The 57,546-nt window shown below is 60.6% G+C and carries 54 protein-coding genes (1 of these 54 only partly in view); 23 read left to right on the top strand and 31 right to left on the bottom strand.

Going from position 1 to position 57,546, the window contains the following annotated elements; genetic code table 11:
* Window positions 1–615, top strand: partial view of an MFS transporter gene (locus B5T_RS00270; protein ID WP_014992424.1) — the 3' portion only. It extends 588 nt beyond the left edge of the window; the window shows 615 of its 1,203 coding nt (coding positions 589–1,203); its start codon lies off the left edge, out of view; its stop codon occupies window positions 613–615.
* Here B5T_RS00270 and B5T_RS00265 read toward each other — a convergent pair.
* The 5 genes from B5T_RS00265 to B5T_RS00245 form a co-directional block, all read right to left on the bottom strand.
* Window positions 598–1,017: a DUF6691 family protein gene (locus tag B5T_RS00265; RefSeq protein WP_014992423.1), complete on the bottom strand. Its 420-nt coding sequence runs from the start codon at window positions 1,015–1,017 to the stop codon at window positions 598–600. The two genes, B5T_RS00270 and B5T_RS00265, sit on opposite strands and share 18 nt — an antisense overlap.
* The gene (locus B5T_RS00260; protein WP_014992422.1) at window positions 1,014–1,478 is read right to left on the bottom strand and encodes a YeeE/YedE family protein; all 465 of its coding nucleotides are present in this window, start codon (window positions 1,476–1,478) and stop codon (window positions 1,014–1,016) included. Before B5T_RS00260 ends, B5T_RS00265 begins: the two co-directional genes overlap by 4 nt.
* Window positions 1,475–1,801, bottom strand: a complete 327-nt coding sequence (locus B5T_RS00255; protein WP_014992421.1) for an ArsR/SmtB family transcription factor — start codon at window positions 1,799–1,801, stop codon at window positions 1,475–1,477. Before B5T_RS00255 ends, B5T_RS00260 begins: the two co-directional genes overlap by 4 nt.
* A 165-nt stretch (window positions 1,802–1,966) precedes the next feature.
* Window positions 1,967–3,640, bottom strand: a complete 1,674-nt coding sequence (locus B5T_RS00250; RefSeq protein WP_041716597.1) for an amidase family protein — start codon at window positions 3,638–3,640, stop codon at window positions 1,967–1,969.
* Window positions 3,641–3,928: 288 nt separating this feature from the next.
* On the bottom strand, window positions 3,929–4,654 hold the full coding sequence (locus B5T_RS00245) for a 16S rRNA (uracil(1498)-N(3))-methyltransferase (protein ID WP_014992419.1): 726 nt from the start codon (window positions 4,652–4,654) through the stop codon (window positions 3,929–3,931).
* Between the two features lie 116 nt (window positions 4,655–4,770).
* Between B5T_RS00245 and B5T_RS00240 the strand changes: the two genes are divergently transcribed.
* From B5T_RS00240 to B5T_RS00230, 3 genes are read left to right on the top strand one after another with little or no spacing between them, the layout of a single operon-like run.
* A complete protein-coding gene (locus B5T_RS00240; protein ID WP_014992418.1) occupies window positions 4,771–5,232 on the top strand; it encodes an NfeD family protein in 462 nt (153 codons plus the stop codon).
* Window positions 5,233–5,242: 10 nt separating this feature from the next.
* Window positions 5,243–6,202: an SPFH domain-containing protein gene (locus B5T_RS00235; protein ID WP_014992417.1), complete on the top strand. Its 960-nt coding sequence runs from the start codon at window positions 5,243–5,245 to the stop codon at window positions 6,200–6,202.
* A gap of 2 nt (window positions 6,203–6,204) precedes the next feature.
* Complete coding sequence (locus tag B5T_RS00230) at window positions 6,205–7,215, top strand: YheT family hydrolase (RefSeq protein WP_014992416.1); 1,011 nt, start codon at window positions 6,205–6,207, stop codon at window positions 7,213–7,215.
* 154 nt (window positions 7,216–7,369) lie between these two features.
* Here B5T_RS00230 and B5T_RS00225 read toward each other — a convergent pair whose 3' ends face one another.
* From B5T_RS00225 to B5T_RS00200, 6 genes are all read right to left on the bottom strand, one after another.
* Entirely contained in the window at window positions 7,370–8,689 is a 1,320-nt protein-coding gene (locus tag B5T_RS00225) for a hypothetical protein (RefSeq protein ID WP_014992415.1), read from the bottom strand.
* A gap of 1 nt (window position 8,690) precedes the next feature.
* A complete protein-coding gene (locus tag B5T_RS23875; protein WP_014992414.1) occupies window positions 8,691–10,004 on the bottom strand; it encodes a 3-oxoacid CoA-transferase subunit A in 1,314 nt (437 codons plus the stop codon).
* A gap of 12 nt (window positions 10,005–10,016) precedes the next feature.
* A complete protein-coding gene (locus tag B5T_RS00215; protein ID WP_041716592.1) occupies window positions 10,017–11,966 on the bottom strand; it encodes a TRAP transporter permease in 1,950 nt (649 codons plus the stop codon).
* A gap of 75 nt (window positions 11,967–12,041) precedes the next feature.
* Complete coding sequence (locus B5T_RS00210) at window positions 12,042–13,181, bottom strand: TAXI family TRAP transporter solute-binding subunit (RefSeq protein WP_014992412.1); 1,140 nt, start codon at window positions 13,179–13,181, stop codon at window positions 12,042–12,044.
* Window positions 13,182–13,459: 278 nt separating this feature from the next.
* Entirely contained in the window at window positions 13,460–14,251 is a 792-nt protein-coding gene (locus B5T_RS00205; RefSeq protein ID WP_014992411.1) for an IclR family transcriptional regulator, read from the bottom strand.
* An 83-nt stretch (window positions 14,252–14,334) separates the two neighbouring features.
* On the bottom strand, window positions 14,335–15,039 hold the full coding sequence (locus tag B5T_RS00200) for a TetR/AcrR family transcriptional regulator (RefSeq protein ID WP_014992410.1): 705 nt from the start codon (window positions 15,037–15,039) through the stop codon (window positions 14,335–14,337).
* A 98-nt stretch (window positions 15,040–15,137) separates the two neighbouring features.
* Between B5T_RS00200 and B5T_RS00195 the strand changes: the two genes are divergently transcribed.
* From B5T_RS00195 to B5T_RS00185, 3 genes are all read left to right on the top strand, one after another.
* Complete coding sequence (locus B5T_RS00195; protein ID WP_014992409.1) at window positions 15,138–16,580, top strand: coniferyl aldehyde dehydrogenase; 1,443 nt, start codon at window positions 15,138–15,140, stop codon at window positions 16,578–16,580.
* A gap of 84 nt (window positions 16,581–16,664) precedes the next feature.
* Window positions 16,665–17,186, top strand: a complete 522-nt coding sequence (locus B5T_RS00190; RefSeq protein WP_014992408.1) for a twin-arginine translocation signal domain-containing protein — start codon at window positions 16,665–16,667, stop codon at window positions 17,184–17,186.
* Between the two features lie 45 nt (window positions 17,187–17,231).
* Entirely contained in the window at window positions 17,232–18,848 is a 1,617-nt protein-coding gene (locus B5T_RS00185) for a GMC family oxidoreductase (RefSeq protein ID WP_014992407.1), read from the top strand.
* 19 nt (window positions 18,849–18,867) lie between these two features.
* Here the strand turns inward: B5T_RS00185 and B5T_RS00180 are convergent, their stop codons facing one another.
* Window positions 18,868–19,236: a MerR family transcriptional regulator gene (locus B5T_RS00180; RefSeq protein WP_014992406.1), complete on the bottom strand. Its 369-nt coding sequence runs from the start codon at window positions 19,234–19,236 to the stop codon at window positions 18,868–18,870.
* A 79-nt stretch (window positions 19,237–19,315) separates the two neighbouring features.
* Between B5T_RS00180 and B5T_RS00175 the strand changes: the two genes are divergently transcribed.
* The 6 genes from B5T_RS00175 to B5T_RS00150 all read left to right on the top strand — a co-directional run bounded on the left by B5T_RS00175 (window position 19,316) and on the right by B5T_RS00150 (window position 24,810).
* The gene (locus tag B5T_RS00175; RefSeq protein WP_014992405.1) at window positions 19,316–20,380 is read left to right on the top strand and encodes an SDR family oxidoreductase; all 1,065 of its coding nucleotides are present in this window, start codon (window positions 19,316–19,318) and stop codon (window positions 20,378–20,380) included.
* Window positions 20,381–20,444: 64 nt separating this feature from the next.
* Window positions 20,445–20,939, top strand: coding sequence for a pantetheine-phosphate adenylyltransferase (gene coaD, locus B5T_RS00170; protein ID WP_041717188.1), 495 nt, complete (start codon window positions 20,445–20,447; stop codon window positions 20,937–20,939).
* Between the two features lie 67 nt (window positions 20,940–21,006).
* Window positions 21,007–22,695, top strand: a complete 1,689-nt coding sequence (gene ggt / locus B5T_RS00165; protein ID WP_014992403.1) for a gamma-glutamyltransferase — start codon at window positions 21,007–21,009, stop codon at window positions 22,693–22,695.
* An 88-nt stretch (window positions 22,696–22,783) separates the two neighbouring features.
* Complete coding sequence (locus B5T_RS00160; RefSeq protein ID WP_148279173.1) at window positions 22,784–23,536, top strand: AraC family transcriptional regulator; 753 nt, start codon at window positions 22,784–22,786, stop codon at window positions 23,534–23,536.
* Between the two features lie 48 nt (window positions 23,537–23,584).
* The gene (locus B5T_RS00155) at window positions 23,585–23,944 is read left to right on the top strand and encodes a VOC family protein (protein WP_014992401.1); all 360 of its coding nucleotides are present in this window, start codon (window positions 23,585–23,587) and stop codon (window positions 23,942–23,944) included.
* 59 nt (window positions 23,945–24,003) lie between these two features.
* On the top strand, window positions 24,004–24,810 hold the full coding sequence (locus B5T_RS00150) for a hypothetical protein (RefSeq protein WP_148279172.1): 807 nt from the start codon (window positions 24,004–24,006) through the stop codon (window positions 24,808–24,810).
* A gap of 20 nt (window positions 24,811–24,830) precedes the next feature.
* Here the strand turns inward: B5T_RS00150 and B5T_RS00145 are convergent, their stop codons facing one another.
* The 6 genes from B5T_RS00145 to serA are packed head-to-tail and all read right to left on the bottom strand — an operon-like array spanning window position 24,831 to window position 31,631.
* Window positions 24,831–26,594, bottom strand: coding sequence for a monovalent cation:proton antiporter-2 (CPA2) family protein (locus B5T_RS00145; protein ID WP_014992399.1), 1,764 nt, complete (start codon window positions 26,592–26,594; stop codon window positions 24,831–24,833).
* 33 nt (window positions 26,595–26,627) lie between these two features.
* Window positions 26,628–27,926 carry a CsgG/HfaB family protein gene (locus B5T_RS00140; protein WP_014992398.1) on the bottom strand — a complete coding sequence of 433 codons (1,299 nt, stop codon included), beginning with the start codon at window positions 27,924–27,926 and terminating at the stop codon, window positions 26,628–26,630.
* Between the two features lie 30 nt (window positions 27,927–27,956).
* A complete protein-coding gene (lpoB, locus tag B5T_RS00135) occupies window positions 27,957–28,547 on the bottom strand; it encodes a penicillin-binding protein activator LpoB (RefSeq protein WP_014992397.1) in 591 nt (196 codons plus the stop codon).
* 38 nt (window positions 28,548–28,585) lie between these two features.
* A complete protein-coding gene (locus tag B5T_RS00130) occupies window positions 28,586–28,984 on the bottom strand; it encodes a YcfL family protein (RefSeq protein WP_014992396.1) in 399 nt (132 codons plus the stop codon).
* Window positions 28,981–30,348, bottom strand: a complete 1,368-nt coding sequence (locus B5T_RS00125) for a COG3014 family protein (RefSeq protein ID WP_014992395.1) — start codon at window positions 30,346–30,348, stop codon at window positions 28,981–28,983. Before B5T_RS00125 ends, B5T_RS00130 begins: the two co-directional genes overlap by 4 nt.
* A 53-nt stretch (window positions 30,349–30,401) precedes the next feature.
* The gene (gene serA / locus B5T_RS00120) at window positions 30,402–31,631 is read right to left on the bottom strand and encodes a phosphoglycerate dehydrogenase (protein WP_014992394.1); all 1,230 of its coding nucleotides are present in this window, start codon (window positions 31,629–31,631) and stop codon (window positions 30,402–30,404) included.
* 115 nt (window positions 31,632–31,746) lie between these two features.
* Between serA and B5T_RS00115 the strand changes: the two genes are divergently transcribed.
* Together B5T_RS00115 and B5T_RS00110 are read left to right on the top strand one after the other, a co-directional pair.
* Entirely contained in the window at window positions 31,747–33,141 is a 1,395-nt protein-coding gene (locus B5T_RS00115) for an FAD-binding oxidoreductase (RefSeq protein WP_014992393.1), read from the top strand.
* Between the two features lie 40 nt (window positions 33,142–33,181).
* Entirely contained in the window at window positions 33,182–33,853 is a 672-nt protein-coding gene (locus B5T_RS00110; protein ID WP_014992392.1) for a fumarylacetoacetate hydrolase family protein, read from the top strand.
* A gap of 43 nt (window positions 33,854–33,896) precedes the next feature.
* Here B5T_RS00110 and rloA3 read toward each other — a convergent pair whose 3' ends face one another.
* The 6 genes from rloA3 to B5T_RS00080 form a co-directional block, all read right to left on the bottom strand.
* Entirely contained in the window at window positions 33,897–34,463 is a 567-nt protein-coding gene (gene rloA3, locus B5T_RS00105; RefSeq protein WP_014992391.1) for a retropepsin-like aspartic peptidase RloA3, read from the bottom strand.
* A gap of 68 nt (window positions 34,464–34,531) precedes the next feature.
* Window positions 34,532–36,403 carry an MFS transporter gene (locus B5T_RS00100; RefSeq protein WP_014992390.1) on the bottom strand — a complete coding sequence of 624 codons (1,872 nt, stop codon included), beginning with the start codon at window positions 36,401–36,403 and terminating at the stop codon, window positions 34,532–34,534.
* Window positions 36,404–37,012 carry a TetR/AcrR family transcriptional regulator gene (locus tag B5T_RS00095; protein ID WP_014992389.1) on the bottom strand — a complete coding sequence of 203 codons (609 nt, stop codon included), beginning with the start codon at window positions 37,010–37,012 and terminating at the stop codon, window positions 36,404–36,406.
* Between the two features lie 78 nt (window positions 37,013–37,090).
* Window positions 37,091–37,723, bottom strand: coding sequence for an acyltransferase (locus B5T_RS00090; RefSeq protein ID WP_014992388.1), 633 nt, complete (start codon window positions 37,721–37,723; stop codon window positions 37,091–37,093).
* Between the two features lie 68 nt (window positions 37,724–37,791).
* Window positions 37,792–38,517, bottom strand: a complete 726-nt coding sequence (locus B5T_RS00085) for a glutamine amidotransferase (protein WP_014992387.1) — start codon at window positions 38,515–38,517, stop codon at window positions 37,792–37,794.
* 105 nt (window positions 38,518–38,622) lie between these two features.
* Window positions 38,623–39,189, bottom strand: coding sequence for a DNA-3-methyladenine glycosylase I (locus tag B5T_RS00080; protein WP_014992386.1), 567 nt, complete (start codon window positions 39,187–39,189; stop codon window positions 38,623–38,625).
* A gap of 200 nt (window positions 39,190–39,389) precedes the next feature.
* On the opposite strand from B5T_RS00080, the gene glyQ reads away from it, so the two are divergent.
* Window positions 39,390–40,397, top strand: a complete 1,008-nt coding sequence (glyQ, locus tag B5T_RS00075; protein WP_014992385.1) for a glycine--tRNA ligase subunit alpha — start codon at window positions 39,390–39,392, stop codon at window positions 40,395–40,397.
* Entirely contained in the window at window positions 40,397–42,469 is a 2,073-nt protein-coding gene (gene glyS / locus B5T_RS00070) for a glycine--tRNA ligase subunit beta (RefSeq protein WP_014992384.1), read from the top strand. The genes glyQ and glyS overlap by 1 nt, the downstream gene beginning before the upstream one ends.
* Here glyS and B5T_RS23870 read toward each other — a convergent pair.
* Genes B5T_RS23870 through B5T_RS00055 form a run of 3 tightly spaced genes read right to left on the bottom strand, consistent with a single transcriptional unit; the run spans window position 42,450 to window position 47,012 of the window.
* The gene (locus tag B5T_RS23870; RefSeq protein ID WP_014992383.1) at window positions 42,450–44,948 is read right to left on the bottom strand and encodes a branched-chain amino acid ABC transporter ATP-binding protein/permease; all 2,499 of its coding nucleotides are present in this window, start codon (window positions 44,946–44,948) and stop codon (window positions 42,450–42,452) included. The two genes, glyS and B5T_RS23870, sit on opposite strands and share 20 nt — an antisense overlap.
* Window positions 44,945–45,829 (bottom strand): branched-chain amino acid ABC transporter permease, encoded by an 885-nt coding sequence (locus B5T_RS00060; protein WP_014992382.1) that lies wholly within the window; start codon window positions 45,827–45,829, stop codon window positions 44,945–44,947. The genes B5T_RS23870 and B5T_RS00060 overlap by 4 nt, the downstream gene beginning before the upstream one ends.
* A gap of 13 nt (window positions 45,830–45,842) precedes the next feature.
* The gene (locus B5T_RS00055) at window positions 45,843–47,012 is read right to left on the bottom strand and encodes an ABC transporter substrate-binding protein (protein WP_041717186.1); all 1,170 of its coding nucleotides are present in this window, start codon (window positions 47,010–47,012) and stop codon (window positions 45,843–45,845) included.
* Window positions 47,013–47,270: 258 nt separating this feature from the next.
* Here B5T_RS00055 and B5T_RS00050 point away from each other — a divergent pair, with 258 nt between their 5' ends.
* The 6 genes from B5T_RS00050 to B5T_RS00025 all read left to right on the top strand — a co-directional run bounded on the left by B5T_RS00050 (window position 47,271) and on the right by B5T_RS00025 (window position 51,226).
* The gene (locus B5T_RS00050) at window positions 47,271–47,714 is read left to right on the top strand and encodes a nuclear transport factor 2-like protein (protein WP_148279171.1); all 444 of its coding nucleotides are present in this window, start codon (window positions 47,271–47,273) and stop codon (window positions 47,712–47,714) included.
* A gap of 14 nt (window positions 47,715–47,728) precedes the next feature.
* Window positions 47,729–48,652 carry a polysaccharide deacetylase family protein gene (locus B5T_RS00045; RefSeq protein ID WP_014992379.1) on the top strand — a complete coding sequence of 308 codons (924 nt, stop codon included), beginning with the start codon at window positions 47,729–47,731 and terminating at the stop codon, window positions 48,650–48,652.
* On the top strand, window positions 48,649–49,416 hold the full coding sequence (locus tag B5T_RS00040) for a GntR family transcriptional regulator (RefSeq protein WP_014992378.1): 768 nt from the start codon (window positions 48,649–48,651) through the stop codon (window positions 49,414–49,416). The genes B5T_RS00045 and B5T_RS00040 overlap by 4 nt, the downstream gene beginning before the upstream one ends.
* Before the next feature lie 70 nt (window positions 49,417–49,486).
* The gene (gene gmhB / locus B5T_RS00035) at window positions 49,487–50,038 is read left to right on the top strand and encodes a D-glycero-beta-D-manno-heptose 1,7-bisphosphate 7-phosphatase (protein WP_014992377.1); all 552 of its coding nucleotides are present in this window, start codon (window positions 49,487–49,489) and stop codon (window positions 50,036–50,038) included.
* A complete protein-coding gene (locus tag B5T_RS00030) occupies window positions 50,035–50,796 on the top strand; it encodes a lysophospholipid acyltransferase family protein (RefSeq protein ID WP_014992376.1) in 762 nt (253 codons plus the stop codon). Before gmhB ends, B5T_RS00030 begins: the two co-directional genes overlap by 4 nt.
* Before the next feature lie 43 nt (window positions 50,797–50,839).
* Window positions 50,840–51,226 (top strand): H-NS histone family protein, encoded by a 387-nt coding sequence (locus tag B5T_RS00025; RefSeq protein ID WP_229682911.1) that lies wholly within the window; start codon window positions 50,840–50,842, stop codon window positions 51,224–51,226.
* Between the two features lie 99 nt (window positions 51,227–51,325).
* Here B5T_RS00025 and gyrB read toward each other — a convergent pair whose 3' ends face one another.
* Genes gyrB through dnaA form a run of 4 tightly spaced genes read right to left on the bottom strand, consistent with a single transcriptional unit; the run spans window position 51,326 to window position 57,447 of the window.
* Window positions 51,326–53,740 (bottom strand): DNA topoisomerase (ATP-hydrolyzing) subunit B, encoded by a 2,415-nt coding sequence (gyrB, locus tag B5T_RS00020; RefSeq protein ID WP_014992374.1) that lies wholly within the window; start codon window positions 53,738–53,740, stop codon window positions 51,326–51,328.
* A 9-nt stretch (window positions 53,741–53,749) separates the two neighbouring features.
* Window positions 53,750–54,853 (bottom strand): DNA replication/repair protein RecF, encoded by a 1,104-nt coding sequence (gene recF / locus B5T_RS00015; RefSeq protein WP_014992373.1) that lies wholly within the window; start codon window positions 54,851–54,853, stop codon window positions 53,750–53,752.
* Window positions 54,854–54,910: 57 nt separating this feature from the next.
* Window positions 54,911–56,011 (bottom strand): DNA polymerase III subunit beta, encoded by a 1,101-nt coding sequence (gene dnaN / locus B5T_RS00010; RefSeq protein ID WP_014992372.1) that lies wholly within the window; start codon window positions 56,009–56,011, stop codon window positions 54,911–54,913.
* 38 nt (window positions 56,012–56,049) lie between these two features.
* Window positions 56,050–57,447: a chromosomal replication initiator protein DnaA gene (gene dnaA / locus B5T_RS00005; RefSeq protein ID WP_014992371.1), complete on the bottom strand. Its 1,398-nt coding sequence runs from the start codon at window positions 57,445–57,447 to the stop codon at window positions 56,050–56,052.
* Between the last annotated feature and the right edge of the window lie 99 nt (window positions 57,448–57,546).

The raw sequence follows: 57,546 nt of genomic DNA, 5'->3' as shown, positions 1-57,546 counted from the left end.
GCGGGGCTTTCCTATGGCCGTTTACTGCTGTCCATTGGCCAGTTGTTCGCCCGTTATCGCCTGTATCGGGCCCGTTCCGCCCTGGGCTTTCTGACCTTCGCCATGTTCAGCGTGTTCTGGACCTCGGCGGCGTTTTTGCTTTCCGCCGAGCCCTGGCACTTCTCCGACGCCACCATCGGACTGTTCGGGCTGGCCGGGGCGGTGGGTGCCTTGTCCGCGCGCAAGGCGGGCAGCCTGGCCGACCGCGGCTACGCCCGCTGGACCACTTTGGGCGGCGTGTTGATGCTGGCGTTGTCCTGGGTGGTGATGGGCTTCAGTGAAGTGAGCCTGATCGCGCTGATCATCGGCATCGTGATATTGGATCTGGCGATCCAGGCGGTGCACATCAGCAACATGAACGTGATCTACGCGCTGGACGAGTCGGCCCGCAATCGCCTCAATTCCGGCTACATGTTCGTGTACTTTCTTGGCGGCGCCGGAGGCTCGCTGGCCTCCGCCTGGGTCTACCAGCATTACCAGTGGAACGGCGTGGTCGGGCTTGGTCTGGGTCTGGCGGCCGTGGCCTGTCTGGTGGCGTGGCTGGCACCGACGGAGGCGTCAGCCACCACCTCGTGATTGCAGAACACGGAACAGCAACATGCCGGCGACCATCGCCACCACGAACACGATGCCCTGCCAATAGCCCAGAGGCAGCAGCGTCAAGGCCGGACCGGGACAAATACCCGCCAGTCCCCAGCCAACGCCAAACAGCAGACTGCCGCCCACCAGGCGGCGGTCAAGGTCGCGCCGCGTGGGCAACCGCATGGCACCGCCCAGCCAGGCCCGGGAGCGGCGGCGGGCCAAGGCCATCGGCGCCATGGCCGCGGCGATGGCGCCTACCATCACCAGCGCCAGGGAAGGATCCCAGGCACCAGTCAGATCAAGAAAACCCAGCACCTTGGCCGGATCGGTCATACCAGACAGAATCAACCCGACACCGAACAGCAGGCCCGCGAGTAACGCCGTCAGCTTATTCATACCGCGACTCCCACCAGATGACGGACCATATAGACGGTGGCGAAACCCGCCCCCATGAAGCACAACGTGGCCACCAGAGAACGCGGTGACAACCTGGACAGGCCGCAGACACCGTGACCGCTGGTACAACCGGAGCCGTAGCGGGTTCCCAGGCCCACCAGCAGCCCCGCCACGATCAACATCGCCGGCGAGCCGCTGAAATGGCTTTCCGGTACCGCCGCGAACATGCCCCAGAGCAGCGGCGCGGCCAGCAACCCGAGTAAAAACAGCGCCGCTTCACCACGCCCTTCCTTGTCGGACTGCTCCGACCCGCCAAACAATCCGTCCAGCAGCCCGCCGAGCAACCCGCTGATACCGGCAATGCGGCCATTGGCCAGAATCAGCAAAGACGCGGCCAGACCGATCAGCACACCTCCGGCCAGAGCGCTCCAGGGCGTAAACAGGCTCCACTCAACATTCATCGACGAGCCTCCTCGCAGAACAATCGATACAAGGTCTCGATCACCGCCAGCGCTTCGTCACTGGCGATGCGGTAGTAAATCTGTTTGCCCTCACGCCGGGTCGCCACCAGCCCCTCCCGCCGTAACACGCCAAGCTGTTGGGACAGAGTGGGCTGCGGCACCCCCACGGCACCTTCCAGCTCACCCACATTGCGCTCACCCTGGCAAAGCTGGCAAAGCAGCAACAACCGGTCCGGATTGGCCAGCGCCTTCAACAGGCGTCCCGCCGCGGCGGCATTGTCATGCAACTGATCCATATTCAGATCGGGAATGGGGCGGCTCATGATCACTCTCACTTTCGTTTCATTTAATTTATATTTTTATATATTGTATGGCAAGAGGACATCGCCAACGCAAGCCTGCGGGCCACTACGGGGTAACCGCGAGGAGCATAAAAAAGGGCACCCGAAGGTGCCCTTGCCCCGGAAAAGCCGGGAAAAAAGGCAGATTCAAAGTTCCGGCGTAAAGGTCGGCGGCTGGCGGGGATGTACCTGTTCCTGGTAGCCGTAGGCGATTTTGATCAGGGTCGGCTCGGCGTATTCCCGTCCCAGCATCTCCATGCCGATGGGTTGCGCCGGCTCCAGATTGGTGGCCATGCCGGCGGGCAGCGTCAGCGCCGGGAACTGGGAAAACGGGCTCAGCCGGTTGTTGCTGCCGGCGCTGGGGCTGCCCCCGAGATCACCGGCCAGACCGGTCATGGTCGGGTACAGCAACACATCGTAAGGCTGGCCCAGGCTGTTGCCAGCGGCATCCACGTTATCCAGCGCCCGCATCAGGCGTTCGCGCACGAACACGGGGCGCTCCACCGTGTTTTTGCTGTACACCTCCTGTTGTTCCTCGGTGAGATTGTCCAGATCGATGGTGCCGCGATATTCCAGGCTGCTCTGGTAGTTGGGCAGGTAACCGCCGCTGTCCAGGAGCCCCTGGTAGGTCTGGATGTGACCGTCCATGACGTTGACCCAGCTGTTCAGGTAAGCGACCAGGTCATGCTGGAACTCATAGCTGGACATGGATGAATAATCACCCAGGATGGTGCTCAGATCATCGACGGTGACGTCTTCCACCGTGGCGCCGGCGGCTTCCATGGCGGCCAGTGCATCCTCCAATACCGCGTTGACGGTTTCATTACTGCCGAACAGCTCGCGCACCACACCGATACGAGCGCCATTGAGGCCATCGGCATCCAGGTAATCCGTGTAAGTGTCCGGCACTCCGGTAAGAGTCTTGTACTCGTCCTCACCGCTCATCGCTGGCGCATCGATTTCAAAGCTGATGCGCTGGTTGGCATGGGGGGAGTCATCAAAGCCGACCATGGCATCCATCATCAGTGCACAGTCTTCCACGGTACGGCACATGGGGCCGCCGGTATCCTGCCAGGACGCCAGCGGCATGATGCCGTCCTGGCTCACCAGTTTCAGCGAAGGCCGTATCCCGACCAAGCCACCCAGGCTGGAAGGCACCCGGATGGAACCGCCGGTGTCGCTGCCGGTGCCCACCATGGCCAGACTGGCGGCAATGGCGGTGCCGGTACCGCTGGACGAACCACCCGCGCCTTTGCTCTGGTCGTAGGCGTTCTTCACCAGACCACGCAGGGAGCTGGCGCCGGTAAAACCAAAGGCGAACTCATCCATGTTGGCCTTGCCAATGACGATGGCGCCGGCTTCGCGCAGGCGGCGGATGGTGTAGGCATCCTCCAGCGGCCGGTTGTACTGGAAGGCGATCGCGCCGCCCGTGGTCGGCATCTGTTTGGTGTTGAAGTTGTCCTTCGGCAGCACCGGCACACAATAGAGCGGGCCATCGATGCCGGTTACCTCGAAGTTCAGATCTTTTTCCCGGGCTTCGAACAACGCATCCGGGTTGATGTTGACGACACTGCGCAACTCGGTTTCGGTACCGTCGTCGTCATAGGCATGGATACGGTCGATATAGCCCTGGATGACGTCTTCGCAGCTGACACCACCGGTCTCCAGGGAGGTGTGCAGGCTGCTTACCGTGGCTTCAACAAAGGAGAACGGTACCGGCTCCACCACCGGAGGATCAGAATCACTACTGGAAGAACCGCCGCACCCGGCAAGCACGGCAAGCGATAAGGCGGTAACCGCGAACAATCTGGTTTTGATCATGGAAACGTCCCCATTTCCCTCTTTACGGTTCAACACATATCCCTGAATAAACGGGCCCGGGACCTGTAACCGGACCCGGGCAAACTCCTGTCGCGTTGCCTGTCCAGGAATCAAGAGCCGTGCCAGATTTTCCAAGGTTCACGGAAATACCCGCGAGAATGCGGAAATAGTGGGTGCTCACGTACTGCAAAGTACGGACACACCGGTCAGGAGGTACACCACCTATGGAAGAGCGCACAAAAATGGGAGGGGCGTCGCACTAACTTCGAGCGAGGGGAGCAGGGGTTGTCAGGATAACCAGGCCCACAAGGCGGCCAACAGCGCCACCGGCGCGGTTTCCGCCCGTAAAACCCGGCTGCCAAGGGCAAAGGCGGAAAAACCGGCTTCGAAAGCTTTATCGAGTTCGTCGTCGTCGAACCCGCCTTCCGGGCCGGTGAGCAGGGTCAGCTCGCTCTGCGTACTCAGACGTTCGGTGGGGAACGGCTCACTACCCGGATGAGCAATCAGTTTAAGCCCGGGCAGCGGTCCGGCCAGCCAGTTGGTCAAGGGCATCGCGGTGAGAATCTCGGGCGGCCGGTTAAGGCCGCACTGCTCGCAGGCGCTGATCGCCACCTGCCGCCAATGCTCACGCTTTTTCTCCTGACGTTCGCCTTTCAGGCGGACTTCGCAACGGGCGGTATCCAGAATCTGGATACGGGCAACGCCCAACTCGGTGGCTTTCTGGATGGCGTAGTCCATGCGCTCGCCTTTGATCATCGGCAACCCCAGGGTCACCGCCAGCGGTGGCGTGCGTTCCACCGGATCGTGGGCCAGGGGCAACACCTCCACGGTTTTCTTGTCCACCGCGACGAGGCGGGCCCGCCATTCGCCTCCCCGACCGTTGAACAGCACCACCTCCTCTCCCTTGCTCATGCGCAACACCCGGGCGATATGCTGGCTGGGGCTGGCGCCCAACTGGCAGGACCGGTCGAGGTGAAACTCCTGGTCATCGAAGAATCGGCGCATTGAGGGCATCGGCGGATCCGTTAAAACGAGGGCGGTTTTTGCGGTGCGCCTAGGCTACCATAGGGCACTTGTCAGGGGCGTCATTTCGCCACCAAAAGCACACCGATTACAAGGGATTGAAGCCTATGCCGGAATACAGTTACTGGATCATTCTCGGGTTGATTCTGATCATCGCGGAGTTCCTGATCTCCGGGCTGCTGACCATCTTTCTCGGTCTGGCCGCGGTGATCGTCGGCATTCTGGTGTTTTTCGGTGTCCTCAATGACCTGACCTGGGAGATCACCACCTTCGCCGTCATCAGCCTGCTATTACTGGTGGGGGCGCGGCGTTATCTGCGCGCCTGGCTGTTCGGGCGTGAGGCCCCATCCAAATCCACCGAGGACAGCGCTGGCCTGACCGGCGCCCGCGCCACCGTGGAGCAGGATTTCGTTGACGGTATCGGCGCGGTACGATACCGCGGCGCCCGCTGGCAGGCGCAATCGCCGGTAGCCTTGAAGGCCGGGGAGATGGTGCGCATCACCAAACATGATGGACTTTGGCTCACGGTCGAACCCTGGTCCAGCACTTCAACCGACAAGCAACCGTAAGGATTTTATTATGCAAGGATTGATTATTTCCGCACTGATCGCCCTCGGCGTCATCGTGCTGTTGGGGATGACCATCCGTGTCGTTCCGCAACGGAGCGTGTACGTGGTGGAGCGACTTGGCAAATACCGCACTTCCCTGGAAGCGGGTCTGCACATTCTTATGCCCTTTATCGACAAGGTCGCCTACAAGCACTCCCAGAAAGAGATCGTGCGCGATGTGCCGCGCCAGAGCTGTATCACCAAGGACAACATCGAAGTCTCCATCGACGGCGTCATGTACCTGCAAGTGGTCGATCCCAAATCCGCCAGTTACGGCGTGGACGACTATGTCATGGCCGCCCAGCAACTGGCGCAAACCACGCTGCGTTCGGTGATCGGTAAGATCGACCTGGACAAAACCTTCGAGGAACGCTCCGAAATCAATATGGAAGTGGTCAAGGCGGTGGACGAAGCCGCCCAGCCCTGGGGCGTGAAGGTTCTGCGTTACGAGGTGGCGGATATCAACCTGCCAGCCTCCATCAAGGACGCCATGGAGAAACAGGTCCGCGCCGAGCGGGAGCGCCGTGCGGTGGTGGCGGAATCCGAAGGGGATCGCCAGGCCGCGATCAACCGTTCCGAGGGTGACCGCCAGGCGGCGATCAACCGCTCCGAGGGTGAGAAGCAGGAGATGATCAACATCTCCGAAGGTGAAAAGATGAAGCAGATCAACGAGGCGGAAGGTCGCGCCCGGCAGATCGAACTGATCGCCCAGGCCACCGCCACCGGTTTGCGTGAGGTGGCCACGGCAGTGAAGGAAGACGGTGGCGAGGAAGCCGTCAGCCTGCGCATCGCCGAACAATACGTGAGCGCCTTCGAGAAACTGGCGAAGGAGTCCACCACCCTGTTGCTGCCGTCCAATCTGAGCGATGTCGGCGGCACCGTCGCCGGTCTGCAGAAAGTCCTGAAGACCATCGACAGAACCCAGCCCTGAGCATGACTCCCGCCGCTTTTCGGGCCCCCTGGTGGGCCCGTTCCCCCCATCTGCAAACTCTGTGGGGGCCGCTATTGCGCCGTACCAAGGCGCTATCGCGGCGGCGGGAAACCCTGCCACTGGCGGACGGCGATCACCTGCTACTGGACTGGTGCGGACCGGCACCGGACGGGCAGCGCCCGGTATTGTTGCTCCAGCACGGTCTGTCCGGCTCCAGCGATTCGCACTACATCATCGGTATCCAACGGCGTCTGCTCGCCCTGGGCCTGCCTTCAGTGGCAGCCAACGGCCGAGGCGCCCTGGTTCCCAATGACACCGCCAGGTCTTACCACGCCGGGGAGATCGATGACCTCGACACGGTGATCAGGCACGTCCATGAACGCGCCAAGGGAGCACCGGTGCTGGCGCTCGGCGTTTCCCTGGGGGCCTCGCGCCTGCTCAACTGGTTGGCCCAGGCTGATTCCGGCAAACTGGCCGGCGCCCTGGCGATCTGCGCGCCGTTGCAACTGGCGAACAGTGCCGACCATATGGATCAGGGCCTGTCGCGCATCTATCGCAATCATCTGATCAAAGCCCTGCTCGCTACTCTGGATGCCCAGGAACGGCATCTGAACAAGGTGAACCCCGAGCAAGCGGCGATCCTGGCCGGCCTCGACCGCACCGGCATCCGCTCTTTCTGGGATTTTGACGGCCGGATCGTGGCGCCCTTGTACGGCTTCCGCGATGCCGCCGACTACTACGCTCAATGCTCCGCCGGGGCGCGCCTCGGCGCCATTGGCACGCCCACCTGGCTGCTGCAGGCCCGGGACGACCCTTTCATGACCGAGGCCAGCCTGCCCCGGCAGCAGGATCTCAGTGACGCGGTGATGCTGGAAGTGGCGGAGCACGGTGGCCATGTGGGGTTTGTTCAGGGTTCGATCCGGCGCCCTCATTATTGGCTGGAGGAGCGGGCCGAGGTTTTCATCCGCGCGTTTTCATCGAATCAGCAAAGCGTTTCCACCGCTGCCGGCTGACCAGTATCAACGGCAAAGAGGTGCTACGAAGCCGCTGTAGGAGCTTGCCCTGCAAGCGAATGGAGCTCCGTTTCTCAAAATTCGCTTGCAGGGCAAGCTCCTACAGCGGCCTTGTCGTCCGATCCGGGGAAAGCTCCGGGTGGCGACATGAATTTCACGGCATCAGCACCACGGTGAGTAAAGCGGCCAGCCCGCCGCTCAAGACCAGCCAGCAGGCGGACAACCCCAGGTTCCAGCGGAACGCGGCGACCCGGGCGTCGTAGCCGGTGAGCCGTTCCATCAATAGCGAATTGGCGGAATAGGGCGTCCCCGTGGCGCACTGGGCCCAGCCACTGACGATCGCCAACCCCAGACCGACGTACGCTTCCGGCGGCCACACCGGTCCCATCACGCCGCCAACCAAAGTGCCCATGATGATCGGATTGAGTCCCAGTTGGCCACCCCCGAAGAACAGAAACGGCACCACGAGCGCTACCAACGGGTAACCCCAGTGTGGCAACGAAAACGCTTCGCCCAGCGAATGCAGCACCAGCAAACTGATCAGCGCGCCCAGAAACGATGAGCCGCCCATGATCACCACTTCGTTGGCCAGCGGTGCCATGGTCGGCAGCGACACTCGCTCACCACGCCAGCGCTCGCGCACCATCAGCAGGATGACCGCGATCAGACAGCTCAGAGTGACCGCTTTCGAGTAACGCAAATCCAGCAAACCGTTGAACAGCAGCGTCACCACCCAGATCGCGGTGACCACCGCGCCGAAGCGCAACCAGGGCATCAGTACACTGTCCTTGCGGTCGTCGCCGCCGACCGGTTTTTCCGCCTCCCGGAACAAAGCGCCGCTGGCCAGATAGACCATCGCCAACGGGATGCTGATGGCCAGCAACTCCCAGGAATGCAGACCGACAAGGTAGGTCAGGGTGGTGACCACGGAAATGGACAGCGGGGAAAACATCGGCGAGGCGCCGTAACCACGCAGCACGCCACGGGCGGCATTGCGCGCCATGGCCGAGTCGCCATGACCCTGCACCTGCTCGTTGACCATTGAACCGATCAGGCCCACCGAGCCAAAGTTGAGTGGCACGGAAAGGAAAGCAGTGCCGAAAGTCACGCTGTAATAACGGGGCAGCGGTCGGCCGCTGAACAATCCGGCGGAAATCCGCTTCAGATCCGGTGAGCGCGCCAGCACCGCCGCCAGCAACATCATGGTGACGATCAGGGCGGTCAGGCGAATCATGGCGGTGGCGGCCAGCACCACGGATTGCGGAGCCACCACCAGAGCGGCCAGCAATGACAGCAACACCAGCGTCAGCACGCCCCGCGCCACCATGCGCAGCTCACCCCAGGCCAGGATCACCGCCACCAGCGCGGCGGCGACCCCCGCCAGATTCAGCGCTGGCCAGGCCGGCAACAGACCGGCGACCAGGGCCGCGTAGGTCAGCCCCGAGCGCCAGCGAAGCCGCGCCGCCGTCGACACGTCAGTTCTGCGCCGGCAACAGCGTCGCGCCGGTCAGTGCCTGCACCTCGTCGAAGGTGTTATCACCGTGCAATTGACGTACCCGCAGCCCTTCGTCGGTGACGTCCAGCACCGCCAGATCGGTGTAGATGCGTTTCACCACGGCGGCGCCGGTCAGCGGATAGTTACAGCTTTCCAGGATCTTCGGTTCACCGCTCTTGGTGGTGTGGCTCATGATCACGAACACCTGCTTGGCGCCCACCGCCAGATCCATGGCGCCGCCCACCGCCGGTGGGTAGGTGTCGTTATTGGTGGCCCAATTGGCCAGGTCGCCTTTTTCCGACACCTGGAACGCACCCAGCACCGCCAGATCCAAATGACCGCCACGCATCATGGCGAAGGATTCCGCGTTGTCGAAATAGGCGCCACCGGGCAGCAGAGTGACGAACTGCTTGCCGGCGTTGATCAAATCCGGGTCTTCCTCGCCCGGGGCCGGAGCCGGGCCGACACCGAGGATGCCGTTCTCGCTCTGGTAGATCACCTGCCGGTCGTCGCTGACGTAGTTCGCCACCATGGTGGGCATGCCGATGCCCAGATTCACGTAGGCGCCGTCGGGAATATCCTGGGCCACCCGCTCGGCGATTTCCGCCGGTTTAAGCCGCATCTTCCGCCACTCCTTCTGTGCCACTACCCGATCCACGAAGATACCCGGGGTGACGATGCATTCCGGGTCAAGATCGCCCACTGCTTCCACCCGTTCCACTTCCGCCACGGTCAAGGTGGCGGCGGTGGCCATCGGCGGATTGAAGTTACGGCCGGCGGTGTTGTAAATCAGGTTGCCCCAGGCATCCGCCCGTTGCGCTTTGATCAGAGCCACGTCGGCGGGCAAAGCGGTTTCCAGTACATAGCCGCGGCCGTCAATCACCTTGGTTTCCTTGCCTTCGGCCAGCCGGGTGCCATAACCGGTAGGCGTATAGAAACCGCCGATGCCGGCACCGGCGGCGCGGATCCGTTCCGCCAGAGTGCCCTGGGGCACCAGCTCCAGTTCGATGGCGCCTTCTTCATAGAGGCGCTCGAACCACACCGAACCGGCGGAGCGCGGAAACGAACAGACGATCTTGCGCACCAGACGATCTTTCAGCAGGGAGGCGATGCCCTCATCACCCACCCCGGCGTTATTGGAGATCACGGTCAGATCCCGGGCGCCGTGTTGGCGCAGGGCCTCGATCAGTTGCAGGGGAAAACCGGAACTGCCGAAGCCGCCGATCATCACCGAGTCGCCATCCTTGACGTCGGCCACCGCCGACTCGAAGGAATCCCAAATTTTATTGATCACGTTCTTTCACCTTTACGATTCACGCGAGGAAGTCACCGCCACCGCTTTGAACAAACGCCGGCTCAGGTACACCAGCGCCAGCAAACCAAACCCGGTCACATCCGTGATCGGTTCCGGGTAAATCAGCAAAGCGCCCGCCACGATCAGTACGATCCGCTGCAGCATGGTCAGCACCCCGACACGGTAGAGATACCCTTCCATGGCGGAGGCCAACAGCCAGATGGCGGTGATCGCGGTCACCGTGGACAACAGAATCTTGCTCCACTCGCCCTGCAGAATGAGGGACGGGTTGAGCACGAACAGGAACGGCAGGACGAACAGAATCGCTCCCAACCGCATGGCGTATATGCCGGTTTTGGTGGCATTGGCATCGGCCACGCCCGCCGCGGTGATGGCGGCCAGGGCCACCGGCGGGGTGACATAGGACATCATGCCCCAGTACAGAATGAACAAATGGCTGGCCAGCGGATTGAGGCCGGCGTTGACCAGCGCTGGCGCCAGCAGAATGGACAGGAAGATATAACAGGCGCTGACGGTCATCCCCATGCCCAGGATGAAGCTGGTAACGGCGCCCGCCGCCAGCATCAACGGCACACTGCCGCCGGCGTACAGCAGCAGTTCGCGGGAGAAGGCGCCCGCCACGCCGGTATAGGAAAGGCCACCGACCACCAGACCGATACCGGCCAGGATCGCCACCAGATTGGAGACGCTCAGCGTCAGATCCTGGATCATGGTTTTCGCCCGGGTCCAATTCAAACGATGGCTGCGTTTGAACATGGAAATACCGAGCAGTACCAGCGCGGCGTAGTAAGGCGCATAGGCCTCCAGACGCATCACCAGCAGCATGTAGATCAAGGCCACCAGGCTGAACAGATAAGGCCAGCCGTCCTTCAGCGTTTCCTTGAGATTGGGGATTTCCGATTCCGGCAACCCTTTGAGGCCGCGCTTGGCGGCGTAATTGTCCACCTGGAAAATCAACGCCAGGTAGAACAACAGAGCCGGCAGAAAGGCCGCGATCATGATCTCGGAATAGGGGACACCGAGGAACGACGCCATAATAAACGCCACCGCGCCCATGATCGGCGGCATCAGGGTACCGCCCGTGGAAGCGCACGCCTCCACGGCGCCGGCATAGTGAGCCGGGTAGCCGGTTTTCTTCATGGTCGGAATGGTGATCGGACCGGTGGTGAGAATGTTGGAAATGACACTGCCGGACAGACTGCCGAGGATGCCGCTGGACAGCACCGCCACCTTGGCCGGACCACCCCGGCTGCGGCCCATCAGGGCAGTGGCGAAGCGCATGAAGAATTCCCCGCCACCGGTGGCGGTGAGTGCCGCGCCGAACACGACAAAGCCGATCACCAGTTGCGCCACCACCTGCATCGGAATACCGATGATGCTTTCCACACCGATCACATGAGAGCGGATGGTTTCGGCGAAACCGTATTGATTACCCCAGAGAAACCCGGGCATGTGGTCCGCGTAGAGGGGGAAGCTGCCGAATAGCAGGGCCACCGCCAGTAGCGGCCAGCCGCCACAGCGACGCACGCCTTCCAGCACCAGTACCAGCAGAATGCCGGAAAACACGGTGGCCTCGGTGGGCGCCATGAAATCCCAGCCTTGCTGAATCATGACCAAGCCGTGGTGCCCCAGATAACCACAGGACACCAGCGCCGCCAGCGCCAGGATCCAGTCATACCAGGACACCCGCTCACGGGCACCGGACCAGGCCGGGAAGGTAATGAAAGCCGCCGCCAGGAACAGGCCGATCAGGTAGTACAGGTAAGCATTACCCAACGGCTTGAAGCCCAGCAGCGCCAGATCAAAAGTTTGATTGATGGCCATCAACAGACCCAGGGTACCCAGGGTCATGACCAGCCAGTAGGCCGGCCCGCGCAAACGGGAGGAAGGAGCGCCGGCCTCCTGGCTGTGCTCTTGGGAAGCATCCGCAGACGTCGTCATGGAGGGACTCCGGAAATGTCATGATGGAACCCGGGGCGGGCTCCCTTTCCGCCCCGGCATTCAGTCAGGGAGGGATCAGAGGGAATTGAGTGCCTGGGTACGGATACGGTCCCAGATGGCGGCGAACTCTTCATCGCTCTTGCCATCGCCTTCGGCCACGGCTTTCTGCCAGGCGTCACGCAATGCATTCAGGCGTTTGATGCGGGCATCGTTCCAGGCCTGGGCCTCGTCGGTCCAGATGCCTTTTTCCTTCAGGTAACGGATGGCGCCTTCGTGGAAGGGCGCGTCCGCCGCCGGCACACCGGCTTGTTTCAGATCCCAGCGCGGCATCACCGAGGTGGCGTCCTTGTACAGGTCATAGGTTTCATCCAACGCCTTGGTGAAGGCGTACACCAGATCCGCGTCGGAATCGGAGCGAACCACCAGCACCGGGTAACGGTAGGCCAGGATGTCCACCGGGTTTTCCTTGCTGATACCGGCACCGACGGTTTCCGTGTACGGCTGGAAGAACGGCGCTACCGCGCGCAGGCGTTTCCAACCTTCCTCGTCATCGGCGGGCACTTCCAGCCAACGGATACCACGGGGGGATTGCTCCAGCTCGTAAACGTGGCTGGGCGTGGTGGTGGTACAGGAAGCGTCGGCTTCGTTGCGCGCCAGGGAACTCATGGCGTTGGCGTAGGTGGGGAACATCTTGGCGTCGACGTCATCCCGGGTCAGGCCGGCGAACGCCAGGAAGGCATCGCATTTGACGTTGATGGACGGGTTGCCCGCCACGTAGGCGAAGCGCTTGCCCTTGAGATCCTGAAGCGTATGAATGTCGGCGTCCGCGGCAGTGAAGATACCGAACGAGGAAGGACGGCCGGCCACCACGCGAAGATCTTGCGGTCCCCAGCGGCGAGTGGAGAAATCATGGATCCCTTCACTGGCGAAGAACGTCTCCGTGGCCAGGAAACCGACATCGGCACGCTTGCTCAGCACCGGTTGCAGACGACCAATGGAAGAGCCGGAAGGCTGGATACGGATGCGGGTGCCGAATTTCTTGCCGAACGCATCGGCAATGGCGGACGCTTCGGCGTAGCCGGCGGAACCCACGTCATAGGAGGACCAGGTCATGGATTTGGGCAGTTCCGCGGCGCTGGCGCCAGCGGTAAGAGCCAAACCGCCACCGATCATGATAGAGGCGAAAAATCGACGCAGGCGAGTCGATGAAGTCATAAGCATCTCCGAGGATTGTTTTTTTACCGCCGTCGTGGACGGCGTCAAAATCGTTCGTGACGATTCAGGGGCATCCCGCCCGGCTCAGGAGGGCCATCCTCATGCCGGAGAGGATTCCAGCATCGGCCCTTTGCGAAAACTAGTCGGTCACTCTGGTTGGAGTCAATAAATTTTCCCAAATCCAAATAAAAAATTCTCGCATTTCAAGAAAATAACAAAAAAGCGATCATGAATGCGACAATCATTACGCACTTATTTGTCTAATGATGCTCTCGGCGTCATTCTTGCAGGCGGGAGATTTCATCCCGGATCACGTCGATCACCATGCGCCGGCGCTCTTCGTTCATGCGGGACACCACCGACGCCACACTGACCGCCACGTCCTGGCCGGAGCCGGGCACCCGGAACGCCATTCCCATGGCCGCCACTTCCGGAATGATGCGGCCATTGTTGAAGGCAAAGCCGTCACGCCGGTATTCCAGCAGCCATTGGCGGACCTCCGACAAGGTGATACCCGAATAGCGCTCATAGCGGTCCTGATTGAGCAACAGCATGCGGTCGCCTTCCTCCACTGGCAGGGACGCCAGCAGCGAACAGGAGCCGGCCCCGATCCCCAGCGGCCGGCGGGCCCCGACCATCAGGGTGTTGGCACTGATCGGATAGGTGCCTTCGGAAAGGTCAATGCACACCGAATCCCGATTGGAACGAATCGACAGGTAAGTAGATTCCTCGGTGCGCCGGGAAATATTCTTGAGCATTGGTCTCAGCCGCTGCCGCAGCTGCAGATCCGGCGCCACCGCCTGGGCGGACTCGGCGATGTCGAGCAGCTCGAATCCCACGTGGTAGGTCTTCACATAGGGGTCGAAGGTCAGCAAGCCTTCGTGGGCAAGAGCGGTCAGCAGCCGGTGCGCGGTGGCGGTATTCATCCCCACCTCGCGGGCAATCCGTGACAGAGTCCCTCCGGTGGGGAAAGTGCGCGCGACCGTGCGCAGCAACAGAGACGCCTTGGCCAGAGTGGTGCTGGTGACGGGCCTGGCCTTCTTGGCGGTGGTGGTTCGGACTGAGCTCATGGGACTCCGTGACGGCACATTTTCTCGTTATGCGTGATTTTTATCTCGTATAACGATAGCGATTGCCCCACGATCTGCCAAGCTCAGCCGTTTGACACCTCCCCGACATGGGGGTCGGATGCCGTGAACAACAGGTTCACCGTGGTGTCGCCAACCCGGAATTCCGCCTTCATGGCATCCAGATGATTTAGAGCCTCCCCCCTCAGATAGGGCGCTTCCAGGCACACGATCTGATAAATGCCCTGACGCAACAGCGCCCGATCCAGGGTCTCGTTCTCAGCGGCGGCGGGATTGAGACCGTGGGTCAGGCCCGGCCACGACATCGCCAGTACCCAGGTATTCACCATCAGGGCACGCAGGTCCTCATCGCTGGCCTCGATCAGACCGCTGGCGCGCAATCCCTGATAAATCTGCAGCCCGCGCTCCATGCCATCTTGCACGAACTGCGTGTATTCGGCACGCAACTCCGGATCCTGGTGGAGAAAATGCGGCAAATCCCGATGCAGAAACCGGCCCTGCCACATCGACTCCAGAATCCCCTGCAGGTAGTGCATCTTGTCCTGCCAGGTCAATTCCCCCTTGGGTGGCGGCAGCCATTCCCAGATCTGTTGACGGTAACGTTCGAACAACGCCGCCACGATCGCTGTCTTGTTGCGGAAGTGATAGTACAGATTGCCTGGACTGATCCCGAGGGCCTCCGCGATGTGGTTGGTGGTGACATTGCGCTCGCCGTGGCGATTAAACAGGTCCAGGGCGGTGTCCAGAATGCGCGTTTTGGTGCCAGTCATACGGGGCCAATCCAATCAAAGGGGAAACACGGGGTTGACCTCTAGAGTAATTACTCTAAAAATCCCAATCAGTCCAATAACAATCCAGGAGGCGCATTATGGTCGCCGAAATCAAGGAGCTCAAAACCGATCAGGCGCAGATCACGCGCATGAACACCTTGTTCGAAGCCCAGCGGGCCGCTTTCCGCCGTCAGCCTTATTCTTCCGTGGAAGAACGCCGGGAGGCCATTCTGCGCCTCAAACCCATGCTGCTGGATCACCAGGATGAGATCATCGAAGCGCTGCGCCAGGATTTCGGCAACCGCGCCGCCGATGAAACCAAGCTGGCGGAGCTGCTCACCAGCGTCGAAGGCATCAAATACCACGCCAAGAAAGTCGCCAAATGGATGAAACCCAGCCGCCGCAGTGTCGGTGCGCCGCAATGGCCGGGCAAGGCCTGGGTGGAATATCAGCCGGTGGGCGTGGTCGGTGTGATCGTGCCCTGGAATTATCCGGTGTACCTGGCCATCGGTCCGCTACTGGCGGCGCTGGCGGCGGGCAACCGGGTGATGATCAAGATGAGCGAATCCACCCCGGCCACCGGGGCTCTGCTGCAACGTCTGATCGCGGATACTTTTCCGGAAGATCAGGTGGCGGTGGTCAACGGCGAAGTGGATGTGGCGGCGGCATTCTCGGCGCTGCCGTTCGATCATCTGCTGTTCACCGGTTCCACTTCCGTGGGCCGCCATATTCTGCGCGCCGCGGCGGAAAATCTGACACCAGTGACGTTGGAACTGGGTGGCAAGAGCCCCTGCATCATCGGTGAGGATTTCCCGATGAACGAAGCAGTGGAGCGTATCGCCTTTGGTAAATGCCTGAACAGCGGCCAGACCTGTGTGGCGCCGGATTATATTCTTTGCCCCGAACAGCGGGTGGAGGAATTCGTCGAACAGTGGCGCGCGCAGATCGGCAAGCTGTATCCGACCATGGAGGAAAACCCGGACTACACCAGCATCATCAACGACCGCCAGTACCAACGCCTGCAGGGATACCTGCGTGACGCGGAAGAAAAAGGTGCCCGCATCGTCAGCATCAACCCCGCCAATGAGGATCTCGGCGACAGCCGCAAGCTGCCGCACACTTTGGTGCTGAATGTCACCGACGAGATGAAAATCGCCCAGGATGAAATCTTCGGCCCCTTGATGCTGGTGATTCCCTACAAGGGGCTCGATCAGGCTTTGGATTACGTCAATGACCGGCCCCGCCCGCTGGCGTTGTATTACTTCGACTGGAACAGCGGCAACGGGCAATACGTGCTGCGCAATACCCACGCCGGCGGCGTCTGTCTCAACGATACCGTCAGCCACGTGGGCGTGGATGACATGCCGTTCGGCGGTGTCGGCCCGTCGGGGATGGGCCATTATCACGGCCACGAAGGCTTCTTGACCTTCTCCAAGGCCAAAGGGGTCTACCGCAAGGGCAAGTTCAACGGCACCAAGCATATCCTGCCGCCCTACGGCCGGGGCATGCACCGTTTCATCTATAAATACCTGCTCAAGTAACCGGCCCGGCGGACGTGACTTTTCAGTGACGCCCGCCCGTTCGCGCTAACAAGCACAACAACACAACCAGGATGGAAACCGGGAATGGATCGTCGCGACTTTCTCAAACTCAGCGCCGGCGCCAGTGTCATGCTGACGGCGGGATCAAGCCTGGCCCTGTTGACTGGCTGCAGCCGCAACGACGGTCCGGCCCACGGCTATCGCCACCTGCGTTCCCAGGACGTCACCTTGCTCAGGCCGCTGGCCCAGGTACTGCTGGCACCGGCCCTGGTCGCGGCGGACGCCACCGCCGACCAGGCGTTGCTGGCTTTCGATGACCTTCTCGATGGCGGCATGCCCGGCACCCGTGGCGCGGTGTTCGAGTTGCTGGATCTGCTGCAACTGGCCCCGGGGCGTTGGTACCTCACCGGCACCTGGAAACATTTCGCCGAGCAAACCGAAGAACAGCTCAGCGCGACCCTGGATCACTGGTCACGCAGCGAAAGTGAGCTGCCACGAGCTGCCTTCCGAGGCCTCACCCAGCCGTTCCACATGGCTTGGTACGTGCAACCGGATGCCGCGCGCACCACCGGTTATCCCGGCCCGCCGAACAAGATCATCAGCTGAACCACCGCCAGCCCACCTGAAAACAAAAAACGTAAGGGTATCGCCATGCAGGATTTATCCGCCTTGCCGATCAGCGGCATCAAGGATCTCTGGAAAGCCGGTATCGCCGAAGGCTGGCACGCCTTGGATGGCCAGACCATCACGGAAAACCGCACCCTGGAAGCCGATGTGATCATCGTCGGCACCGGTGCCGGTGGCGGTGTCAGCGCGGAAATTCTCACTCAGCATGGCCTCAAGGTCATTTTGCTGGAGGCCGGCCAGTTGCGCAGCTCCGACGATTTCGTTCTTGATGAGGGCAAGGCCTACCACGACCTCTATCAAGAGGGGGCCATGCGCGCCACCAAGGACGCCGGCATGACCATCCTGCAAGGCCGGACCGTGGGCGGCACCACCGTGGTCAACTGGACCAGCAGTTTCCGCACACCACGCCAGACCCTGGATTACTGGCGTGATCGTTTCGGTGTCATCGACCTGGACCGGGAAGCGCTCAATCCCTGGTTCGACCGGATGGAGCAACGCCTCAACATCAGCAAATGGGCCATGCCACCGAACGCCAACAATGCCGTGATCAAGAAAGGTTGCGAGAAACTGGGGTGGCACTGGGGCATCATCCCGCGCAACGTCAGCGGCTGCTGGAATATTGGCTACTGCGGCATGGGCTGTCCCACCGACGCCAAGCAATCCATGTTGGTCACCACACTGCCGGCGGCAATGAAGAAAGGCGCCACCTTGCTCTACAGCACCCGCGCCGAGCGGCTGCTGATGGAAGGCGATAAGGTCGTGGGGGTGGAAGCGCGGCCTTTGAATCAGGCCAAGGAGCCCACCGGCGCCACCCTGACCCTGAAAGCGCGGGCCGTGGTGGTTTCCGGAGGCGGCATTCAGAGCCCGGCATTGTTGTTGCGCTCGCAGGCGCCGGATCCGGAAAAACGGATAGGCAAGCGCACTTTCCTGCATCCCACCAGTTTCACTTTCGGTCGGTACCAAGAGGAGGTGGCTCCCTACTATGGCGCGCCCCAATCCCTGTATTCCGACGAGTTCATCTTCAAATACGGCGTGGACGGCCCCGGTGGCTACAAGCTGGAAATGATGCCGCTGCATCCAGGGCTGGCCAGCGCGCTCATCGGTGGCATCGGCGAACAGGCACGGGAAGAGATCACCGGGCTGCCGCATCTGGCGGCCTCCATCGCGCTGGTGCGCGACGGCTTCCATGACAACAGCGAAGGCGGCTCGGTGGAGCTGCGCGACAACGGCGAACCCGTGTTGGACTACCCGGTGAATGCGTACCTGCTGGAAGCGGCGAAACGATCCCATCTGGCCCAGGTGGAAATGCAGTTCGCCGCCGGCGCCAAGGCGGTGCGGCCCGGTCACTCCCATGCTCCGTACTACCGCAACTGGGACGACGCCCGGCAAGGCATCGAAACCCTGGAATACGCGCCTTTTATCACCTCCCTGGGCAGTGCTCATGTAATGGGCGGGTGCGCCATGGGCAACGACGAAAAATATTGTCTGGTCAACCACGATGGCAGCTACAAATATCTGGACAATCTCTACGTCATCGATGGCTCGGTGTTCCCCACCAGTCTCGGGGTCAATCCGCAATTGAGCATCTACGCCATCAGCGCGCGCAACGCCACCGCCCTGGCGGAAAAGCTCCGGGCCTGAAGGAGTCAACAACAAGCGCTCAGGTGCCGCGTGATCGCGCGGCACTTTCCTCCAGCTTCCGCTGCTCCCGCGCCAATAAGTCACGCACCTCGGACAGCTCGGCCATGCGCCGCTCCACGGCTTCCCGTTTTTCCGCCATCAACGCCGCTCCCTGGGCACAGTCGATACGATCGTCACGTAGCGCGTCCAATACCTCGCGGATTTCCTTGAGGGAGAACCCCAGCCCTTTCAGTTGCCTCACCATGGCGACCCGCGCCACTGCCGGTTCCGGGTAATCACGGTAGTTGTTACCACGGCGGTCCACTTCCCGCAGCAGTCCCTGTTTCTCGTAATAACGCAGAGTGTGGCGGCTCACTCCGGTTCTTTGTTCCAGCTCCGCGATGCGCACCTTTCCCTCCGACCGATATTGACCTTAGAGCATACTCTACACTTTACAGTGGCGGGCCACTCATCAGGGAGAACCCGTCATGACGCTATTAATCACCGGCGCCACCGGCTTTATCGGCCGTCACCTGTGCGCCCGGCTCACCGCCCGGAAACAGCCGGTGCTGGCGCTGATGCGCCGCCCGCAAGCCCTCGCCGAACTCCGCGCCACCGTGGACCGGCTCGGAGGAAACAGCCACTACCTCGACGCTCTGCCCGGAGACCTGGACGCGCCCGATCTCGGTCTTACCGACCGCCCCCCGCCGCTGGAGGCGGTGGTGCATCTGGGGGCCCGTTTCGGTTGGCGGTTACCGGCGGAAGCGGCACGCCGGACCAACGTTTCCGGCAGTCTGGCGGTGGCACGACTGGCGCGGCATCAGCATTGCCGGCTGATCTTCATCAGCGGCTTCATGCTGGAAAACCAGCGCCACCTGAAACACCTGGGGATTGGCGGAGAAGATCCGGCGGCCATCGACTGGCAACGGGTGTATCGTCGTGCAGGGGCTTATGAAGCCAGTAAAATGGAAGCGGCGATCACCGTACGCTGGCGGCTGCGAGACGAGGACTGGGTGGAGGTACAACCCGCCACGGTGGCGGGCCACAGCCTCAGTGGTGATCTGGATCCGGCGCAACCCCTGCACACGCTGATCGACAATCTGGCCCGGGGGCGGCTGGCGATGGTCCCCGGCGGCCCCGGACATTGGCTGCCGTTGATCCCGGTGGATACCCTGGCCGCGATCATCGACCACGCCATTCGGGATCCGGCGCCGCCACGGCGAATCCTCGGACTGGACCCGGGCACGCCGAACCTGAAGCCGATGCTGAGCCTGATCGCCGAGACCCTGGGATGCCGCGCCCCCGGACTCCATTTTCCCATTCCGCTGCTCGCTCACTTGCTGCGGCTGCCCGCTCTGGCCCGATTCGCCAACACCGAACCGGAGGCGCTCCATTTCATCCAGCCGGAGCGGTTCGATCTGAGCACCACCCTGTCCTTCCTGGAGCGCACCGGTGTGCAGCTCCCGCCCATGCCGCAAGTGCTCCGGGCCAGTGCCCGTCACTATCTGGAAAGCCACGGACGGACATCGGAAAAACGGCAAGGTTCCGGGTAATGTGCGTACGTGCATGGATCGCGTTATGCTTGGCGCCCCATTTCAAGGACAAAGCGAGCCGAACATGACCAATCGCGTTGTTTACCCGGGCACCTTCGATCCCATTACCAACGGCCATAAAGACCTCATCGAACGGGCCGCCCACATGTTCGATGAAGTGATCGTGGCGGTGGCCGCCAGTGAAAAGAAACGCCCCCTGTTTACGCTGGAAGAGCGCGTCGGGTTGGTGGAAGAATGCGTTCAGGAACGCGGTAACGTCCGTGTGGTCGGGTTTTCCCAGCTGCTGGCGCACTTCTGCCAGGACCAGGAAGCCAACATCCTGCTGCGGGGCCTGAGAGCGGTCAGTGACTTCGAATACGAATTCCAGCTCGCCAACATGAATCGCAAGCTGGCGCCGGAACTGGAAACCGTGTTCCTCACCCCGGCCGAGCATTTGTCCTTTATTTCCAGTTCCCTGGTTCGGGAAATCGCGCTGCTGGACGGCGATGTCAGGGAGTTCGTGCCGGACAACGTGGCCGTCGCACTGGAGCGTCGCAAGAAAGAACTGGCCGGCGAATAGCACCGCCTGCCTGCTGGTTGGTGAAGAGAAGAGCCCACCGGGTACGGATTGAATCAGGAGCCTCCTTATGACACCGCGTTCCTTGCTGCTTTCCCTGTTCGCCGGTTTTACGTTGCTGTGCGGCACCGCCGCCGTGGCCGGCTCTCCCGACAAAGCAGCCATCGCCAGTGCCCACCCCCTCGCCACCGAGGCCGGCTTTGAGGTGCTGGATAACGGGGGTAACGCCTTTGATGCCGCCATCGCGGTGGCCGCCGCCCTGGCGGTGGTGGAACCTTACTCCGCCGGCATGGGTGGTGGCGGTTTCTGGCTGCTCCATCGCCAGAAGGATGGCCATGAAACCATGGTGGACGCCCGGGAAACGGCGCCCGCCGCGGCCACCGAAACGCTGTTTCAGGATGACCAGGGCGAGGTCGTGCGCGACCGTGCCATCAACGGCCCTCTGGCCGCCGGTATTCCCGGCCAGGCCGCGGCTTTTGTTCATCTGAGTGAACGCTACGGCCGCCTGCCGCTGGCCCAAACCCTGGCACCGGCGATCCGTCTGGCCCGCGACGGCTTCCCGGTGGAAGACCACTACCGAACCCTGGCCGGTTACCGCGTGGACGTACTCAACCGCTACCCGGAAGCGGCCGCCATCTTTCTGCGCGAGGGCAAGATTCCCGAGACCGGCACCACGATCCGCCAGCCGGATCTGGCCAAGGTTCTGCAGGCCATCGCCGACCAGGGTTTCAATGGTTTCTACCGTGGCCCGCTGGCCAGGAAGATGGTTTCAGGGGTTCGCGAGGCCGGCGGTATCTGGACCCTGGAAGACTTGGAAAACTATCGGGTAAAAGAGCGAACACCCATCATCGGCGAGTACCGGGGAGCCCGTATCGTTTCCGCGCCACCGCCTTCCTCCGGCGGGCTGGTGATGATGGAGACGCTCAATATTCTCAGTAATTTCAACGACGGTGAGATTAGTGAGGACTTACTCCCGCATCTTGCGGTGGAAGCCATGCGGCGCGGTTACCAGGATCGCGCCCGCTACATGGGTGACCCGGACTTTGTGGATATGCCTGTGGATAAATTGGTGAGTAAGTCCTACGCCAAGGCGCGGGCCGCCGGCATTGAGCTGGACAAGGCCACGCCCAGCGCCAGCCTCGGTGATCCGGTGACGGTGGAGGAGGGCTTCCATACCACCCACCTGTCCGTGCTCGATGGCGAAGGTAACCGGGTCGCCGCCACGCTCAGCATCAATCTGCCCTTCGGCAGTGCTTTCGTGCCCCCCGGCACCGGTGTCCTGCTCAACAATGAGATGGACGATTTTTCCGCCAAACCGGGCAGCCCCAACGCCTATGGCCTGGTCGGCAGCAAGGCCAACGCCATCGCCCCCGGCAAGCGGCCGCTGTCCTCGATGACGCCGACCTTCGTGGAAATGAAGGACGGCGTCGCCATTCTCGGCACCCCTGGCGGCAGCCGCATTATCTCCATGGTCCTGCTCGGCGTGCTGGAGGCGGTGGATGGGAAACCGGTGGAAGACTGGGTTTCACGGGTTCGTTTTCACCATCAATACCTGCCGGACGAAGTGGAAGTGGAACCGGACTTCCTGGACACCGCGGAGGCCCGCGGGCTCGAGCTACGCGGCCATACCCTGAAATCCACCGGCCGCCGCTACGGCAACATGCAGGCGATTCATTGGAACAAGCGTACCGGCAAGGTCACCGCCGCCAGTGATCCACGAGGCATTGGCGCCGCCCGGGTGCGGGCGCCAGACTCCTGAGCCGGTCCGGCGCGTGACGGCGCGGATCAACCGGGTAATATGGAGTTGAATCGTCTCTTAACGGGAGGCTCCGACGGTGGACCTTTTGATGCCGTTCCCACCTCATCCCCGGTTGCGGCGTTACATCAGCCATTACTGGCTTAGCCGGAACAGTAGCGCCGGTGACCACCGCATCCTGCCCGATGGCTGTGTGGATCTGGTCCTGGCCGCCGGTCACGACCTCACCGCCACCGCCTACGGCTCCACCACCGCCCCGGGAATCGCCCGCGTACAAGCCGGCCATCACTATCTCGGCATTCGTTTTCACCCGGGACAGCACCGCCATTTTCTGCCGCTGCCGGCGGCGGAACTGCGCGACCGCGCCCTCCCTTTGCCAGACCATCGCGGGCTGATCGCGACATTAGGCTCCCAGGTCTTTACCCATCCGCACCCCAGCCGGGTCCTTGATCGCCTGATGCTGGACTGGCTGGCGCATCACCCGACGGAGACCGACGCCCTGGATCGTTGGCTCCTCCATGCGCCCTGGAAAAGCAGCATCGTCCCTGTTTGCGATGCTTTCGGAGTAGGCAAGCGCCAACTACAAAGGCAATTTCAGCAGCGCCTGGGTATCAGCCCCGGGACCTTTCTGACCATCCGCCGCTGCCAATGGCTGATCCGAACCCTGACCCGGGAAGGCGTACCGCCCCTGGCGGCGCTGGCCCAGGACGCCGGCTTCAGCGACCAGAGCCATATGACCCGTACCCTGAAACGGGTGATGGGCGTGACCCCCGCCGCCGCCATTTTGCCCGATCACGATGTCGCTTTTATTCAAGACGCGGTGCGCACCGCCCCCTTAATCTGACGCTTCCTGGAGCCTGTTCAGGGGCTCTTATCTGACGGGAGATCGACGATGAAACTGTGGTCAGGTCTGGTGGTGACGGATCCCATGGCGGCACGGGACTTTTACGTGAGCTACTTCGGCAGCGAGGTTCTGTTCGACAGCGACTGGTTCGTTTTGTTGAGCTTGGGGGGCGGCGAGTTGGGCTTCCTGAAGCCGGATCAGGCGGCACAAGCCTCCATGTTCCGGCAAGCGGTGACGAGCGGCGCCTGGGTCGCCGTGGATGTGGACGATGTGGATGCGCAGTACCAACGATTCCGCAACGCCGGGGTCGACATCGAGGTGCCAATACGGGACGAACCCTGGGGCGACCGCCACTTCGTCGTCCGCGACCCCAACGGCATTCCGGTGGATGTCGTGCGCCATGGATGATGGCGTCGCCGCCACGGCGGGGAGTATCCTTGAGCGGAAATCGATGGCACGGTTGGTCCATGAAATCTCTTTTTCCTGCCCTGACGATAGGCTTGGGTTTGCTGCTGATCGCTTGCGATGAGGGCCCCTCCCGGCCCGCGCCGCCACCGCCTTTCTCCCACCCTCCGGGACCACCGGCGGTGGCGGGCGTGCCCGTGGAAACACATCAGAGCACGGTGCGACTGTTTCTGGATCATCTGGCCCGGAGGGAATCCGAAGCCGGCTGGAATCTGCTCAGCCGGGAAAGCCGGGCGCTTTACCCCGAGATCATGGCCTTCACCCGTCAGACTTCGGAACAGGCGGAACTGGCCGCGGACCTGCTCGCCGACCCCAACCTGACCTGGACCACCCGGGCCGTGGCGCCAGAAGCCCAGGTCGGGGTGACCACGGTATCCGGCGAGACCCGGCGCGAGGGGATGACGGATAATATGGCGTTCAGCTGGATCACCCGTTTCCAGCAAGGACGTCTGGCCATCGAGCTGCCGCCCCAGGCGGACGACACCCTTTACCGCTGGGAGAATCCGAGCGGCACCGGACCCGGCGGTCTTTATCAAAGCGACACGCCCCTTACCATCGCCTTTCCGGCAAACGAAGAGGGGGCAGGCAATGGCGTGGAGCGGGTGCATATCAGCCTGGACCAGCGTCTAAGCGTGGCGCCGATGACCGCGATGGAAAAAGAAGATGACACTATCCGCTACACCTTCTCGCCGGAAACCCTGGCGCCTGGTCCTCACGTGGCCACCGTGACCTGGTTCGATAGCGAACTGAAGATCTGGTACCAGAGCACGGCGGTCTTCGTCGTCACCGCCGCCCCGGACCCAAGCTGACACGATGCGGGAAATCGTGCCTATTCCTGCTCCCGATCCGCGCTGAGCAGGGACTGCAGTTCCTCGCGTCCACGGGCGGACAGCTCGATCAGTTTCTCCAACTCATCACGATGGGCCACCTGTTCGCGCAGCAGCCGCTCGTCCACTTCACGGAAGGTGCGCACCAGATCGATGGCGGTGGTCTCCGGCAGACCAAGCTGAGTCAGTACCGCCTGGCTGGCGCGCAGACTGGATTCCAGCGTTTCCCGCACCACATGCTGCACCCCGAGCGCCAGCAGGGAATAGGCATGATGGCGGTCCCGCGCCCGGGCAATCAGCGTTACCTTGGGAAAATGTTCGAGAATCAAATGAGCGGCGCGCAGTGAGTCCTCCACGCCATCCACCGCCAGCACCACCACACGGGCATGCCCGATACCGGCATGGTGGAGCAGATCCAGCCGGGTAACGTCGCCGAAATACACTTGGTTGCCGTAACGCCGCACGGTATCGATGTGCTCCGGATTGGTGTCCAGCGCGGTGAACGGTATATTCCGGCTCAGCAGAATACGGCCGATGATCTGGCCAAAGCGGCCGAATCCGGCCACCACCACCTGTGGCTCCTGATTATCAGGAATCGGCTCTTCGGGCAGGGCGGCACTGGGCCGCTGTTCCGGCCAGAGCCGGGTAACCAGTTTCAACAGCAATGGGGTGGCGGCCATGGACAGCGCCACCACCAAGTTCAAGCGGCCAATGTCATCGCTGCCCAATAACCCCAGAGCGCCGGCCTGAGTGAACAGCACAAAAGCGAATTCACCGCCTTGGCTGAGTAGCAGCCCGAACAGCAGCGCGCCACGCCAGCTGTTGCCGGAGACTTTGGCGATCACCATCAACACCAGGGTTTTCAGCGCCAGCAGCGCCACACCCCAGGCCAGGATGTCCAAGGGCGCCTGCACCAGCAGCCGCAGGTCCATGGTCATGCCGATGGCCATGAAGAACAGGCCCAGCAGCAGTCCCTTGAACGGCTGGATATCGGTATCGAGCTGCTCCCGATAGGGCGAATTGGCCAGCAACATACCGGCCACGAAAGCGCCCAGCCCCATGGAAAGATGCAGCATTTCCATCAAGGCGGCGGCACTCAGGACCAGCAATAAGGCAGTGGCGGTCATCAATTCCCGGTTATGCAGCTTGGCCAGCCAGCCGAGCCAGGGATTCAGCAGATAACGCCCGGCCAGGACCATGCCGGCAAGCGCCAGGAAACCGATCAGCAGATTGGGTTTATCCGCGCCCTCTGCGCCACCGGCCAAGGCCGGCAGCAACAGCAGCAGCGGGATCACCGCCAGATCCTGGAACAACAGAATGGAAAAAGCACCCCGCCCCTGGGGGGTGCCCAACTGCCGGGTCTCCACCAGCATTTGTACGGCAAAGGCGGTGGAGGACAACGCCAGGGTGGCGCCAATGGCGATAGCGGCGTTGGTCGGCTCACCCCACCACAGGAAAAAGCCGGTCAGCAGGGCGGCGCTGAACACCACCTGGCTCACACCCATGCCCATCAGCTGGCGCCGCCGCGCCCATAGCTGTTGCGGTGCCAACTCCAGGCCCACCACGAACAGCATCAACACCACGCCCAGTTCGGCGAAATGCAGTACCCGATCCGCGCCCTGGATAGCGGCCAGGCCCATCGGTCCCACGATCACGCCGGCCACCAGATAACCGAGGATGCTGCCCAGTCCCAGGCGCTGGAACAATGGCAACAACAACACCGCGGCGCCCAGCAGCACTAATGCTTGTACGAAAAAACCTTCCATCGGCACCTCCTCGGAATGTGCTATCGCGGCTCGTCAGTCCCAGCGGATCGGCGCTTCCGAGGAGCCAGGGGAAGGCGGCTGCCCGGCTGGCCCGTGCTCCCCCGATGCCACGATCCCCAACACCCGCACCCGGTCACCGGCCTGCACCTCGGCAGCGGCCTGGGTCACTCGCGCCAGCGCGTACCCTTCACGGGTCTCGATCACCCGCGCCCGGGTCAGCTCCGCCCCGGCCAGTTGAATCGGCAAACCGGTGTCCGGGTCCTTGATCTGTTCCCCCGGCCGGTATACCGACACCATGGCATCGGTCTCCAGCCGCCCCGCGCCCTGGCTCAGATAAAGCATATCGCCGCTGACTTTCAAGACCCGCACCGGATACAGCACATCCGTGGCGGCGCCACTCAAGGCCCGGGCGATACTGGGATAGAGCCGGTCGGCCAGGCGCTCGGGATGGCGGCGATCCTTGATGTTCTGCTGACGCGCCCAGGCCCGCACCGTGGCCTCGTCCTGCCGCCAGTCAAACAGATCGCTCCACAAGACCTCACCGGTGGCGGTATCCAGCAGCCGGTAACGGACTCGTACGCGCGGCTCAAACCCCTGGAAGTCGGCGCCGTAAAAGCGACGTTGACGGTCGCCGATGCTGAAATCGTCGATGCGCCCCACCAGCAACACATCGGCACCTTGCACCCGGCCCAGCCGGGCCCATTCCGCCGGCTCCACGCTGCCTGCGGACACCGTCGCCCTTTCCCGTTCCAACGCCGCCTGGTGGGCCCGATCAAGCACCCGGAACCGGCCCGCCTGCGTGAACGCATCGACCAGATCGTCCCGCAGCCGGCTTTGCACTTCGGCGGCGCCGATGGTCACTTCACCCAATTGATATTCATTGGCACGCGTTTCGAAGGGCATCACCGCGATGGCGGGAAGGTGTCCACGCCCCGGACGCAAGGACTGATAACGCAACACCCGGGCTTCCACACTCGCTTTCCACAAGGCGTCGTCGACCCGATTCACCGCGAGCACCCGATAGCCCTGCAAACTGCCCAGGGTAGGCAACTGCGGATCCGCTACCGAGGTCTGGCTGCCTATCCAGGTGCTGACGTCCCCCTCACGCCGGATTACCCACTGGCTGACCTGACGGCGAAAGGAGGGATCCACCGCCAACGCCACACCTCCAGCCTGACGCACCGCGCCCACCAGCGCCTCGGTGACCGCATGTTGCGGTGTTTCACCATAACCCTCGGCGGTCACTTTGACGGTTTCGGTGGCACTCCAGACCAGACCGCTTAACAGCAGGCCTATCGCCACCAGGAGGATTCTATAAGACCGGGTCACCATAACTGCCTCCGTGCCCATTGGGGCAGCCCGTTATAAACCAAACAGGCTGCGACTGCGGGTCTTGCGGATTTCCTTCTCGCCGGACCATTCGATGATGCCGCTCTGGATGTTCAGCAGTTTGAGAGTGAATTTGTAATACACATCCTTGGTGCTGTTGTCCCGTTTGACGATGGAGGACAGATTACCGTAGAGCATGAACTCGGCGCCGATCTGCCGTCCCATCTGGGCGGCGGTGGACTGATCCACCATGCCGGAGTCCTGCTGGTACTCCAGTTGCTGACGCACGCGGTCCACCACGGTCATGTCGACGAAACGAAACTTGCCGGAGTTGATCAGCCTGGACTGAATCGTGTCGGTGATGGATTCGGTGTCCACATGCTCGCTGGTCTTGTTCTTGACCCGGTCCACGAACAGTACCGGGCGGCGGTTGCGGGTGAGCTCCGCCACCGGCGGGAACACCATCATGTCATCCACCATCTTGGTGGCGATCATCTGCAGGTCGGAGGAGCCGAAATCCGGGGTCACGGTCTCCCGCGCCTGGGGGTCGCCGTATTCCACTTTCGAGGCACAACCGCTTGCCAGCAGCGCCACTCCCAGCATCATCGCCATCACTACGCGCATCTTCGCTTCTCCTCGCGGGCATCCATTGGGTCGGGGCGTCATTCACGCACCCAGATTTCAAAGCGCACGGCACTGGGGTTGGGCGCCACCGCCTGCACATTGGCCTGACTGCGGCCGGCCATCACCAGCTGACGCCAGGGTTGGGATTCCGGCGCCAGTTCAAAGCCTTGCTGGTCGAACCATTTGATCTTGTACTGGAAATCCAGTTCAAACTTCCAGCCGTTTTCCAGCGTGGCCTGCAGGTACAGCAGGTCATTAACCCGTTTGCGCCGTACTTCTTCCACCGACAAACGGCTGGCCAGCAGGCCGTTATTGGAGTACAGCTGCAAATGCTCGCCGTCATCCGCCACTTCCAGGCGCGACATATTACTGGCCGAACATGCCGTCAGCAGCAGCACTGCCAGCATCGGCGCGACGCGGCAAAGAAAACGGGTCATAAGGGTCCCTCCTGAACGGGTAGCACTCGGGCGACCAGACGCCCGGCGCGTTCGGTCACGTGAATCAAGGTTAAACCGCGTTCCACCACCGGTACGGTCACGCTAGCATCGCCCCCCGGGCTGCTCAACAGAACCTGTTGTTCCCCCACGGGCACGGTGATACGGCCGGCCTGGGCGTAGGCCGGCAAGCCTAACCAACTGCGCCGGTCAGCCTGTTCGCTGATCAGATTGAACAGTTGCGTCAAAAAAGCCCCGGCGCCACCAAAGTCATCATTGGCTTTCTTTTGCAGATTATACTTGCCGGTGGCGCGCAGCACCTGACGAATCAGCATTCCCGGCGCCTGCTCCCGCAGATTTCGTGCCGCCAGGGCGCCGACATCCGCCAGTACCCGGGTTTGCGCGCTTTGCCCCGCAACGTGAAACGTCAGCGGCCGGGCCACGGATCCGGACGTCACCGAATAGGAAGGGAACGCCACCAGGAACAATCCATGCGGGGTGGGAATGGGCAAGCTCACTTCCCGCCGCGCCGGCACGTCACCCTGTTCGTAGATCACCGCCACGGTGCCAATGCCGCGCTCACGATGGCCGTCCAGGGCCCGGGAAACCCGCTGCACGTCGGCCTTGAGCCAATCCGCCTGTGGATGCAGTTCCAACGCCTTCTTATAGTCCACCAGGGCATCGTTGTATTCACCGTGGGCTTCCCAGAACAGCGCCGAGAGATAGAAGGTCCAGGCGTTCTGAAAACTGCTTTTCACCGCGCCGGCGGCGAGGTCCAGGCCTTCGAAGTAACCTTGATACTGGGACAGATCCAGGGGAATGGCGTCCTCATCGGCCTTGGTCAGCTCTTTCTCACGGCGTTGTTCGGCCCGGAGTTGCGCTTGCGCGGCGCGGCGCAATTCCACCGCGGTCCCGGTGACATCCCCGGCGGCCCAGTAATTCAGCGCCTGATAGCTGTAGGTAAAAATACGTTCGTAATCCGGTGCCCGGTAGGGCAGAGCGTTGTCGTTGATCAGCAGAGCACCGGTCTGCGACGCCAGCCCGGTCACGCGGATCAGCGCCTGGGCATCAGTGTGCTCATAGTGATTGATGACATCGGCGAACACCGTCCGACTGGCGGCGTCGTTGCCCAGGCGCTGCTGCAACAGCCCCAGTTCCTGCAGATAAAGCACTCCGTCGCGGCCTTTCCCGGCGCGCTCGAGGTGTTGAACGATGGAGGCGTTGCGGCCAGAGGCAGGATGGACCCAGGACTGGGCCTGACTCGGATAAGGCTGGAACAGGGATCCCATGGCACAGCCGGCGAGCCAGAACGGCAACACCAACATCAACCAGAGTTTTTTGTTCTCCCAACCACGGCCTGCTTCCATGACAGCCCTGAAAGCCAGAGGACCCGCCACCGGAACTGGCGGGCCCGATCGGTTTAGAACAGCACCCGGGTGCGGATGGTGCCTTCGATGGTCCGCAGCTTCTCCAGGGCCAACTGGCTGTAGCCCTTGTTCACGTCGATCACGACGTAACCGATATCTTCGTTGGTCTGCAGATACTGACCACAGATGTTGATATCGTTCTCGGAGAAAATGGTATTGATCTGGCTGAGAATGCCCGGGATATTCTGGTGAATATGCAGCAAGCGGTGCATATCCGGATGGGCCGGCAGGGCCACTTCCGGGAAGTTCACCGCGCTCAGGGTGGAGCCGTTATCCGAGTAGCGGATCAGCTTCTCGGACACCTCGGTGCCGATGTTTTCCTGGGCTTCATGGGTGGAACCGCCGATGTGCGGCGTGAGGATGACGTTATCGAACTCCCGCAGCGGGCTGATGAACTCGTCATCGTTACCCTTCGGTTCCTCCGGGAACACGTCAATGGCCGCGCCCAGCAGGTGACCGTCCTGGATAGCAGCGGTCAGCGCTTCAATGTCCACCACCTTGCCGCGAGCATAGTTGATCAGATAGCTCTTCGGCTTCATCGCCCGGATCTGCTCTTCCTTGATCATCCAGCGGGTAGCCGGGGTGTCCGGTACATGCAGGCTGGTCACGTCACACATGCCCAGCAGATCGTGGAGACTCTGTACCTGGGTGGCGTTGCCCAGCGGCAGCTTCGGCACCACGTCGTAGAAGTACACTTTCATGCCCATGGATTCGGCCAGCACCGACACCTGGGCACCGATATTGCCGTAGCCAACGATCCCCAGCTTCTTGCCGCGGATCTCATAACTGTCCTTGGCGGACTTCAGCCAGCCGCCACGGTGAGCCACCGCGTTCTTCTCCGGAATGCCCCGCATCAGGCTGATGGTGTGAGCGATCACCAGCTCCGCCACCGAGCGGGTATTGGAGTAGGGTGCGTTGAACACCGGGATGCCGCGTTTCAGCGCCGCCTTGAGATCCACCTGGTTGGTGCCGATACAGAAACAACCCACGCCAATCAGCTTCTCCGCCGCCGCGAACACCTCTTCGGTGAGCTGGGTGCGGGAGCGGATCCCCACGAAATGGGCGTCCTTGATAGCGTCGGTCAAATCGCTGCCGGTCAGGGCCTTGGGCAGTAGCTCCACGTTGTGGTAGCCGTTCGCCTTCAGATTATCCACCGCGTTCTGGTGGATGCCCTCGAGCAGGAGAATGCGAATCTTGTCCTTCTCAAGAGAGGTATGGGCCATGGGTGGTCTCTATAGCGGGCTAAATGGGCGCGTATGGTATCATAGCGCGCCCCGGATGAGAGCCACCCGGACCGGTTGCCTTTTTCAAGTTGAGTTGAGGACTGTTGGAGTCGCCATGACCGCTTTAGCCCATGCCGCCCTGGAACACCTGACCGAACTGCTCGGTGCCCGCTGCCTGACCGATCAGGACAGCGCTCAGCGCTACGGGGTGGACTGGACCAAAGTCTGGGCCCCGGCCCCCAGCGCCGTACTGCTGCCGGAAACCATTGACGAAGTGCAGCAGATCGTCGAAATCGCCAATGAGCACGGTCTGCACCTGGTGCCCTCCGGCGGCCGCACCGGTCTTTCCGCCGGCGCCGTGGCGGCGTCCGGCGAGCTGGTGGTGGCCTTTGACCGGATGAACAAGGTGCTGGACTTCAACGCTTATGATCGTTCCGTCACCGTCCAGCCCGGTGTGATCACCCAGCAACTTCAGGAGTACGCCGAGCAGCAGGGCCTGTTCTATCCGGTGGATTTCGCCTCCGCCGGCTCCAGCCAGATCGGCGGCAACATCAATACCAATGCTGGCGGTATCAAGGTGATCCGCTACGGCATGACCCGGGACTGGATCACCGGCCTGAAGGTGGTTACCGGCAAAGGCGAGCTGTTGGAGCTCAACAAAGGGCTGATCAAGAACGCCACCGGTTACGACTTCCGCCACTTGTTCATCGGCTCGGAAGGCACCTTGGGCTTCGTCGTGGAAGCCACCGTGAAGCTGGCCCGCCAGCCCAGAAATCTGACCGCCCTGGTGCTGGGCGTGCCCGGCTTCCAGGAAGTGATGAAGGTATTACACGCCTTTCAGTCCGAACTGGACCTTACCGCCTTCGAGTTCTTCTCCGACAAGGCCATGGCCCACGTGTTGGCGCACGGCGTCTCCCGTCCCTTTGATACCGATTGCCCGTTTTACTGCCTGCTGGAATTCGAGCAGGTCTCCGAACAAACCGCCGACCAGGCCATGGCGGTGTTCGAGCGCTGTGTGGAACAGGGTTGGGTGCTGGATGGCGTGATGAGCCAGTCGCTGCAGCAGTTGGATCAGCTGTGGCAGTTGCGCGAACGCATTTCCGAATCCATCGCGCCGCACACCCCGTACAAGAACGACATCTCGGTAACCATCGACAAGGTGCCGGAGTTCGTCGAGGCGGTGGACACGGTGGTCCAGGACGCCTATCCGGATTTCGAGATCGTCTGGTTCGGCCACATCGGCGACGGCAACATGCACCTGAATATCCTGAAACCGGAGGCGCTGCCGAAGGAAGATTTCTTCGAGAAATGCAACAACGTTTCCAAGTGGGTGTTTGAAATCGTGGAACGCTACAACGGCTCTATTTCCGCGGAACACGGTGTCGGCATGACCAAGAAGCCCTACCTGGGCTACTCCCGCAGCCCCGAGGAAATCGCTTATATGAAGGCGGTAAAACGGGTCTTCGATCCGAATAACGTGATGAACCCGGGCAAGCTGTTCGACCTCTAATCCCGTCGACCGCCGGCCCCCTTTTTTCAGGATTATCGTGATGACGCCAAACTACCTTCACCGTTGGATCGACGGCTCAACCATGGATATGCCGGTGGGCAAAGTAGTGTGTGTGGGACGTAACTACGCCGAACACGCCCGCGAACTGGGTAACGAAGTGCCGGAACAACCCTTGCTGTTCATGAAACCCGCCTCCGCCCTGGTGAGCCTGCATGAGCCAGTGGTGCTGCCCAAAGGGCAGGGGGAAGTCCATCATGAAGTGGAAATGGTGGTCATGGTCGGCAAAACCCTCAGTGGCGAGACCGATCCCGACCGGGTCCGCTACGCCATCGCCGCCTATGGCGTGGGGCTTGATCTGACCTTGCGGGACTTGCAAAGCACTCTGAAGGCCAAAGGGCACCCCTGGGAGCGCGCCAAGGCCTTCGACGGCGCCGCTCCGGTGTCCGGCTTCGTCGACGCCCGTGGTATTTCCGTGCGCCAGAACCTGGAAGTGTCACTGGAAATCAACGGCGAAACCCGTCAGCACGGCCACACCGGGCAAATGCTGTTTCCCACCTTTGAGTTGATCGCCCACATCAGTCAGACCTTCCGCCTGGATCCCGGTGACCTCATTTTTACCGGCACGCCCAGCGGCGTGGCGGCACTGAATACCGGCGATCAGCTGACCGCCCGGCTGGGCAATATCGTTCAGGTATTTTCGGAAATCGCTTAACGCGCCAAGGCTGGCCGGCGCCTGGCGCCGGCCAGACGAATCATCAATCGCCGATATCCTCGTCGTCTTTCTGATCCTTGTTGTGCTTCACTTCGGAGTTCTCGTCGCAGTCAGGCGAGTTCTGGAAAGTACTGGTGACGTCCAGCAAGCCCAAGTGCTGAATAGTGCGGCGCCCGAGGAGCACCGGGTACAGCATCTCACTGCGGTCGCGAAGACTGAACTGCTCTTCGTACACGGTATCGTCCATACAGATCTTCATCAGAACCACCGGACGCTCATCCCTGCCGCCGGCGCCGCGCACGGTCAGATCCCGGAACAGCGGCTTTTCATATCGGCGCTCCACCTTTTTGCCACTGTCATCGTCTTCCACATCCACGGTAAACCGCACCCAATCCTCACCGTCCTTGGTGAAATTCTCGATATCGGTAGCCTGCATGGAGGACGTCAAAGCGCCACTGTCCAGCTTGGCTTTCATCTCCACATCCCAGGACTCAATGGTGGTTTTCTCCACCCATCCAAACACTTTTTTTCCATCCTGGTCCGCCTGTGCCGTGACGGTGGAAACCAAGGCCACCATCATGATCAGGGCAGCGCTGGAAATTCGTCTCATTGATCGGCTCCTTCTGGATCTCTATGGCGTTGTCCGGAAATAGACCCGTGGCGGCTTACTTCGTTCCCTTATGGCCGTTCGCGCAATGCCAACACCGCGCTTCGCACGGCCTCGGCATCAACGGCCTCCGGCGCCACCGGTTCGCCGACGGCAAGTTTGACCCGTGACCAGAAGCGCCGCGGCATGCGGGTAAGGGCCGCGCCACCTTTATGACTGAAGAAACTGCCCCACAAACCGGATAATGCCATGGGCACCACCGGTACTGGGGTTTCCTTAACGATTTTTTCCATTCCACTCTTGAATGCGCCCACTTCGCCATCCGGTGTCAAGCGGCCTTCCGGGAAAATACACACTACCTGATCATCCGCCAGTTCCTCACGTACCCGACGGAAGGCCTGCTCATAAATGTCCGGATGTTTTTCCTTGGAGGCGATCGGAATGGTCTTGCCGGTGCGGAAAATATAATTCAGAAAAGGCATGTCGTAGATCGGCTTCGCCATCACGAAGCGGATCGGTCGACGCACCGCACCAGCCAGCAGCAGCGCATCCGTATAGCTGATGTGATTGCACACCAGCAAACAAGGCCCTTCCTCGGGAATGTTTTCCAGCCCCTTGTGCTTCACCCGGTAGATGGTGTTGGTCAGCATCCATACCAGAAGACGGATAAGGAACTCGGGCACCACGGTATAGATGTAGAGCGCCACCACCACGTTGGCCAACGCCAGCGCCAGGAAAAACTGGGGCACGGTGAGATCCAGAACACCGACGAAGATGATTCCCGCCGCCGCCGAAGCCACCATGAGCAAGGCATTGAGAATATTATTGGCGGCGATAATGCGGGCCAGATGTTTCGGATTGGAGCGTTGCTGTACGAAGGCGAACAAAGGCACGATATAGAAACCGCCAAAGATACCAACACCAAGTAAATCGGCCATGATCCGATAACCGCCGGGCTGTTGCAGAAATTCCGTGATCGAAAGCTGGCCGCTCAGAGTCAACGAGGTGTAGGAGAAAAACAAATCAATACCGAAGACACTGATACCAATGGAACCCAGCGGAACCAAACCCAACTCCACCCGCTTTCCGGATGCTTTTTCACAGAAAAATGAGCCCAGGCCAATGCCGATGGAAAAGGTGGCCAGCAACAACGCGTACAGACCCTCGGTCCCCATCAGATAGTCATCCACATACACCTTCAATTGCGTGGTGTAAGCGGCACCGAGAAACCAGAACCAGGAAATTCCCAGCACCGACATCCACACCGATTTCACCTCGCGAGCGTAACCGACAATGTGCCAGGTTTCCTTCCATAAATTCCAGTTAAGACGCAGGCCCGGGTCCGCCGCCGGCGCCCGGGGAATACCCAGGGAACAAAGAAAACCCAACACCGCCAGGCCAATCACCGCGGTGCTGATCACCAGTGGCGTATTACCGCCCATCTTCAGCATCACACCGGAAACCGAGCCGAGCAGAATCGCCAGAAAGGTGCCCATTTCCACCAGCGCATTACCTCTCACCAGCTCTTCATTGGGCAGATGCTGAGGAATGATCGAGTACTTGATCGGCCCGAAGAACGTGGACTGCAACCCCATGAAGAACAGCAGCACCAACAGGCCGTAAACCGCGTCAAAGTAAAACCCCAGCGCGGCGCAACTCATGATCACGATCTCCGCGAACTTGATCCAGCGGATCAGACGGGCGCGGTCAAACTTGTCGGCGATTTGCCCGGCAAGGGCGGAGAACAGAAAAAACGGAACGATGAACAACGCCAGCGCCACGTTATTCAGAGTATTGACTTCGGTTCCCACGACCACGCCGGAGGCGATCAAGAGAATCAGCCCCTGACGAAAGACATTGTCATTGAAAGCACCAAGGAACTGGGTACCGAAAAAAGGCCCGAACCGGCGTTTGAACAACAAGGAAAACACGCTCTTTCCCATTTATTTTTCTCCTTCCCTGGCGCATGACGACAGATAGTGATCAAGCAGCGATTCCAGCATCGCTTCCGGTGCCACGTCGCCGGCCACGTTCAGTTTATTTTCCACATGCAGCAAACAGATTCCGTGCACGCTTCCCCACAGTGTTCTTGCCATCACCTGCCTTTGCCGTTGATCCGCCGCCGGTACCCAGTTGTTCAGCTGGACTTCCACTTGCTCGAACATGTGCCGGGTACGGTCGACATACCAGTCCGGCACCGGGGCCTGGTTCGCCATGCGATGGCTGAACACCAACTGCCAAAGGGCGGTGTGCTCCCGGGCCAGGCGCAAATATTCAAACGCCATGGCTTTCAGTATCGCCATCGGATCACCATGACCGGCGGCCTGATCAATGCGGGCATTCAGCGCATCCAGGGTCTGGGCATTCAGATGCAGAATCAGATCATCCAGATTGACGAACAGGTGGTAAAGCATGCCCGGGGTATAACCCAGTTTTCCGGCGATCTGGCGCACACTGAAATTATCCACCCCTTCCCGTTCCACCAGATCCGCCAACGCCTCGATGGCCATGGCCCGAAGTTCTTCCTTGCTGTGCTGGTTACGCCTCGCCATTTCACCGCCTCCCCTTAAACGCCGTTCATTTGGCTTAGAATGCAATATTAATAAACAGCGTTCAATACCATGCCACAATTATCGCTCAACGCCTTCTTCCGGCGGCGCCCCCGGGCGGCGGCCTATGGGACGCGCCGGGTTGCCCGCCACCACACACCAGGCCGGCACATCCCGGGTTACCACCGCCCCCATCGCCACCACCGCGTGGTCGCCAACCGTGACGCCGTCGACGATACCGCAACGGGCCCCCAGCCAGACATCCCGGCCAATACGAATGCCCCGGGATGTCACCGGCTGCTCGCGGACCAGGGCGGCGGCCTCTCTGCCGTGATTAAAGGCATAAAGAGTAACGTAGGCGGCAATGCGGGAGTGATCGCCGATCTCGATACCGGCGGCCCCGCCTTCCAGGGTGGCATGATGGTTGACGCTGACATGGGCCCCGAGCCGAATCGGGCCATGCAGCAATGTGTCGGCGGCGATATGGCTATGATCGCCGACATGGATATCGCGGCCCGGCTCGGCGAACAGGCGCGCCTGCGGTGCGACAAAACAGTGCTCCCCGAAATGCACCGCTTCAAGGCGTTCCAACTCTTTCTGCACCTTTGTCTGCCAGGGTTCCGCCCAGGCCCGGTGCCGGGGCTTGAGCCGGGGGTACAACCAGGGCATATACGCCAGGCGCAGTTTGTGTTGTTCGCGGTAGGGGTCGCTCATGGCCTTGATGAAGAAACACGGGGTACCGGCATCCTACACCAAGCGCCCGCCGCCAGCTGCCGACTTGCCTAGGCGGCGCAAAGATCCTGTACCAACTGCCCGAACCGGCTCAATACCTCATTGGCACCCGGGCATTCCCGAACTTCGGACATGACGTCCGCGGCGCGCTGGTCACTGATACTCCGGCCTCGCAAGGCTTGCAGGTAGGCCCTGGTAATATCGGCGTTGAATTCCGGATGAAACTGACAGCCCCACACCCGTTGCCGGTAGCGAAACGCCTGACAGGCGTCATGGCCATTACTGGCCAGCACCGACACTTCCGGCGGCGCCACCAGCACCGATTGCCGGTGCACCATCTGCCCCCAGGGCTGCTGGCAAAGTCCGGCGAACAGGGGATCCCGGGCCGCTTCCGATGCCATTCTCAGCGCCACCGTGCCCAATTCCATGCCCTGTGGATGGTCTCCCACTTCACCGCCGAGCAGCTTCGCCAGCAGTTGATGGCCAAAGCAGATCCCCAACACCGGCAGCGCCGCCGGATGGGTGATGGCGTCATCCAGCCAATCGGTCAGGCGCACCATCCAGGGCGCCTGCTCGGTCACCATGGCATGAGAGCCGGTAATGATGACCGCCGCGATACGGTCCGGCGACGGCAATGGCACCGGCTCACGCACATCGCATACCTGCACGGCACAGCGATCACCGAGACCTCGGGCGATCCAGTCCTCGAAGTCCCCGTAATGCTCGATCAATTCGGGGTAGGTGCTGCCGGCCTTTATAATCAACACCGGTTTCATGGGAGCCTCCTTCACCAGTCCCTGGGTTACGTTCCCCAGTGCTTCAGCAAAGCTCATACCAGCTCTGACGTCACCGTTGTAAAAGTTTTCGATTCAGCCGTTTTTTCACCCGTCGGCCAGCTGCCGGTGACGCGGACAGCTGATCAGATGGTCGTTTACCAGCCCGGCGGCCTGCATGAAGGCGTACATAATGGTGGGACCGACGAAACGAAAGCCTTTTTTCTTCAGTTCCCGGCTCATGGCTTCGGCGGTGGGGGTGACCGCCGGCACTTCGGATACCGATCGGTAGCGGTTTATCCGCGGCGTGCCATCGACAAAGCCCCACAGCAGGGCATCCAGGGTCTGGCCTGCCTCACGCAGGTCCAGATAAGCCTGGGCGTTACTCACCGCCGCCTTCATTTTCAACCGGTTGCGGATCAGTCCCGCATCCTGCAGCAGCTGTTCCAGCTTGCGGTCGCCATAGCGGGCGATCTTTTCCGGGTCGAAGCCATCCAGGGCACGCCGGTAGTTCTCGCGCTTGCGCAATACCGTGATCCAGCTGAGGCCGGCCTGCGCTCCTTCCAGAAGCAGGAATTCAAACAATCGGTGATCATCATGTTCCGGTACCCCCCACTCCTGGTCGTGGTAGGCCACGTACAGGGGGTCGGTACCGCACCAGGGGCATCGTTCCATGGGCGATCTCGGTGAAAGGAATATCGGGTTCCGGGCCACGGTATCACCGGCCCCTGGGGAACGCTATACTTGCGGTCTTCGTTTCACGAGCCCGTCTCTCTCCCTCCCACACACGGGGCCAGCGCCACCGTGGAGGGCATGGCATCGCCGCCAGGAGCGCGGGCTCGCACCGGTGCACCAGCGGAATAACAGGAAGCGACATGGCGGATCAACCGCAAGCGGACGTGATGACCTTTCAGGGCCTGATCCTGGCCCTGCAACAATATTGGGCTGAGCAGGGCTGTGTGGTCGTGCAGCCTTTGGACATGGAAGTGGGCGCGGGGACTTTCCACCCCTCCACCTTCCTGCGCGCCATTGGCCCGGAAAACTGGAACAGTGCCTATGTGCAGCCTTCCCGGCGGCCCACCGACGGCCGTTACGGGGAGAACCCCAATCGACTGCAGCACTATTACCAGTTCCAGGTGGTCCTCAAACCGTCCCCGGACAACATCCAGGAGTTGTACCTGGACTCCCTGCGCCTGCTGGGCTTCGATCCGCTGGTGCACGACATCCGCTTCGTCGAGGACAACTGGGAATCCCCCACGCTTGGCGCCTGGGGGCTGGGCTGGGAAGTGTGGCTCAATGGCATGGAAGTGACCCAGTTCACCTACTTCCAGCAGGTCGGCGGCATCGACTGCTACCCGGTCACCGGCGAGATCACCTATGGCCTGGAGCGTCTGGCCATGTACATTCAGGGCGTGGACTCGGTGTACGACCTGGTCTGGTCCGACGGCCCGTTCGGCAAGGTCAGCTACGGCGACGTTTATCTGCAAAACGAAGTGGAGATGTCCACTTTCAACTTCGAGCACGCCAACGTAGAAGAACTGTTCAAGCAGTTCGATCTGTTCGAGTCCGAATCCACCAAGCTGATCGGTGCGGGCCTGCCGCTGCCCGCCTACGAGTACGCCCTCAAGGCTTCTCACACCTTTAACCTGCTGGACGCGCGCAAGGCCATCTCGGTGACCGAACGTCAGCGCTTTATTCTGCGTGTGCGCACCCTGGCCCGGGCCGTGGCCCAGGCCTACTTCGATGCCCGCCGCAAACTGGGCTTCCCCATGGTCGATCCGACCATCCGCGAGGAAGTGGAAGCGGAGCTGGCAAAGCAGGATGAGAAGGCGGCAGGAAAAGCGCCCGCCGAGAAAGGCCATAAAAAGAAGGGGAAGAAATAATGTCCCGGGATTTACTGATCGAGCTGGGCACCGAGGAACTGCCCCCGAAGGCGTTGCCGACCCTGAGCGCGGCGCTCACCGAGGAGTTCGTGCGGCAACTGGACGAAGCCGGACTGCAACACGGCGAGGTGGAACGCTTCGCCGCGCCACGCCGGCTGGCGGTGCTGGTGCGCGACCTGGACGAAAAACAGGCCGACCGTGATATCGAACGTCAGGGGCCGGCGGTGCAGGCGGCGTTCGACGCCGACGGCAACCCGACCAAGGCCGCCCAGGGCTTCGCCGCTTCCCTGGGGCTGACCGTGGACCAGCTGGACCGCCAGGACACCGGCAAGGGCGAACGCCTGATTGCCCGTATCACCGAGGAGGGCAAGGCCACCATCGAGCTGGTGCCGGCATTCTTCGCCCAGGCGATCCAGAAGCTGCCGATTCCCAAACGCATGCGCTGGGGCAGCCGCAAGGTACAGTTCGTGCGCCCGGCACATTGGCTGGTGGCACTGTTCGGCGAGGAGGTTGTACCGTTCGAGCTGTTGGATCTGCAATCCGGCCGCACCAGTTATGGTCACCGCTTCCACGCGCCGAGTGCCATTGAACTGAGCCTGGCCGGTGAATACGCCGGGCGCCTGGAACAAGAGGGTCATGTGATCGCCGATTTCGACCGCCGCAAGGCGATGATCGAAGAGCAGGCGACCGCCGCGGGCAAGCAGGCCGGCGGTACCGCGCAGATCAATGCTGATTTGCTTGACGAAGTGACCGCCCTGGTGGAATGGCCGGTGGCGCTGACCGGCGGCTTCGATCAGGACTTCCTGCGCGTGCCCCAGGAAGCGCTGATCAGCGCCATGGAAGAGCACCAGAAGTACTTCTCCGTGCTCGATGCCGACGGCAAGCTGATGCCGAAATTCATCACCATCAGCAATATCCAGTCCAAGGACCCGGCCCAGGTGATCGCCGGTAACGAGAAGGTGATCCGCCCGCGCCTGGCCGACGCCGCCTTCTTCTATGACAACGACTGCAAGAAGACTCTGGCGCAACACGCCGAGGGACTGGCTCAGGTGGTGTTCCAGCAGCAACTGGGTACGGTGGCCGACAAGTGCCAGCGTATTGGCCGCCTAGCCAGTGTCATCGCCAATCATATCGGCGGCGATAGCGCCCAGGCCCGGCTGGCCGGCGAGCTGAGCAAAGCCGACCTGAACAGCGAGATGGTGTACGAATTCGATACCATGCAGGGCATCATGGGCTACTATCTGGCCCGCCGCGAAGGTCAGCCAGAAGAGGTGGCCGAAGCGCTATACGAACAATACCTGCCCCGTTTCGCCGGCGATAAACTGCCACAAAGCAAGACCGGCATGGCGGTCTCCCTGGCCGACAAGATCGACACGCTGGTGGGGATCTTCGGTATCGGCCAGAAACCCAGCGGCACCAAGGACCCCTATGCCCTGCGGCGGGCCACGCTCGGTGTGCTGCGCATCATCATCGAAAACCAGCTGGAACTGGATCTGCGGGATCTGCTGGATCAGGCCGCCGCCCAGCTTGGTGAACGCATCGACGCCAGTCAGGTCGACGAGGCCTTCGATTTTATCAAGGGCCGTTACCGCGCCATGTATCAGGAACAGGGCATCGCCACACCGGTGATCCTGTCGGTGCTGGCCATTGAGGACGCCTGCCGCAAACCGCTGGATTTCGATCGCCGGGTGAAAGCCGTGGCCGCGTTCCAGCAGCGGGAAGAAGCCCAGGCTCTGGCCGCGGCCAACAAGCGGGTCTCCAATATTCTGGCCAAGCTGGAACAGGCCCCGCCGGAAGAAATCGATGGCGCGCTGTTGGAAGACGAAGCGGAGCAGGAACTCACCAATCTGGTGGTGGCCGCCTACGAACAGTCCGAGCCGCTGCTGGAGCAGGGCGATTACCAGGCGGTGCTGGAACTGCTGGCGGAGCTGCGCGCCCCGGTGGACGCGTTCTTCGAAAGCGTGATGGTGATGGCCGAGGACCCGGCGGTTCGCGATAACCGCCTGGCCCTGCTGAGTTTTCTGCGCGACCTGTTCCTTAACGTGGCCGATATCAGCCTGTTGCAGGAGTAGGCGCGGCATTGCCCAGATAGGCGTTGGCGAGATCCACGTTCGCGCGGATCTCGTCCGCCGTCCCCTGCGCTACCACACGACCGCCTTCGATCACGTAGGCTCGATCCGCCAAAGCCAATGCCAGTGCCGCCATCTGATCCACCAGCAAAATGGTCATGTCCTCCCGGCGCAGCTGATCCAGCACCTCGAACAATTCGGCAATGATTTTCGGCGCCAGTCCGAGAGACGGCTCATCCAATAGCAGAACCCTTGGCTTTGCCATCAAACCGCGGGCCAGTGCCAGCATTTGCTGTTCACCTCCGGAGAGTAGCCCGGCACGCTGGTGCTGACGCTCGCGCAGACGAGGAAACCGTTCCAGCATACCTTGCACGCGGGCTTCGCGGTCCTCGGCGTGAAGGAAGCCGCCAAGGCGGATGTTATCCAGCACCGACAACTCGGGAAAAACCTGTCGGCCTTCCGGCACCAACACCACACCCCGACCGGCAATTTTCTCCGCCGGCATGGTGTTGAGCACCTCGCCATTGAGATGCACGCCACCGCTCTGGGCCGGATGCAATCCGCTGAGCACCCGCATCAAGGTGGATTTGCCGGCGCCGTTGGCCCCCAACAGGGCCACCATTTCTCCCTGGCGAATCTTGAGATTGATACCGTGCAACACCGGCTCGGCACCGTATCCCGCTACCAGGCGGCTGACGCCCAGCAGCTCGGGACCTTGTGGAGGATGACGGCTTGCCGCGGCCAGCAGATCACCGCTGTCACCGAGATAAGCTTTACGGACTTCCGGATTGGCCTGTACCTCAGCGGCGTTGCCCGCGGCCAGCAGGGTACCGGTATCCAGAACAATGACCTGGTCGGATACCGACATCACCAGCTCCATATCGTGCTCCACCACCAGGACCGCGATACCGGCGGCCGCGACCGCTGTGAGCAGATCGCCCAACCGGTCGGTATCTTCCCGCGACAAGCCGGCGGCCGGCTCATCCAGCAACAGCACTTCCGGATCCAACGCCAATGCCCGGGCGATTTCCACCAGGCGCCGGTCCACATGCGGCAATTGCGAGGCGGGCAGGGCCGGATCGCCGTGATAGCCACAGAACGACAGCAGGGCGCGTGCCCGCTGGCGTACCGCCCGGGAACGGAAAGGTCCGCCCCTCAGCACGGTTCCCAAATGACCCCGGCAGGCGGCCAGAGCCACGTTCTCCTCCACGGAAAGCGAATCGAACAGCTGCGACGTTTGGTAGGTTCTCGCCACCCCACGGCGGGCGATGCGCCACGCCCCTTCGGTTTGCAGAGCGATATCCGTCAATGAAAAACCACCGTCCGTGGGCCGGTAAAACCCGCTGAGCATATTCAACACCGTGGTTTTGCCGGCGCCATTGGGGCCAATCAGACTGCTCACCGCCGCCGCCGGCACATCCAGATTCAAGCCGCTGACCGCTTTGACACCGCCGAAGGTCATGCTCAGTCCCCGCACCTCCAAACCATGACGGAGGCGCGTATCCAGCACGGGTTCGACATCACTGGCGGGGAGCGGGTCGGTGTCGCCATCCCCGCTCCGGCGGCCCTTCCAGGCCGTCAGCCAGCCCATCAAACCATTGGGCGCCACCAACAAAACCACCAGCAACAGACCACCAAAGAACAGCAAGCGATGGGACTCCAGGGACGCCAGCAGTTCCGGCAACACACCGAGAATAATGGCGCCAATCACCGGCCCGGCAATGAATCCCGCACCGCCAATAATCACCACCAGCACGAACAGAATGGACTGCATGAAACTGAAAGTATCCGGTGTTACGAAGCCGGACAGAGGCGCGAACAGGCCTCCGGCCAACCCGGCCATCAGCGCCGACAGCGCGAACGCCATGGTTTTTGCCGCCAGTGGATTGATGCCGACGGATTCCGCCGCCACTTCGCTGTCCTTGACCGCCCGCATGGCCGCGCCCCAGGTGCCGCGGGAAATCAAAACATAAACCAGCAACATCGCCGCTGCCGTCAGCACGGCCAGCACCGCGATGTTCTGCTCGGGGCTCCAGGACTCATGAAGCGAGGGCGCCATCACCCCCATGATGCCGTTCTGACCACCTGTGACCCCTTCCATTTCAATCACGGCGTGCTGAACGATAAAGCTGAAGGCGATGGTGATCATCGCCAGATAAGGCCCCTTGGCCCGTAAGGCCGGCAACGCCACCAGAGCCCCGGCGACGCCGGAAAACAGCGCCCCCGCCAACCAGGCCGGCCAGAACGACCAGCCCGCTTGTGTGGTGAGCACCGCCACGGTGTAGGCGCCAATGGCGTAAAACCCCACATGGCCGAAGGAAATCTGTCCACTCAAACCCAACAGAATGTTCAGACCGACGCCGACAATGGTGATCAGCGCCACATTGGCCAGCACGAACACGTAATAGCTGTTCAAGGAGAAAGTGCAAACCAAGGCCACCGCCACCAGCGCAGCCAGCATCATCAAATGCGGGTACTTCATACTTTCTTCACCCCGGCACGCCCGAACAAACCGTTGGGCCGCAGCGCCAGCGCCACGATCACCAAAGCAAAGGTAATGATGTGGGTGTAGCCGGAGCCCAGCGTCACCGTGATCAGGCTCTCCGCCACACCGAACAGCAGACCGGCGATCATGACCCCCCAGGGACTGCCGATACCACCGAGAATAGCCACGGAGAATGCCTTGAGACCGAACAACGTCCCCATGTCGGAATTCACATTGGACAGCGGCGCGATCATCATGCCCGCCACTCCGGCCAGCAAAGTGGACAAGGCAAAGGCCCCGGCGATGGCCCGTCCGATGGGAATCCCCATCAAGCGCGCCGCATCCTTGTTCTGTTCGGTGGCCAGCAACGCCGTTCCCCAACGGGTATGGCGCGCCACCCAGTGCAGCACCAGCGCCAGCGACAGTCCCACCAGTGGTATGATCAACTGCAACGGATACACCGCTAGGTTTACCCCCGCCACCTCCACCGGCGTAATCGCCAGCGAGGAGGGCAGGCTGCGCGGCTCACGGCCGAAGGTGTGCATGACCAGGTTATCCAGCACGATGCCCAACGCCACGGTGGACATCAGCCAGGCATCGGAGCCGCGCCGGGTAAACGGCCGTACCGCGAGAAACTCCACCACCAAACCGTAGAGCGCGCAGCACAGCAGCGCCATCGCCACCGACGGCACCAGCGGCCATTGCAGGGTCTGGGAAAAGGTGAAGCACAACACCGCGCCGAGCATCATCGAGCTGCCCTGAGCGAAGTTGACCGTCCCCGATACCGCGTAGGTGATGTAAAAACCCAACGCCATCAGGCCATACATGCTGCCCATGCCAAGGCCGCTGATCAGCGCCGATACCAGCTGAATATCCATGTTTATCCCTTGCTTACTGCGACAACGCCACCGGAACGATCCGGTTGTCGATGAACCGGGCCCAGACGTAGTCGTCGGCGCTCAAGGCATCATGAACTTCGGGGGAGAAGGGTTGCTGGTAGGTCTTGATCAGACCTTGGTATTGCTTGATCTTGAAGAAACCTTCCCGGATCGCTTCACCCTCGGTGGAGCCGGCCTCGTTGATGGCCAGAGCGGCCAGATGCAGGGCGTCGTAGGCATTGGCCACCCCCACTGCCGGAGTAATGTCTTCCGGGCCAGTGATGTCCTTGTACTTCGCTTTCAGTGCGGCGATGACTTTTTCTCCCGCTGGAGATTGGTCGCCGAAGAAACTGTAGGTCTGGATGAAATGCACTTTTTCAGAGCCCGGTCCGGCCAGTTCGGTGAACCGGCCGCCGGCGGGGCCCCAGTGAGACACCACCGGCACATCCCAGCCCATGCGACGCAGGGATTTCACCACCTGAGCGGAAGGCCCGACGTTGCCGACCAGGCAAATGGTATCGACACCAGCGTCGCGCAGACGCGTCAGTTGTGGCACCAGATCCACCTGATCGCCGTCGAATTTCTCGCTGGCCGCAGGTTCCAGACCTTTATCCTTGAGCGCGGCCACCAGCCCTTTTTGGTTGGATTCTCCCCAGGGGTTGTTCACCATCATCAGGCCGAACTTCCGCGCATCGAAATTTTTCTGTGCGTACTCCACCATGGCGATATCAACGATCTCATCCATTGCTGAAACCCGGAACACGAAGTTGGGATCCGCGCCGTTTTTGGTGATCGGCGTGCCCGCGGCCCAGGGTCCCACGAAGGGCATCTTCGCCTGGTTGACCAAAGGCACGATGGCCATGGATACCGGGGTGTCCAGGCCACCGAACAAGACCGCCACCTTCTCCTTATGGATCAGTTCGCGCGCCGCCACCACACCTTTGGCGGGATTGGCCTCATCATCCCGGCGCACCAACACCAGCGGCCGGCCATCGAGTACGCCACCGGAAGCATTGATCTCATCAATCGCCACCTGCAGACCACGGGTGATCGACTCTCCGGCCTGGGCGGACTGTCCGGACAAAGCGGTGATCAATCCGATCTTCACTGGCTCGTTCGCCAAAGTACCACCGGCCATCAGGCACAGTACCAATACGGCCCATTTCTTTACTGCACGAAGCATGGCTTCCCCCTTTTGCTGAGTTTGGGCGGTTCCGCCCGACACCGATAACAACGCAAAGGGCATGCCATTTTGTTCGACGCTCAGGTTGGGCATGCATATTGCTTTATTTTTTGTCGTCATCTAAGTCGTTAATTGACGACAAAAAATAAGGAAGAATGGCGACGATCCATGAAGCCTGAAATGGCCGACATCGTGTCATTCAAGCCACCGAATCACCGCTGGACCCAGGCCATGCCTGCGCAAAAAGAGGGAGAAAACATGACCGACGCACCAAACTGGGACAAAGAGATTCAGCATCTTGATCTTTCCGATCCCGCCGGGCTCGTGGACGCCTACCTGATTATCCTGATGAAACCGGATCCGGACAGCGCCCGCCGCTTCGTTTCCCCGGAACTGAGCATTCGCTTCACCGGCAACCGCCCGATGACGGATCCGATGGACACCACCGCCTTCAATAAAGGGCGTTATGTCTGGGTAAAGAAACGCTTTGAAGCCACCGAGGTGGTGAGCGGCGGAACGTTACAGTACGCCGTGGTTTACAACCGGGGCACGCTTTATGGGGAATGGCCGGATGGCACTCCGTTCGAAAACAATCGCTACGTGGACCGGTATGTGATTCGCGATGGACTGATTACCGAGATGGATGTCTGGAACGACAGCGCCGAATGGCTGCTGGTACGTGCTGGACTGGCGGAACTTTGAAACGGGACACCACCATGGATTCTGCTTTCGCTCCGCTGTCCCACCATGGGCGCTTTCCTTATTCGGCCATCACCCAACGCCGTGATTTCCACTGGCCTGAAGGCAAACGGCTGGCGGTGTACATCGGTTTCAATGTTGAGCATTTTGCTTTCGGGGAAGGGCTCGGTGCCAAGCTCGGGGCGGTTTTCAACGAACCGGACGTGCTCAACTACTCCTGGCGTGAGTACGGAAACCGGGTGGGTGCGTGGCGCTGCCTGGAACTGTTCGATCAGCTCGAGATGCCCACCGGTCTGATCACCAACACTACCCTGTACGATCATTGCCCCGATCTGTTGCAGGCCTTCCAGCATCGAGGCGATGAGGTCATCGCCCACGGCCACAGTAACGCCTATCACCAAGGCACCTTGAGTGAAGAGCAGGAAACGGCACTGTTGTTGCATTGTCGGGAGCGCATCGAGAAAGAATCCGGTCAGGTCCCCAAGGGCTGGCTGTCGCCCTGGATCGGAGAGTCGCATCTGACGCCGGATCTGTTGAAGGAAACCGGCTACCGCTACACCTTGAACTGGAGCCACGATGATCAGCCCGTGCCGATGCGTACCCGTAACGGCGGGCATCTTTGGGCGGTGCCGTATCCGCAGGAGGTTAATGACATCCCGATGATCATCGCCCGCAAACTGGACGGCAGCGCGTTCGCTCAAATGATCATCGACCAGTTCGACGAAATGCTTCAGCAGTCCGATCAGCAACCACTGGTAATGGGCATCGCGCTGCACCCTTATTTGGTCGGACAGCCCTATCGCCTGCGCCATCTACGCCGGGCTCTGGAACATATACAGCGTCATCGGGAGGCGATCTGGATGACCACGCCGGGACGAATCTGCGATCATATGGACACGATCATGCCCCCGGACCAAGAAAGGGATCAGGAAAGGGAATGAGTTCAACCGCCACCAAATCGGACGGCCGCGGGCGTCCCAAGGTACGGCCCTCGATACTCGGTGACCGCAAGCCATCGGCTCGGGCCTCCGCCGCGGAAAGGGAACAGGACATCTATGACGCCATCGTCGCCAGTGTCATGGGGCAGAGATTGAAACCCGGCACCAAGTTGCCGGAACTGGCCTTGTGCGAATTATTCGGTGTCGGCCGATCACTGGTGCAGAAGGTGCTGCAAAGACTGGCCCACGACCACGTGGTACAGCTTCGCCCCAATCGTGGCGCTATTGTCGCCATGCCGTCACCGGAGGAAGTGGGCCAGCTGTTCGAGGCCCGCCGTGCCCTGGAAGCCTCGATACTGCCGTTGGTGGCCGAGCGCGCAACCCGTGCCAACTACGCCTCTCTGCGGCGACAGCTGCGTGAAGAGCACAAGGCCATGCACCGTTATGCCCAGACGCAATGGGCAGGTCTTGCCAGCGCCTTCCATCTGCGCCTGGGAGAACTGTCCGGCAATCCGATCCTCTATCGCTATCTGTCGGAAATCATTTCCCGTTGTTCATTGGTGGTGGCGTTATTTCAGCCGCCAGGCAACGCCACCTGCGAACATGAGGAACATGTCCGGGTGGTGGATTACCTGGAACAGGGCAATGTCCGCGCCGCACAAAAGGAAATGAAGCGGCACCTCATCGACCTGGAACACCATATTCATCTGGTTGAAGAAAGCACCGACCAGAGCCTGGCGGACATGCTGGGCCTGGCCGCGGAGTAATCCTCCCCCATATGCCTTGTCGCTGCGCCGGGAGCTTTCTACACTGGGGCCCTTTTACGGGTAGGTCCCAATGACCAACAAGCTGATCATTCTCGACCGGGATGGCGTTATCAATGAAGATTCCGACGCCTACATCAAGACTCCTGGGGAATGGATTCCGATCGCCGGCAGCGCCGAGGCCATTGCTCGTCTGAATCGCGCCGGCTATCGGGTGGTGGTCGCCACCAACCAATCCGGCGTAGCGCGAGGCTATTACGATTTGGCCACTCTGGAGGCCATCCACCAACGCATGGCCGCCCATCTGGCCGGTCTCGGCGCCCATTTGAATGGCATCTACTTTTGTCCCCATGGTCCCGACGACGGTTGCGATTGCCGTAAGCCGCTCCCCGGGCTGATCGATCAAATTGTTGCCGATTATGGCGATGTCACCTCAGTGCCCCTGGTCGGTGATAGCCTTAGGGACCTGCAGGCCGGAGTGACCCGTGGCTGCCGGCCAGTCCTGGTGCTCACCGGAAAGGGTCGGAGCACTCAGGCAACAGGCCTGCCCCCCGAACTGGGCACGGTGGAGGTGTACGACTCCCTGGCCCGCTTCGTCGACCATTTTCTCAAGGACCACGAATGAGCGGATTTCCGCGTGACGCCCGGGTGACCTGGAATATCCGGGTACGCAGCTTGTTGTTTTTCCTGCTCTATAACCTCGCCGGTATTATTCACAGCGTTATCTGTGTATTGATCGGCCCATTTCTGTCGTTCAAGAAAAGACATCTCCTGGTTAACCTCTGGACCCGATTCGCCATGTGGCTACTGCAGCGGCTCAATGGCGTACGCTTCAAGGTAGAGGGACGGGAACACCTGCAAGGCCAGGCCGCGGTGATTATCAGCAACCACCAGAGCAGCTGGGAAACGTTTTATCTGCAACTATTGGTCGGACCCCAGGCCACGGTACTGAAAAGAGAACTGTTGTGGCTTCCCTTTTTTGGTTGGGCTCTGGCATTGCTAAAACCCATCAAAATAGATCGAGGAAAGGGCAGGGCGGCTCTGAAAGCAGTCGTGCAACAAGGAGAGGACCGTCTACGCTCCAATATACCGGTGGTTATTTATCCCGAGGGGTCACGGCAGCCGCCGGGAAGTATTGGACACTTCAACAGTGGCGGTGCGCTGCTGGCCAGCCGCTCCGGTTTTCCGGTGATCGCGATCAGCCATAATAGCGGCGACTGCTGGCCAGCCCGCTCCTGGCTGCGATTACCCGGTACTATTACCCTGCGGGTGAGTCCGCCGATGGATACCCGCAATAAAGACGCTAAAACCGTTACCCGGGAGGTAAAACACTGGATTGTGACGAATTACCCCGGGGAATTGGACAAAATGGATAACGATTAATTGCGTTTCAATTGTAGAGTATTTAAAGTCCTGGCTGAGCTGATTGAACCAAGAAGGAATGCCAAGAATGACTATTAATATTGACGACCTTTCCGTCGCTGAATTGGAAAAGCTGATCAAGCAGGCGGAAAGAAAACTGGAAAAGAAACGCCGGGAAGCGGTGAAAAACGCTCAGGCGGAAATCGAGAAGATCGCCAAGGATTTGGGCGTTTCCGTTGAAGATCTTCTTGACGAGAAAACCACCGGTCGTAAGAAGGTTGCTCGCAAAGCCACTCGCAAGAAAACCAAGGCGGCCGTCCGTAAGCCGGCCAAGATCAAATACCGTAATCCGGCGGACAGTTCTCAGACCTGGACCGGCCGCGGTAAGCGCCCTGTATGGCTGCGAGAGGCGTTGGAAAAAGGCGGCAAGCTGGAAGACTACGAGGTCTGATTTTTCACCAGCAGGCACCTTCTGATACGGCAAGGGCTCCCATTGGGAGCCCTTTTCGTTGGTACCCGCGGAAGCAGGGCAGTACGCCCCGCCGGCCGGTCAAATATCCAGGTTGGATACGTACAAGGCGTTGGACTCGATGAATTGACGCCGGGGGTCCACATCATCGCCCATCAGAGTAGTGAAGATCTGATCCGCCGCGATGGCGTCTTCCACTGTTACCTGCAACATACGACGGGACTCCGGATCCATGGTGGTTTCCCACAATTGATCAGCGTTCATTTCGCCCAGGCCTTTATAGCGCTGTACGTTAATACCACGACGGGCCTGTTGCATCAGCCATAGCATCGCCTCGGCGAAATCCCGAATCGGACGGCTTGCCTCGCCCCTCACCACCTTGGCGTCATCGGCCAGCAGGCCTTCCAGCGTTTCCCCCAGCCTCGCGATGCTTTGATAGTCCGGCGACTCCAGAAAATCCAGAGTGACTTGATATTCGCGGACTATGCCGTGAGCGAGCACTCGCACACCTGGCAAGAACAAGCCCCGCTCCATATCTTTCTCGGCGCTAATGATGAACTTCTGGATGTTATTCCCAAGATTGGCCAGGCGCGCTTGCAATTTAGCGCACCAGTCCACCATGAAAGCCTCATCTTCCAGCTTGCTCTCATCGATGCTGGGCAGATAAATCATCTCTTCCAGCACCTGGGCCGGGAATACCCGTGATTGGCGTTCCACCAGCTTCATGACCTTCCGGTATTCGCCAATCAGGTTGGACAGAGGCTCGCCACTAATCGGCGGCGCCTCGTTGCCGGGGTAGAGCGCGGCCTTATCCAGAGCCAGAGTAGTGAGATACTCATCCAGGGCAGGGTCATCTTTGATATAGGTTTCCTGCTTACCCTTTTTCACCTTATAGAGAGGAGGCTGGGCAATATAAATGTGGCCCCGGACAATCAGTTCCGGCATCTGCCGGAAGAAGAACGTCAAAAGCAGGGTACGGATGTGAGAACCGTCCACGTCCGCATCCGTCATGATGATAATGCGATGATAGCGAAGCTTATCCGCATCATACTCATCCCGGCCGATACCACAGCCCAACGCCGTGATCAGCGTCGCCACCTCCTGGGAAGAGAGCATCTTGTCAAAGCGGGCTTTCTCCACATTCAGGATCTTACCCTTCAATGGCAGGATGGCCTGGTACTTACGGTCACGGCCCTGTTTGGCGGAACCGCCCGCGGAATCGCCCTCCACAATATACAGCTCGGATAGAGCGGGGTCTTTCTCCTGGCAGTCCGCCAGCTTCCCGGGTAGCCCGGCGATATCCAGAGCCCCTTTACGGCGGGTCATTTCCCTGGCCTTACGTGCGGCATCCCGGGCCCGGGCTGCATCGATAATCTTCTGAACAATATTCTTGGATTCGACCGGGTGTTCCAGGAGAAAGTCCTGGAAACGCTCCGTCATGGTCTGTTCGACGGCGCTTTTCACCTCCGAGGACACCAGTTTATCCTTGGTCTGGCTGGAGAACTTGGGATCAGGCACCTTCACCGAAATAACCGCGGTCAGCCCTTCCCGGGCATCATCACCGGAAGGATTGGCTTTCTCCCGCTTCAGGAAGCCTTCTTTCTCCATATAGGTATTCAGGGTTCGGGTCAGAGCCGCCCGAAATCCGGCCAGATGGGTGCCGCCGTCCCGCTGCGGAATATTATTGGTGTAGCAGTAGATGTTTTCCTGATAGGAATCGTTCCACTGCATCGCCACTTCCACGCCGATGCCATCTTCACGATCCACCTGGAAGTGAAACACCTGATTCAGCGAGCTCTTGTTCTGGTTCAGATAAGTAACGAAGGCACTGAGACCGCCTTCATACTCGAACACATCCTCATCACCGCTACGTTCATCCAGCAGATGGATACGAACACCGGAATTAAGGAAACTCAGTTCTCGCAGGCGTTTAGCCAGGATATCGTAGTGAAACTGAATATTATTGAAGGTGGCGGGAGAAGGCCGGAACCGGATGGTCGTACCGCTGCTTTCCGTTGTCCCCACTACGTCCAGTGGCTTTTCCGGAACCCCATCGTGGTATACCTGCTCATGCACCTTGCCATGACGACGAATAGTCAGTTTCAGGGTTTCGGACAGGGCATTCACTACGGAAACCCCTACTCCGTGAAGTCCACCGGACACCTTGTAGGAGTTGTCATCAAATTTTCCACCGGCGTGCAGCACCGTCATAATTACTTCGGCCGCACTAATACCTTCCTCCGAATGGACATCAACAGGAATACCGCGCCCATTATCCGTGACTGAAACGGATTCATCAGGATGAATGATGACTTTGATCTCGCTACAGTAGCCGGCCAGGGCCTCATCGATGGAATTATCCACGACCTCGAAGACCATATGATGCAAGCCGGTGCCGTCATCCGTATCGCCAATATACATGCCGGGCCGCTTGCGAACGGCATCCAGGCCCTTGAGAACCTTGATGCTGGATGAATCGTAGCTGTTTTCCGCCATTTTCTTCCCTTACGAGTCGTTCGATATCCGCTGAATCCGTCCATGTTCCACGTGGAACATTCGGGCGGCAGCACCGCTGTTTTCAACGGTGGCACGTCCCAAATGGTCCGCGTCCACCGCCGTGATCAATGTCTGATGGTTCCCCATGGTCAGAAAGCGCAACAGGGTATCCCGATGAGTCTGATCCAGCTCAGAGCCCAGATCATCCACAAGGAGAGTACAGACCTTGTTTGCTTCCGAGATCATGGGGAGCTGAGAGAGCACCAGGGCATAAGACAAAATCTTTGCTTGCCCACGGGAGACACGATCCCGGGCCACCACACCATCTTTCGTGATTCTGACATCCGCCCGATGGAAGCCCGCGTGTGTGAAACCTCGACGTCGGTCCTCTTCCTCGGTTCGAATCAGCGCCTGGAGATAGTCTTCACCAGGGCGCAAACCGTTATGCAGTTCCAGATTAACTTTCAGATCAGGAGACAGCATCTCCAGGATCTTTCGCCATTCTGTTTTCAAGCGAGCCAGATACGGTCTACGCAACCCTTCAATAGTAGCAGAACTAGCCGCCAGTTTCTGGTCCCAATAACGCAGCTCCTTTTGTGATGCTTTCCCTGCACGAAGCAGCGCATTTCGCTGCTTGAGTAGGGAGTTGGCTTCCTTCCAAGCCGCCAAAAAAGAATGTTCCACGTGGAACATTCCCCAATCCAGGAATCGTCGACGTACAGAAGAAGCACCAAATATCAAATCCACGGACTGCGGGTGCAACGCCAATACAGGGAGAAGGGTGGCCACATCACTCAATGCCGAGGGAGTCTGGCCATTGAGCTTTAATGACTCTATGCCGGATAAGGCTCTTCTCACCCCCAGCCTGTCCTGCTTTCCGGATGGCTGATCAACCACGGCAAACAAGGTGGCGGAGGACGCGCCATCTCGAACCAGGCGAGACAGCCGCCCCCCTCGAAAAGACCGCCCGCCACTACCAATAAAGTAGATGGCCTCCAACAAGCTGGTCTTGCCGCTGCCATTGGCGCCGAAAATGAGATTCAACCCCGAAGAGGGGGAAAAATCCGCCTGATGGTAATTCCGGAAGTCTGAGAGACGGAGTTCGGTGAGCATAAGGAGGGAGGAGGGTAAGGGCCTCGGAAGTGCTCGAGGCCCTGGGACCGCCGCTGATCAGAGGCGCATCGGCATAACGACGTAAATCGCCGCTTTGTCTTCCGGGTCGGTGATCAGGGCACTGCTGTTACTGTCCCCTAACTCCAGATCCGCCTGAGGGCCATTCAGTGTGGCCAACACATCCAGCAGATAGCTGACATTGAAACCGATCTCCAGCGGAGAGCCGTTGAAGTCAACGGACACTTCCTCTTCCGCTTCCTCCTGCTCCGGGTTGTTCGCCACCACTCTCAAGCTACCCTCGGACAACTGCACCCGAACCCCCCGATATTTTTCATTGGAGAGAATCGCCACACGGGCCATGGCCTGCCGCAGAGTCTCGCGATCCGCAAGAATCCGGCGCTGACCGTCTTTCGGGATGACCCGCTCGTACTCAGGGAACTTGCCGTCCACCAACTTGGAGGTAAAAGTGATAGCACCAGCGACGATGCGAACATGATTGCGGCCCAGGGTCAGACGCACCATCTCACCAGCGTCCGCCAGAATACGAGACAACTCCATAACCCCTTTACGCGGAAGAATCACTGAGGCTTCCTGATCCGGGCCTTCCAGCTCCGCATCGCACAAAGCCAGACGGTGGCCGTCGGTGGCCACCGCGCGTAATGCTCCGGGGCGCAGTTCGAACAACATACCGTTCAGGTAATAACGCACATCCTGCTGCGCCATGGAAAAGGCAGTGCGATCAATTAAGCCGCGCAAAACACCCGGCGCGATGTCAAATCCAGACGCGGCCTTATCCTCTTCCTGGCTGGGAAACTCGGATGCCGGCAAAGTAGACAGAGAAAATCGGCTGCGGCCGGATTTCACCAGCATTCGCTCGCCATCCACCTCAAAACGGATCTCCGCTTCCGCCGGTAAACTTTTGACAATATCAACCAACTTGCGAGCAGGGACCGTAGTCTCACCGCTCTGGTTTTCCCCCTCCAGCGGCAGGCGAGCCACCAGCTCCAATTCCAGGTCGGTGCCCGTCAGTGCCAGCCAGCCATCGCTGACTTCCACCAGCACATTGGAGAGCACGGGCAGCGTCTGCCGCTTCTCAACTACCGCCGCTACCTGCTGCAGCGGCTTAAGCACCTGTTCACGGTTGATCGAAAATTTCATGTCCCTTTCCCGTCATCGATGAGCCGACCCCAGCGCCGTCAAGACGTGAGAGTTCTCAGCAAATTTTGGTAATCTTCCTCAATTTCGGGGCTAGTTTCCCGAAGTTCATTCACTTTTCGACAAGCATGCAACACCGTGGTGTGATCACGCCCGCCAAAACTGGCGCCAATCTCCGGCAAACTGTGGCTGGTCAATTCCTTCGACAACGCCATGGCGACCTGCCTTGGCCGCGCCACCGAGCGGGTGCGGCGTGGCGAGTGCAGATCCGGAATCTTGATCTTGTAATACTCCGCCACGGTGCGCTGAATGTTATCGATACTGATCTGCCGCGCCTGCAGCGCAATCAGATCCTTCAAGGCTTCCTTGATCAAACCGATATCAATCTGCGCCCCGGTAAACCGCACATGGGCAATAACCCGGCGCAGGGCCCCTTCCAGTTCCCGCACATTGGAACGAATGCGCTGGGCGATAAAGAAGGCCGCGTCGTTAGGTAGCTCGATACGGGCTTCTTCCGCCTTCTTCTTCAAGATCGCCACCCGGGTTTCCAACTCCGGCGGCTCCAGGGGCTGTGACAATCCCCAGCCGAACCGGCTCTTGAGGCGTTCTTCCAGGCCATCCACTTCCTTGGGAAATTTATCGCAAGTCAGAATAATCTGCTGCCCATTCTCCAACAGAGCGTTGAAGGTATGGAAGAACTCTTCCTGGGACTGCTCCTTCCCAGCAAAAAACTGAATATCATCGATCAAGAGCGCATCCACGGATCGGTAGAACCGCTTGAACTCGTTGATGGTCTTATTCCGCAACGCGGAAATCATATCCGCAACGAAGCGCTCGGAATGCAGGTAAACCACCTTGGCGTTGGGATTACGCCGTAATAACTCGTTTCCCACCGCATGCATCAAGTGCGTCTTGCCCAGCCCCACGCCACCGTAAAGCAGCAATGGGTTATAGCCATGGCTGGCCGGGTTCTCCGCCACCTGCTGGGCGGCGGCACAGGCCATGCGATTGGACTTGCCCTCAACGAAGGTCGGGAAAGTAAAGCCGGTATTGAGGTTACTTCGGTGCTTGGCCGCCAACCCCACATCGGAGGGAGGAGCCGGCGGCGGCGCCGGACGCGTTTCCGCCGTCTGGGCTGTCGTCGGGCGAGGCTCCGGCGCCTGACGTTTGGGGATAATCTCGGTTACCCGGGAGCTGCCAACCTCCAGACGCAACTGGGGCAGGGGGCCTTGCTCCATCTCCCCCATGACCTCGCCGATACGCTCCATATACTTGTCACGCACCCAGTCCACCACGAAACGATTAGGCGCGAATAGCGTCATCTCCGCGCCATCGGCGGATACCGACACCTGCAAAGGGCGAATCCACATATTGAACTGCTGTGACGGCAACTCGTCCTCGAGTCGCGTCAAACAGCGATTCCAAAGCGTTTTGGACACATCCCCGCCTTGCCAGAAACCGTGAATTTGAACGGGCCATTCTATACCTCTGAGCGCGTAACTATCCACAGCACAGCCGGTCTTTTTTCGTCTATCTTT

Source organism: Alloalcanivorax dieselolei B5 (genome assembly GCF_000300005.1).
Taxonomy (GTDB): domain Bacteria; phylum Pseudomonadota; class Gammaproteobacteria; order Pseudomonadales; family Alcanivoracaceae; genus Alloalcanivorax; species Alloalcanivorax dieselolei.
The sequence above is the reverse complement of the archived record's forward strand: the minus strand, read 5'-3'. Positions and strand labels throughout refer to the sequence as shown.

Coding starts and splice junctions, on each gene's coding strand:
- B5T_RS00265 (WP_014992423.1), bottom strand. CDS start 1,017: ATGAATAAGCTGACGGCGTTACTCGCGGGCCTGCTGTTCGGTGTCGGG.
- B5T_RS00260 (WP_014992422.1), bottom strand. CDS start 1,478: ATGAATGTTGAGTGGAGCCTGTTTACGCCCTGGAGCGCTCTGGCCGGA.
- B5T_RS00255 (WP_014992421.1), bottom strand. CDS start 1,801: ATGAGCCGCCCCATTCCCGATCTGAATATGGATCAGTTGCATGACAAT.
- B5T_RS00250 (WP_041716597.1), bottom strand. CDS start 3,640: ATGATCAAAACCAGATTGTTCGCGGTTACCGCCTTATCGCTTGCCGTG.
- B5T_RS00245 (WP_014992419.1), bottom strand. CDS start 4,654: ATGCCCTCAATGCGCCGATTCTTCGATGACCAGGAGTTTCACCTCGAC.
- B5T_RS00240 (WP_014992418.1), top strand. CDS start 4,771: ATGCCGGAATACAGTTACTGGATCATTCTCGGGTTGATTCTGATCATC.
- B5T_RS00235 (WP_014992417.1), top strand. CDS start 5,243: ATGCAAGGATTGATTATTTCCGCACTGATCGCCCTCGGCGTCATCGTG.
- B5T_RS00230 (WP_014992416.1), top strand. CDS start 6,205: ATGACTCCCGCCGCTTTTCGGGCCCCCTGGTGGGCCCGTTCCCCCCAT.
- B5T_RS00215 (WP_041716592.1), bottom strand. CDS start 11,966: ATGACGACGTCTGCGGATGCTTCCCAAGAGCACAGCCAGGAGGCCGGC.
- B5T_RS00210 (WP_014992412.1), bottom strand. CDS start 13,181: ATGACTTCATCGACTCGCCTGCGTCGATTTTTCGCCTCTATCATGATC.
- B5T_RS00205 (WP_014992411.1), bottom strand. CDS start 14,251: ATGAGCTCAGTCCGAACCACCACCGCCAAGAAGGCCAGGCCCGTCACC.
- B5T_RS00200 (WP_014992410.1), bottom strand. CDS start 15,039: ATGACTGGCACCAAAACGCGCATTCTGGACACCGCCCTGGACCTGTTT.
- B5T_RS00195 (WP_014992409.1), top strand. CDS start 15,138: ATGGTCGCCGAAATCAAGGAGCTCAAAACCGATCAGGCGCAGATCACG.
- B5T_RS00190 (WP_014992408.1), top strand. CDS start 16,665: ATGGATCGTCGCGACTTTCTCAAACTCAGCGCCGGCGCCAGTGTCATG.
- B5T_RS00185 (WP_014992407.1), top strand. CDS start 17,232: ATGCAGGATTTATCCGCCTTGCCGATCAGCGGCATCAAGGATCTCTGG.
- B5T_RS00175 (WP_014992405.1), top strand. CDS start 19,316: ATGACGCTATTAATCACCGGCGCCACCGGCTTTATCGGCCGTCACCTG.
- coaD (WP_041717188.1), top strand. CDS start 20,445: ATGACCAATCGCGTTGTTTACCCGGGCACCTTCGATCCCATTACCAAC.
- ggt (WP_014992403.1), top strand. CDS start 21,007: ATGACACCGCGTTCCTTGCTGCTTTCCCTGTTCGCCGGTTTTACGTTG.
- B5T_RS00160 (WP_148279173.1), top strand. CDS start 22,784: ATGCCGTTCCCACCTCATCCCCGGTTGCGGCGTTACATCAGCCATTAC.
- B5T_RS00155 (WP_014992401.1), top strand. CDS start 23,585: ATGAAACTGTGGTCAGGTCTGGTGGTGACGGATCCCATGGCGGCACGG.
- B5T_RS00150 (WP_148279172.1), top strand. CDS start 24,004: ATGAAATCTCTTTTTCCTGCCCTGACGATAGGCTTGGGTTTGCTGCTG.
- B5T_RS00145 (WP_014992399.1), bottom strand. CDS start 26,594: ATGGAAGGTTTTTTCGTACAAGCATTAGTGCTGCTGGGCGCCGCGGTG.
- B5T_RS00140 (WP_014992398.1), bottom strand. CDS start 27,926: ATGGTGACCCGGTCTTATAGAATCCTCCTGGTGGCGATAGGCCTGCTG.
- lpoB (WP_014992397.1), bottom strand. CDS start 28,547: ATGCGCGTAGTGATGGCGATGATGCTGGGAGTGGCGCTGCTGGCAAGC.
- B5T_RS00130 (WP_014992396.1), bottom strand. CDS start 28,984: ATGACCCGTTTTCTTTGCCGCGTCGCGCCGATGCTGGCAGTGCTGCTG.
- B5T_RS00125 (WP_014992395.1), bottom strand. CDS start 30,348: ATGGAAGCAGGCCGTGGTTGGGAGAACAAAAAACTCTGGTTGATGTTG.
- serA (WP_014992394.1), bottom strand. CDS start 31,631: ATGGCCCATACCTCTCTTGAGAAGGACAAGATTCGCATTCTCCTGCTC.
- B5T_RS00115 (WP_014992393.1), top strand. CDS start 31,747: ATGACCGCTTTAGCCCATGCCGCCCTGGAACACCTGACCGAACTGCTC.
- B5T_RS00110 (WP_014992392.1), top strand. CDS start 33,182: ATGACGCCAAACTACCTTCACCGTTGGATCGACGGCTCAACCATGGAT.
- rloA3 (WP_014992391.1), bottom strand. CDS start 34,463: ATGAGACGAATTTCCAGCGCTGCCCTGATCATGATGGTGGCCTTGGTT.
- B5T_RS00100 (WP_014992390.1), bottom strand. CDS start 36,403: ATGGGAAAGAGCGTGTTTTCCTTGTTGTTCAAACGCCGGTTCGGGCCT.
- B5T_RS00095 (WP_014992389.1), bottom strand. CDS start 37,012: ATGGCGAGGCGTAACCAGCACAGCAAGGAAGAACTTCGGGCCATGGCC.
- B5T_RS00090 (WP_014992388.1), bottom strand. CDS start 37,723: ATGAGCGACCCCTACCGCGAACAACACAAACTGCGCCTGGCGTATATG.
- B5T_RS00085 (WP_014992387.1), bottom strand. CDS start 38,517: ATGAAACCGGTGTTGATTATAAAGGCCGGCAGCACCTACCCCGAATTG.
- B5T_RS00080 (WP_014992386.1), bottom strand. CDS start 39,189: ATGGAACGATGCCCCTGGTGCGGTACCGACCCCCTGTACGTGGCCTAC.
- glyQ (WP_014992385.1), top strand. CDS start 39,390: ATGGCGGATCAACCGCAAGCGGACGTGATGACCTTTCAGGGCCTGATC.
- glyS (WP_014992384.1), top strand. CDS start 40,397: ATGTCCCGGGATTTACTGATCGAGCTGGGCACCGAGGAACTGCCCCCG.
- B5T_RS23870 (WP_014992383.1), bottom strand. CDS start 44,948: ATGAAGTACCCGCATTTGATGATGCTGGCTGCGCTGGTGGCGGTGGCC.
- B5T_RS00060 (WP_014992382.1), bottom strand. CDS start 45,829: ATGGATATTCAGCTGGTATCGGCGCTGATCAGCGGCCTTGGCATGGGC.
- B5T_RS00055 (WP_041717186.1), bottom strand. CDS start 47,012: ATGCTTCGTGCAGTAAAGAAATGGGCCGTATTGGTACTGTGCCTGATG.
- B5T_RS00050 (WP_148279171.1), top strand. CDS start 47,271: ATGACCGACGCACCAAACTGGGACAAAGAGATTCAGCATCTTGATCTT.
- B5T_RS00045 (WP_014992379.1), top strand. CDS start 47,729: ATGGATTCTGCTTTCGCTCCGCTGTCCCACCATGGGCGCTTTCCTTAT.
- B5T_RS00040 (WP_014992378.1), top strand. CDS start 48,649: ATGAGTTCAACCGCCACCAAATCGGACGGCCGCGGGCGTCCCAAGGTA.
- gmhB (WP_014992377.1), top strand. CDS start 49,487: ATGACCAACAAGCTGATCATTCTCGACCGGGATGGCGTTATCAATGAA.
- B5T_RS00030 (WP_014992376.1), top strand. CDS start 50,035: ATGAGCGGATTTCCGCGTGACGCCCGGGTGACCTGGAATATCCGGGTA.
- gyrB (WP_014992374.1), bottom strand. CDS start 53,740: ATGGCGGAAAACAGCTACGATTCATCCAGCATCAAGGTTCTCAAGGGC.
- recF (WP_014992373.1), bottom strand. CDS start 54,853: ATGCTCACCGAACTCCGTCTCTCAGACTTCCGGAATTACCATCAGGCG.
- dnaN (WP_014992372.1), bottom strand. CDS start 56,011: ATGAAATTTTCGATCAACCGTGAACAGGTGCTTAAGCCGCTGCAGCAG.